The sequence below is a fragment of the Flavobacterium sp. GNP011 genome (genome assembly GCF_056428925.1).
This window is the reverse complement of record NZ_JBWJVJ010000021.1, coordinates 1-57,671: the sequence shown is the minus strand read 5'-3', so window position 1 is coordinate 57,671 and position 57,671 is coordinate 1. Positions and strand designations below refer to the sequence as shown.

54 protein-coding genes, 3 tRNA genes and 1 riboswitch (1 of these 58 running past the window's edge) are annotated in these 57,671 nt (G+C 33.7%); of the genes, 29 read left to right on the top strand and 28 right to left on the bottom strand.

Annotated elements, in window-relative coordinates; genetic code table 11:
• The 4 genes from AC061E_RS14820 to AC061E_RS14805 form a co-directional block, all read left to right on the top strand.
• Positions 1-1,346, top strand: partial view of a sensor histidine kinase gene (locus tag AC061E_RS14820; RefSeq protein ID WP_478286935.1) — the 3' portion only. The gene continues 451 nt to the left of window position 1, outside the view; only the last 1,346 of its 1,797 coding nucleotides appear in the window; the start codon falls outside the window, past its left edge; it ends in the stop codon at positions 1,344-1,346.
• Positions 1,347-1,596: 250 nt separating this feature from the next.
• The gene (locus AC061E_RS14815; RefSeq protein ID WP_478286949.1) at positions 1,597-1,758 is read left to right on the top strand and encodes a lmo0937 family membrane protein; all 162 of its coding nucleotides are present in this window, start codon (positions 1,597-1,599) and stop codon (positions 1,756-1,758) included.
• A gap of 22 nt (positions 1,759-1,780) precedes the next feature.
• Complete coding sequence (locus tag AC061E_RS14810) at positions 1,781-2,074, top strand: YtxH domain-containing protein (protein ID WP_478286934.1); 294 nt, start codon at positions 1,781-1,783, stop codon at positions 2,072-2,074.
• Between the two features lie 180 nt (positions 2,075-2,254).
• Entirely contained in the window at positions 2,255-2,587 is a 333-nt protein-coding gene (locus tag AC061E_RS14805) for a hypothetical protein (RefSeq protein WP_478286933.1), read from the top strand.
• 98 nt (positions 2,588-2,685) lie between these two features.
• On the opposite strand, the gene prfA is transcribed toward AC061E_RS14805, so the two are convergent.
• The 3 genes from prfA to AC061E_RS14790 form a co-directional block, all read right to left on the bottom strand.
• Complete coding sequence (prfA, locus tag AC061E_RS14800) at positions 2,686-3,762, bottom strand: peptide chain release factor 1 (protein WP_144892900.1); 1,077 nt, start codon at positions 3,760-3,762, stop codon at positions 2,686-2,688.
• Positions 3,763-4,305: 543 nt separating this feature from the next.
• Positions 4,306-5,148: an alpha/beta hydrolase gene (locus tag AC061E_RS14795; RefSeq protein ID WP_478286932.1), complete on the bottom strand. Its 843-nt coding sequence runs from the start codon at positions 5,146-5,148 to the stop codon at positions 4,306-4,308.
• Between the two features lie 195 nt (positions 5,149-5,343).
• The gene (locus AC061E_RS14790) at positions 5,344-5,721 is read right to left on the bottom strand and encodes a hypothetical protein (RefSeq protein ID WP_478286931.1); all 378 of its coding nucleotides are present in this window, start codon (positions 5,719-5,721) and stop codon (positions 5,344-5,346) included.
• A 363-nt stretch (positions 5,722-6,084) separates the two neighbouring features.
• Here AC061E_RS14790 and AC061E_RS14785 point away from each other — a divergent pair, with 363 nt between their 5' ends.
• The gene (locus AC061E_RS14785) at positions 6,085-6,369 is read left to right on the top strand and encodes a rhodanese-like domain-containing protein (RefSeq protein ID WP_478286930.1); all 285 of its coding nucleotides are present in this window, start codon (positions 6,085-6,087) and stop codon (positions 6,367-6,369) included.
• A gap of 116 nt (positions 6,370-6,485) precedes the next feature.
• On the opposite strand, the gene AC061E_RS14780 is transcribed toward AC061E_RS14785, so the two are convergent.
• Together AC061E_RS14780 and AC061E_RS14775 are read right to left on the bottom strand one after the other, a co-directional pair.
• A complete protein-coding gene (locus AC061E_RS14780) occupies positions 6,486-8,105 on the bottom strand; it encodes an alkene reductase (protein ID WP_478286929.1) in 1,620 nt (539 codons plus the stop codon).
• Between the two features lie 90 nt (positions 8,106-8,195).
• Positions 8,196-8,777, bottom strand: a complete 582-nt coding sequence (locus AC061E_RS14775; RefSeq protein WP_478286928.1) for a Crp/Fnr family transcriptional regulator — start codon at positions 8,775-8,777, stop codon at positions 8,196-8,198.
• 151 nt (positions 8,778-8,928) lie between these two features.
• Between AC061E_RS14775 and AC061E_RS14770 the strand changes: the two genes are divergently transcribed.
• Both AC061E_RS14770 and AC061E_RS14765 read left to right on the top strand, forming a co-directional pair.
• Positions 8,929-9,777 carry a transketolase gene (locus AC061E_RS14770; protein WP_478286927.1) on the top strand — a complete coding sequence of 283 codons (849 nt, stop codon included), beginning with the start codon at positions 8,929-8,931 and terminating at the stop codon, positions 9,775-9,777.
• Between the two features lie 61 nt (positions 9,778-9,838).
• Complete coding sequence (locus tag AC061E_RS14765; protein ID WP_478286926.1) at positions 9,839-10,792, top strand: transketolase family protein; 954 nt, start codon at positions 9,839-9,841, stop codon at positions 10,790-10,792.
• 70 nt (positions 10,793-10,862) lie between these two features.
• Here the strand turns inward: AC061E_RS14765 and bamM are convergent, their stop codons facing one another.
• The gene (gene bamM, locus AC061E_RS14760; RefSeq protein WP_478286925.1) at positions 10,863-11,855 is read right to left on the bottom strand and encodes a BamM family beta-barrel-assembly machinery protein; all 993 of its coding nucleotides are present in this window, start codon (positions 11,853-11,855) and stop codon (positions 10,863-10,865) included.
• Between the two features lie 78 nt (positions 11,856-11,933).
• On the opposite strand from bamM, the gene AC061E_RS14755 reads away from it, so the two are divergent.
• Both AC061E_RS14755 and AC061E_RS14750 read left to right on the top strand, forming a co-directional pair.
• Entirely contained in the window at positions 11,934-12,320 is a 387-nt protein-coding gene (locus tag AC061E_RS14755) for an RNA-binding S4 domain-containing protein (RefSeq protein ID WP_182650756.1), read from the top strand.
• Between the two features lie 82 nt (positions 12,321-12,402).
• Positions 12,403-12,903, top strand: a complete 501-nt coding sequence (locus AC061E_RS14750; RefSeq protein ID WP_478286924.1) for a phosphoribosyltransferase family protein — start codon at positions 12,403-12,405, stop codon at positions 12,901-12,903.
• On the opposite strand, the gene AC061E_RS14745 is transcribed toward AC061E_RS14750, so the two are convergent.
• Positions 12,895-13,413, bottom strand: a complete 519-nt coding sequence (locus AC061E_RS14745) for a shikimate kinase (protein ID WP_478286923.1) — start codon at positions 13,411-13,413, stop codon at positions 12,895-12,897. The two genes, AC061E_RS14750 and AC061E_RS14745, sit on opposite strands and share 9 nt — an antisense overlap.
• A 127-nt stretch (positions 13,414-13,540) precedes the next feature.
• Between AC061E_RS14745 and AC061E_RS14740 the strand changes: the two genes are divergently transcribed.
• The 3 genes from AC061E_RS14740 (at position 13,541) to AC061E_RS14730 (ending at position 13,850) form a co-directional block, all read left to right on the top strand.
• Positions 13,541-13,613 (top strand) — tRNA-Lys (locus tag AC061E_RS14740).
• 39 nt (positions 13,614-13,652) lie between these two features.
• Positions 13,653-13,725: transfer RNA gene (locus AC061E_RS14735), tRNA-Lys, on the top strand.
• Positions 13,726-13,767: 42 nt separating this feature from the next.
• A tRNA-Leu gene (locus AC061E_RS14730) sits at positions 13,768-13,850 on the top strand.
• 70 nt (positions 13,851-13,920) lie between these two features.
• Here AC061E_RS14730 and AC061E_RS14725 read toward each other — a convergent pair.
• Together AC061E_RS14725 and AC061E_RS14720 are read right to left on the bottom strand one after the other, a co-directional pair.
• Positions 13,921-15,645, bottom strand: a complete 1,725-nt coding sequence (locus AC061E_RS14725) for a DUF4403 family protein (RefSeq protein ID WP_478286922.1) — start codon at positions 15,643-15,645, stop codon at positions 13,921-13,923.
• A 106-nt stretch (positions 15,646-15,751) separates the two neighbouring features.
• Positions 15,752-17,041 carry a hypothetical protein gene (locus tag AC061E_RS14720; protein WP_478286921.1) on the bottom strand — a complete coding sequence of 430 codons (1,290 nt, stop codon included), beginning with the start codon at positions 17,039-17,041 and terminating at the stop codon, positions 15,752-15,754.
• Between the two features lie 221 nt (positions 17,042-17,262).
• Between AC061E_RS14720 and AC061E_RS14715 the strand changes: the two genes are divergently transcribed.
• The 4 genes from AC061E_RS14715 to AC061E_RS14700 are packed head-to-tail and all read left to right on the top strand — an operon-like array spanning position 17,263 to position 20,047.
• Positions 17,263-17,892 (top strand): response regulator transcription factor, encoded by a 630-nt coding sequence (locus AC061E_RS14715; RefSeq protein WP_478286920.1) that lies wholly within the window; start codon positions 17,263-17,265, stop codon positions 17,890-17,892.
• 5 nt (positions 17,893-17,897) lie between these two features.
• Positions 17,898-18,605 (top strand): hypothetical protein, encoded by a 708-nt coding sequence (locus AC061E_RS14710; RefSeq protein WP_478286919.1) that lies wholly within the window; start codon positions 17,898-17,900, stop codon positions 18,603-18,605.
• A gap of 3 nt (positions 18,606-18,608) precedes the next feature.
• Entirely contained in the window at positions 18,609-19,256 is a 648-nt protein-coding gene (locus AC061E_RS14705; protein ID WP_478286918.1) for a hypothetical protein, read from the top strand.
• The gene (locus AC061E_RS14700; protein WP_478286917.1) at positions 19,253-20,047 is read left to right on the top strand and encodes a sensor histidine kinase; all 795 of its coding nucleotides are present in this window, start codon (positions 19,253-19,255) and stop codon (positions 20,045-20,047) included. Before AC061E_RS14705 ends, AC061E_RS14700 begins: the two co-directional genes overlap by 4 nt.
• A gap of 304 nt (positions 20,048-20,351) precedes the next feature.
• Here the strand turns inward: AC061E_RS14700 and AC061E_RS14695 are convergent, their stop codons facing one another.
• Positions 20,352-21,122 (bottom strand): hypothetical protein, encoded by a 771-nt coding sequence (locus AC061E_RS14695; protein ID WP_478286916.1) that lies wholly within the window; start codon positions 21,120-21,122, stop codon positions 20,352-20,354.
• Entirely contained in the window at positions 21,119-21,607 is a 489-nt protein-coding gene (locus AC061E_RS14690) for a glycine-rich domain-containing protein (RefSeq protein ID WP_478286915.1), read from the bottom strand. Before AC061E_RS14690 ends, AC061E_RS14695 begins: the two co-directional genes overlap by 4 nt.
• 562 nt (positions 21,608-22,169) lie before the next feature.
• Here AC061E_RS14690 and AC061E_RS14685 point away from each other — a divergent pair.
• On the top strand, positions 22,170-22,316 hold the full coding sequence (locus AC061E_RS14685) for a hypothetical protein (protein ID WP_478286914.1): 147 nt from the start codon (positions 22,170-22,172) through the stop codon (positions 22,314-22,316).
• A gap of 608 nt (positions 22,317-22,924) precedes the next feature.
• Here the strand turns inward: AC061E_RS14685 and AC061E_RS14680 are convergent.
• The 5 genes from AC061E_RS14680 to AC061E_RS14660 form a co-directional block, all read right to left on the bottom strand.
• A complete protein-coding gene (locus AC061E_RS14680) occupies positions 22,925-23,380 on the bottom strand; it encodes a hypothetical protein (protein ID WP_478286913.1) in 456 nt (151 codons plus the stop codon).
• A 55-nt stretch (positions 23,381-23,435) separates the two neighbouring features.
• The gene (locus AC061E_RS14675; protein ID WP_478286912.1) at positions 23,436-24,005 is read right to left on the bottom strand and encodes a peptidylprolyl isomerase; all 570 of its coding nucleotides are present in this window, start codon (positions 24,003-24,005) and stop codon (positions 23,436-23,438) included.
• A gap of 137 nt (positions 24,006-24,142) precedes the next feature.
• Positions 24,143-25,258: a DUF418 domain-containing protein gene (locus tag AC061E_RS14670; RefSeq protein ID WP_478286911.1), complete on the bottom strand. Its 1,116-nt coding sequence runs from the start codon at positions 25,256-25,258 to the stop codon at positions 24,143-24,145.
• 232 nt (positions 25,259-25,490) lie between these two features.
• Complete coding sequence (locus AC061E_RS14665; protein ID WP_478286910.1) at positions 25,491-29,771, bottom strand: NACHT domain-containing protein; 4,281 nt, start codon at positions 29,769-29,771, stop codon at positions 25,491-25,493.
• 296 nt (positions 29,772-30,067) lie between these two features.
• A complete protein-coding gene (locus AC061E_RS14660; RefSeq protein WP_478286909.1) occupies positions 30,068-31,453 on the bottom strand; it encodes an RtcB family protein in 1,386 nt (461 codons plus the stop codon).
• A 101-nt stretch (positions 31,454-31,554) separates the two neighbouring features.
• Here AC061E_RS14660 and AC061E_RS14655 point away from each other — a divergent pair, with 101 nt between their 5' ends.
• From AC061E_RS14655 to AC061E_RS14635, 5 genes are all read left to right on the top strand, one after another.
• Positions 31,555-32,166 (top strand): HD domain-containing protein, encoded by a 612-nt coding sequence (locus AC061E_RS14655; RefSeq protein WP_478286908.1) that lies wholly within the window; start codon positions 31,555-31,557, stop codon positions 32,164-32,166.
• Positions 32,167-32,439: 273 nt separating this feature from the next.
• Positions 32,440-33,453, top strand: a complete 1,014-nt coding sequence (locus tag AC061E_RS14650; RefSeq protein WP_478286907.1) for a helix-turn-helix transcriptional regulator — start codon at positions 32,440-32,442, stop codon at positions 33,451-33,453.
• A gap of 193 nt (positions 33,454-33,646) precedes the next feature.
• Complete coding sequence (locus AC061E_RS14645) at positions 33,647-34,027, top strand: hypothetical protein (RefSeq protein WP_478286906.1); 381 nt, start codon at positions 33,647-33,649, stop codon at positions 34,025-34,027.
• A gap of 172 nt (positions 34,028-34,199) precedes the next feature.
• Positions 34,200-36,347 carry a TonB-dependent receptor gene (locus AC061E_RS14640; protein ID WP_478286905.1) on the top strand — a complete coding sequence of 716 codons (2,148 nt, stop codon included), beginning with the start codon at positions 34,200-34,202 and terminating at the stop codon, positions 36,345-36,347.
• Between the two features lie 100 nt (positions 36,348-36,447).
• On the top strand, positions 36,448-38,052 hold the full coding sequence (locus AC061E_RS14635; RefSeq protein ID WP_478286904.1) for a PepSY domain-containing protein: 1,605 nt from the start codon (positions 36,448-36,450) through the stop codon (positions 38,050-38,052).
• Between the two features lie 59 nt (positions 38,053-38,111).
• Here the strand turns inward: AC061E_RS14635 and AC061E_RS14630 are convergent, their stop codons facing one another.
• The 4 genes from AC061E_RS14630 to AC061E_RS14615 all read right to left on the bottom strand — a co-directional run bounded on the left by AC061E_RS14630 (position 38,112) and on the right by AC061E_RS14615 (position 40,265).
• The gene (locus AC061E_RS14630; protein ID WP_478286903.1) at positions 38,112-38,645 is read right to left on the bottom strand and encodes a GFO_1091 family lipoprotein; all 534 of its coding nucleotides are present in this window, start codon (positions 38,643-38,645) and stop codon (positions 38,112-38,114) included.
• Between the two features lies 1 nt (position 38,646).
• On the bottom strand, positions 38,647-39,165 hold the full coding sequence (locus AC061E_RS14625; protein WP_478286948.1) for a GFO_1090 family protein: 519 nt from the start codon (positions 39,163-39,165) through the stop codon (positions 38,647-38,649).
• Between the two features lie 133 nt (positions 39,166-39,298).
• Positions 39,299-39,769: a PG0215 family putative anti-sigma factor gene (locus AC061E_RS14620; RefSeq protein ID WP_478286902.1), complete on the bottom strand. Its 471-nt coding sequence runs from the start codon at positions 39,767-39,769 to the stop codon at positions 39,299-39,301.
• Positions 39,756-40,265: a GFO_1088 family ECF-type sigma factor gene (locus AC061E_RS14615; RefSeq protein ID WP_478286901.1), complete on the bottom strand. Its 510-nt coding sequence runs from the start codon at positions 40,263-40,265 to the stop codon at positions 39,756-39,758. The genes AC061E_RS14620 and AC061E_RS14615 overlap by 14 nt, the downstream gene beginning before the upstream one ends.
• A gap of 120 nt (positions 40,266-40,385) precedes the next feature.
• Between AC061E_RS14615 and AC061E_RS14610 the strand changes: the two genes are divergently transcribed.
• Both AC061E_RS14610 and AC061E_RS14605 read left to right on the top strand, forming a co-directional pair.
• Entirely contained in the window at positions 40,386-41,834 is a 1,449-nt protein-coding gene (locus tag AC061E_RS14610) for a GFO_1087 family putative carboxy terminal peptidase (RefSeq protein ID WP_478286900.1), read from the top strand.
• A gap of 183 nt (positions 41,835-42,017) precedes the next feature.
• On the top strand, positions 42,018-42,638 hold the full coding sequence (locus AC061E_RS14605) for an N-acetylmuramoyl-L-alanine amidase family protein (protein WP_478286899.1): 621 nt from the start codon (positions 42,018-42,020) through the stop codon (positions 42,636-42,638).
• A gap of 291 nt (positions 42,639-42,929) precedes the next feature.
• Here AC061E_RS14605 and AC061E_RS14600 read toward each other — a convergent pair whose 3' ends face one another.
• From AC061E_RS14600 to cobU, 6 genes are all read right to left on the bottom strand, one after another.
• On the bottom strand, positions 42,930-43,976 hold the full coding sequence (locus tag AC061E_RS14600; RefSeq protein ID WP_478286898.1) for a YncE family protein: 1,047 nt from the start codon (positions 43,974-43,976) through the stop codon (positions 42,930-42,932).
• A 4-nt stretch (positions 43,977-43,980) separates the two neighbouring features.
• The gene (locus AC061E_RS14595; RefSeq protein ID WP_478286897.1) at positions 43,981-45,834 is read right to left on the bottom strand and encodes a TonB-dependent receptor plug domain-containing protein; all 1,854 of its coding nucleotides are present in this window, start codon (positions 45,832-45,834) and stop codon (positions 43,981-43,983) included.
• A 32-nt stretch (positions 45,835-45,866) separates the two neighbouring features.
• A riboswitch (cobalamin riboswitch) is annotated at positions 45,867-46,064 on the bottom strand.
• 40 nt (positions 46,065-46,104) lie between these two features.
• Positions 46,105-46,641, bottom strand: a complete 537-nt coding sequence (gene cobC / locus AC061E_RS14590) for an alpha-ribazole phosphatase family protein (RefSeq protein WP_478286896.1) — start codon at positions 46,639-46,641, stop codon at positions 46,105-46,107.
• The gene (locus AC061E_RS14585; RefSeq protein WP_478286895.1) at positions 46,626-47,426 is read right to left on the bottom strand and encodes an adenosylcobinamide-GDP ribazoletransferase; all 801 of its coding nucleotides are present in this window, start codon (positions 47,424-47,426) and stop codon (positions 46,626-46,628) included. Before AC061E_RS14585 ends, cobC begins: the two co-directional genes overlap by 16 nt.
• A gap of 32 nt (positions 47,427-47,458) precedes the next feature.
• Positions 47,459-49,141, bottom strand: coding sequence for a nicotinate-nucleotide--dimethylbenzimidazole phosphoribosyltransferase (gene cobT / locus AC061E_RS14580; RefSeq protein ID WP_478286894.1), 1,683 nt, complete (start codon positions 49,139-49,141; stop codon positions 47,459-47,461).
• Positions 49,138-49,653 (bottom strand): bifunctional adenosylcobinamide kinase/adenosylcobinamide-phosphate guanylyltransferase, encoded by a 516-nt coding sequence (gene cobU, locus AC061E_RS14575; protein ID WP_478286893.1) that lies wholly within the window; start codon positions 49,651-49,653, stop codon positions 49,138-49,140. The genes cobT and cobU overlap by 4 nt, the downstream gene beginning before the upstream one ends.
• A 407-nt stretch (positions 49,654-50,060) precedes the next feature.
• Here cobU and AC061E_RS14570 point away from each other — a divergent pair, with 407 nt between their 5' ends.
• The 3 genes from AC061E_RS14570 (at position 50,061) to AC061E_RS14560 (ending at position 53,088) form a co-directional block, all read left to right on the top strand.
• Positions 50,061-51,203, top strand: a complete 1,143-nt coding sequence (locus tag AC061E_RS14570) for an ABC transporter substrate-binding protein (RefSeq protein ID WP_478286892.1) — start codon at positions 50,061-50,063, stop codon at positions 51,201-51,203.
• A 68-nt stretch (positions 51,204-51,271) separates the two neighbouring features.
• The gene (locus tag AC061E_RS14565) at positions 51,272-52,303 is read left to right on the top strand and encodes an iron chelate uptake ABC transporter family permease subunit (protein WP_478286891.1); all 1,032 of its coding nucleotides are present in this window, start codon (positions 51,272-51,274) and stop codon (positions 52,301-52,303) included.
• Entirely contained in the window at positions 52,303-53,088 is a 786-nt protein-coding gene (locus tag AC061E_RS14560; RefSeq protein ID WP_478286890.1) for an ABC transporter ATP-binding protein, read from the top strand. The genes AC061E_RS14565 and AC061E_RS14560 overlap by 1 nt, the downstream gene beginning before the upstream one ends.
• Before the next feature lie 260 nt (positions 53,089-53,348).
• Here the strand turns inward: AC061E_RS14560 and AC061E_RS14555 are convergent, their stop codons facing one another.
• Positions 53,349-53,807: a tRNA (cytidine(34)-2'-O)-methyltransferase gene (locus AC061E_RS14555; protein WP_478286889.1), complete on the bottom strand. Its 459-nt coding sequence runs from the start codon at positions 53,805-53,807 to the stop codon at positions 53,349-53,351.
• Between the two features lie 57 nt (positions 53,808-53,864).
• Complete coding sequence (locus AC061E_RS14550) at positions 53,865-54,437, bottom strand: pseudouridine synthase (protein WP_478286888.1); 573 nt, start codon at positions 54,435-54,437, stop codon at positions 53,865-53,867.
• Positions 54,438-54,994: 557 nt separating this feature from the next.
• Between AC061E_RS14550 and AC061E_RS14545 the strand changes: the two genes are divergently transcribed.
• Together AC061E_RS14545 and AC061E_RS14540 are read left to right on the top strand one after the other, a co-directional pair.
• A complete protein-coding gene (locus tag AC061E_RS14545; RefSeq protein WP_478286887.1) occupies positions 54,995-55,654 on the top strand; it encodes a phage tail protein in 660 nt (219 codons plus the stop codon).
• Positions 55,655-55,729: 75 nt separating this feature from the next.
• The coding region (locus AC061E_RS14540) for a hypothetical protein (RefSeq protein ID WP_478286886.1) at positions 55,730-57,671 on the top strand (1,942 nt) is incomplete at its 3' end.

Below are 57,671 nucleotides of genomic sequence, written 5' to 3'. Positions count from 1 at the left end.
AAAAAACAATGGATTCTATTCGCTCCAAAATAGAAGACATGATGATTACTGAAAAAATATTGTTAAGCAACAGACAACAAGAGTATATTTCGACCATGAATTATACCCCTTTGTTAATATATTTAACCCTTATTATAACTCTTGTGTTAATTACAATTGCTTTTTTAAAAATGAATGGGGATCTAGTTCTGTTAAAAAAAACAATCAATACATTAACGGTTGCTAATGAAGCTAGTAATTTAGCTGAAATTGTAGGTGATTTTGGTAGCTGGCAATTTAACCTTGAAACAGAAACGTTTACTTTTTCGGATAATGAATATCGTTTATTGGGCTGCGAACCTCAATCATTTACCGCGAGTGCCGAGGCCTTTTATCAATTCATTCATCCCGATGATTTACAACATGTTAAAGATAACTCAGTCAATGTTCAATCTGAAGTTAATCTACCTCCATTTACGTATAGGATTATTAGAAAAGATGGCCAAATTAGATATTTTAGAGCATTAGGTAGGGTTGTTACTGTATCATCTGGTGAACGAACACAAATAGGAACTACTAGTGATGTTACCAGTGAAGTTCAAGCCAAACAATTGATGGAGCAACGCAACAGAGATTTAGAAAGTAATAACAAAGAACTTATGGCTTTTAATTACATTGCTAGTCATGATTTACAAGAACCGTTACGAAAAATAGAAACCTTTTTATCTCGATTAGTAAGTAAAGATTATCAAAATTTATCCCTGTCAGGGCAACAATATGTAACTAGTATACAGTCGTCTGCAAAGAGAATGCGTGTTCTTATAGATGACTTATTACAGTTTTCTAGAACAAATAAGGCCGAAAAAATATTTGAAAAAACAGATTTAAACACAGTCCTTTCTCATGTTTTACAAGAGCTAGCACCAACTATAGAGGAAAAAAAAGCTAACATAACAAGTGAAGAACTACCTGTATTTGATGCTATTCCTTTTCAAATACAACAATTATTCACTAATCTCATTAGCAATTCTCTAAAATATAGTAAAGAAAATACTGCCCTTGAAATAAAAATAACCGCTACTACTTGTACTGTAGAGAATGAAGAAAATCTTCCTGATACCGTAACGGGAACAGATTGGTATTATAAAATAAAAATTCATGATAACGGAATAGGTTTTGAACAAGAATATGCCAATAAAATTTTCATACTCTTTAACAGGTTACATAATAAAAATGAATATGCTGGAACAGGCATTGGTTTAGCAATCTGTAAAAAAATTATTGAAAATCATCAGGGTTTCATTACCGCAAATGCAACTTTAAATGAAGGAGCTACCTTTACGCTCTATTTTCCTATTTTATCATAACCAAAGTCTAAAAATAATGTAAAATAAGGTCGCTTTTTAGGAAACGACCTTTTTTTATGGTGTAACATTTTTGTTATTTTTTGATTCTAAAATCAAATCCTCTTACCTTTCTTTTATATCTCATATTATATAATTATTCTATTTTTAAGTATTAGACATTAAAATTCTATAACAATTCTATAAAGTAATGTAATACCATTTGAACTAAGAGGTTGCATCTTTGCAAATATTTAGAGCCAACAAATAAGCAATTAATAAAAAAAACGATCATGAAAAGATTTTATCTATAGTTGCACTATTATTTGTGGTACTATGGACTTTAGTTTTTTTTGTATATAATATAGGCAGTATGATTCATTTTTTATTGAGTATTACTGTGATCGCAATATTATTAAAAGTTATTAAAGGATAATATAAATTAAAAAAATACCATCATGAAAAATAGTGACGTAGCATTAGGAATACTAGCTGGATTAGCTGTTGGAACCGTATTAGGTGTATTATTTGCACCTGCAAAAGGAAGCGAAACCAGAAAAAAAATAGCAGAAAAAGGAAATGATCTCAAAAATTTGATTACCGATTCTTCCAGCCAATTGGAGGAAAAATTAACACAAACCATGGAGTCCTTAAAATCCGAAACTCAAAATGTATGGGATGGATTGGTACAAAATAATAATGATGAAAAGCCCAATTTTGATCACTTAGTTGAAATAAACAGAGTCAAATAAATTTAATTTCCAGATGGAGTCACACTATTGTAAAGCAGTGTGATTCTTTTGTTTAAACTACAATGTTATATAAAAGAACTAAAACATTTATACAATAAAAAAAACATTACCTACCCTCTATAAATAATACATGATTTTACACCATGAGGTAACATAAAATTAAGATTTAACAATACCACAATGAGAAATTTTAAAAAACACTTATGCCTATTAGTTATCTTAATAATTAGTATTTCGTGTCAAACTGAAAGTGAAAAAAGAATTGAAATTGCTACTAACGATTTTATCCGTTTTATTGATTCGGTAACTAAATATAAAACGCAAGATGCTCAAAAAAACTGGAGCACTATTGAAAAAGATTTTGAACAAAAATTAAATGCATTGAATCTCAGAATCGATAGCTCCGAAGGGACAGCTGAATTTGAAAGCAAGATTGATTCGGCTTCAGAAAAATTCGAAAGATATAGGAAATCAGTTTTCAAAAATTATTCCTATCCAGAAAAACTAAATTGAGCTTTTAAATCTATACTGGTATATTCCTATTTATTCTTTCAAAAAAAAGACCTTACTTAAAATTAGTAAGGTCTTTTTTGACTTTTATAGATTTTATTTTAAAAAACCTCGCTAGCTTCTTTTAATTTCTCCATATTGTTAACTAATGCAAGTTCATCAACAATTTTTTGAATGTCACCATTCATAATATTTCCAAGATCATAAAGTGTTAATCCTACACGGTGATCTGTAACTCGCCCTTGAGCATAATTATACGTACGGATTTTAGCCGATCTATCTCCAGAACTCACCTGTGACGTACGTTTTGTTGCATCTTCGGCTTGTTTTTTAGCTAATTCTTGTTCGTATAAACGAGATCTTAGTACACCAAAAGCTTTATCTTTATTTTTGTGTTGCGATTTTTGGTCTTGACACTGAGCCACCAATCCTGTAGGGATATGCGTTAATCGCACTGCAGATTTTGTTGTATTTACAGATTGTCCACCTGGTCCTGAGGAACAAAAGAAATCAACGCGTACATCGTTCATATCAATTTGTACATCAAATTCTTCAGCCTCTGGCAATACCATTACTGTAGCAGCAGAGGTATGTACACGTCCTTGAGTTTCCGTTTGTGGAACCCTTTGCACTCGGTGAACACCAGCCTCAAATTTTAAAGTCCCGTAAACATCTTCTCCTGTAACTTCAAAAATCACCTCTTTAAAACCACCAGATGTTCCTTCATTCATATCTACTACAGAAGTACGCCATCCTTGATTTTCACAATATTTTGTGTACATCCTGAATAAATCTCCTGCAAAAATACTAGCCTCATCCCCACCGGTTCCGGCACGAATTTCAACCATAACATTCTTTGCATCTTCTGGATCTTTAGGAATCAACATGAATTTTATTTCCTCTTCAAGTAGTGGCAAACGCTCTTTAGCTTCCTCTAGTTGCATTTTGGCCATTTCGGTCATGTCTGCATCACTATTATCAGCTATAATTTCATTTGCTTCTTCTATGTTTGCCATGATAAGAACGTATTCATCTCGTTTCTCAGCAAGGGCTTTTAAACTTTTGTACTCTTGATTCAATTGCACATAACGTTTTTGATCTGATATTACATCAGGTTGAATAATCAAATCCGAAATCTCATCAAAACGTTGTTTTACTATTTGAAGTCTATCTAACATTTTATAAATCCTTTTATTGGAGTGCAAAAATACGAAAAAAGTATTCAGTTTGCAAGATGAATCACAGAGATTCAAATGGAGTAACTTAGAATAGAATTCACATAAAATTAAACTCCATTTTTCATTTCAATATTCTTAGTTTTAATGAATAAATGCAACATGTGGAAGTTGAAGTTTGATTGAATTTTTTATGTAAAGAAAAAATTCAATTTAAAATCTGCATTCCATGTATTTGAAAGTGATTCTTAAAGATATTCTTTCAGGTACTAAGTCCAAAAAATAGACTAGAAACCTCAACTAATTAGATAAAAGGCCGCCAAAATGGTACCTACCACCGAAGCCAAAGTTATTGCGCAAACCTCAAATAAGATGTCAGGAGGCAAAAATAATGTCTTGAAATAGGATTTGTAAACTACATTCCTAAACCCACTACCAAAGAAAAATTAATTGAAACATTTGGAAATGAATTTCCTCAAAAAAATTAGTTTGCAAAATGAATCACTACTATTATTAAGAGCGTTTATCAAACTATTTTGAAAAACTTTATTTTGAATTTTCATTCATAAAACCAATTATTTCATCAAATCTGGCACTCCAAGGTTTAAAAAATTGCACCACCATAGGAACGTGCTTTTTGTTCAACCGAATCGTTTGCACTTCAGGTTGAAAAGCTTTGATAGCTTTCTCAAAGCGTTGGCTTCCCTCAATAATAGAGGGATAGGTTTTTGTGCCCACATACAATAAAACTGGTGGCGTTTGAGCATTGACATAGTAAATTGGCGAAGCTGCTTTCCATTGTGCAGGATCGGCAGTCCAGGTTGCCAAATAATCGTCTTGATTGGTTGGAGGATATTTTTCGAGATAGTTTTTCATATCGAGTCCAGCCGCGTCGTTTAAAATGATTCCAGCAACACTCGTAGGTTGCACACCATATTTAGGATTCATAACCGCCAATGCCCCAAGATGCCCACCTGCTGAGTGTCCGGTTATAAAAATTTGGTTCGCATTGCCGTTATATTGACCAATATTCTTTTTAGTCCATTCAATAACAGTTGCAATTTGTTGCGCCATAACATCATAATTAACCGCAGGACTCAAGTTATAGTCTGGTATAACGGTGATAATTCCCCTTTTGGCAAAATTGCGACCTAATAAATCATAAGTTCCCTTACGCCCGCTATTCCAGTTTCCTCCATGCACAAAAATCAAAACTTTAGCGCCTGCTTTATTAACTTTTCGAGGAACAAAAATGTTTAGCTTAGGAGCACTGCTTGCATTTTCAACCGTAGTTGGTTGGTAAACAATATTAATAGTCTTTTTGGAGGCACAACTCGTTATCAGAAAAACAGATACTAAAACTGTAGGAATTTTAAATAAACGCATCATGTATTTTTTTTTACGAATATACTATTTAAAAAAATCGTATCCATTACCAAGTCTCTAAAATTAGGGCTTTAAATTCAGAATCATTTTCCCTTTCGGTAGATTAAAATCCAAAAAAAACGGTCCATATCAAAGATACGAACCGTTTTTAAGAAGCTTCTGATGAACCCAATGAGTTTCAAATTAAAAACATTTAAATTAATTGAACTGCGTTGTCACGTACTCAACTAAACTTTGATCTGTCATTTTATTCGAAGTACTTTCTGCAGCTACTACATTCTTATACTGAGGTATTTCACTCAAATAATTTATAAATTGCTCCTGAGCAGTTCCTGTTCCTGTTACGTGCAATTCATCTACGTTTTGCATGTGAGCAGTAATACTTTTAAAAAGTTTTCTCAGCTGATCTCTCTCAGCATTGTTAGCGGCATTTTCACTTGTATTGTAGCCTTGTCCGTCAACGGTTTCATGACCTAGTATTAAAAAATCTCCGGAATCTACATTTTCTCTTCCTACAATGGTAGCGTGATGGGAATCCATCCAAACTCCAAATTGCTTTTTACTGTTCTGTGACATGATTATTTATTTTAGTTATAACACCTTTTATTTCAGCTGTACTTTACTGATTATTAGCATTCTTATAAAGGTAGCCCATCTATTTTTAATAAAGTTGTATTTAACAAAGTCTTATGGTCTCTAAATAGTCTTTGAGCATTTCCTGGTTTTAAACAAGTATATTTTTGAATGCTGTAGAAAAATGCGATGAATTTGCAAAAGTTTAGTCTTATGTTATCAAAAAAATTAGCAACAGAATTAATATCTTTAGTAGTATTTAGAAATTTCAAACGCTACTTTTCTTTCTGAATAAAATGTTACCTATAAAGCTTTATTTTTATTTTTGTGCCAATAAATTTTAGATTCGAAACAAAGATAATCCCAATGGAAATAGCTCAAATTATAAAAGAAAAAAGAGGAACCTTAATTGATGTGCGCTCTTATGCAGAATTTACTGGAGGTCATGTTGCTGGATCTCTCAACATCCCGCTCCAAGAAATACCACATAGAATACAGGAAATCCAAGAACTCAAAGCACCGTTAGTACTATTTTGTGCCTCTGGAAACAGAAGTGGACAAGCACAAGTTTTCCTTACTGCACACGGAATTGAATGTTATAACGGCGGTTCTTGGCTGGATGTAAATTATTTACAAGCACAAGCTGAGTAACAACTAACAAGATCATTACTTTCAATTGAAATTATACAATACAAAAAGCCCGCTATTTGCGGGCTTTCTTGTACTATATTGAAACGTCTCAATCAAATTTTCAATAATAAAAGGACTTACTCATTCAAAGCTGGATAATCGGTATATCCTTTTACTGTATCGGTGTAAAATGTAGTTGGATCAGGTGTGTTCAAAGGCGCATCGGTTTCATAACGAGCTACCAAATCAGGATTGGCAATAAAAGGAACGCCATAAGCTACCAAATCAGCGTCACCATCTTCCAGCACTTTAATACCTGTTTCCTTATTGAAACCTTTGTTAATAATCAAAGTTCCTTTGTAAAACGGTCTGAAATGTTTGGCTACTTCAGTTACTGCAAAAGGTACTTCAGATACATCGGTAAAAGGCTCTGTTAAATGAACATACGCTAATCCGTAATCATTCAGCTTTGTGGTAATGTATTCGTAGGTAGGAATTGTTGCTTCATCAAGCATCATTCCTTGTGCATTGTGCAAGGAAGGATTCAAACGCACTCCCACTTTTGAATAGTCGATAACTTCTTTCAAAGCATCTAGAATCTCAAATAAAATTCGGGATTTGTTTTTAATAGAACCTCCATATTCATCGGTACGATGATTCGAATACCCATTAAAAAACTGTTGCAATAAATAACCGTTGGCAGCATGCAATTCAACACCATCAAATCCTGCAGCGATAGCATTTTTAGCTCCGTTTTTGAAATCTAAAACAGTTTGTTTGATGTCTTCAATTGTCATTTCTTTTGGCACTACGGTATCTTGAAAACCATCTTTTGTATATGCTTGCGCAAAAGGATTCAGAGCTGATGGTGCATGCGGCAATTCACCGTTATGTAAATCAGGATGTGATAAGCGACCCGTATGCCACAATTGTGCAAATATCGTCCCTCCTTTTTCATGTACAGCTTTTGTAACCAGCTTCCACCCTTCGGTTTGCGCTTCACTATAAATTCCTGGTACATTAATAAAACCTACTGCTTTGGTACTCACAAAAGTTCCCTCAGATACAATTAAACCTGCTGTTGCTCTTTGTGCATAATATTCTGCCGTAAGTGCTGTAGGAACGTTTCCTTCGTTATTTGAACGGCTTCGTGTCATAGGAGCCATAACCATTCGATTTTTTAAAATACTGTTTCCTAAAGTGTAGGGCTGAAATAAAATTGATTTACTCATTTGATTTTTTTTATTTAGTTTAATTTTTTGTGCACTGGCTTTCAATCCAATGCTTGTGAGTAGAGTAAAAACAGTCTGCACCGCTTCCTGATTGTTTCCGCTTATGTCAAAAGAATCGCCTGGATTAGCTTTTGATTCGCAAATATGTACAACTTTCGAAAATGGAAATAAAGCTTGTACTTTATTAGAAGAATGTCTTTCAACATCAGTGCTAAAAGCGTTTTCAAAAAAAAGGATCAACTTTCCAGTCGCTACATTTCTGATTTTATTGATACTATTACCATCAATAACCGAATCATTTGAAAGTACAATTATATCAGCCTCCCAACTAGCATTAGTGGGACAAATCATCATTTCTACATTGGCATTGGGATGCGCTGTCTGAATTTCAGAAAAAACGCTATTCAACACCTCAATATCACGATCAAACAGCAAAACAGCATTTGTTTTGGCAATTTGCTTCGCCACAAGAACACTATGTATTTCTGATACGCCTAATACTGCAACTATTTTTCTTGGTGACATTGTTTTTTATCTACGATACAAATTTACGGCAGTAAGAAAGTAACATTACTTGATGTAGAGCAAGAAATTCTATTGATGTAGATCAATTATTTATTCCTTTTTGCGCAATTGTTTTCGAATTCTACTAAGGGTTTCAGCAGTAAATCCAAGGTACGAAGCCAGCATGTGTTGGGGTACACGTTGTACAATTCCAGGATAGGCTTCTCCTAATTTAAGATACTTTTCCTCGGCAGTTGCAGTTAGTGTAGAATTGATTCTGGCTTGATTGGCAATGTAGGCGTTTTGCAACAGCAAGCGTTGGTACCGCTCAAACATGGGGATTTGATTCATCAAGGCTTCTCTGGCCTCCGTGGTTAACAACAGTAACTCTGAATCCTCAAGGGCTTCGATGGTGTAAATGGAATGACTGTTGGTGAGAAAACTAGACAAATCTGTAATCCACCAGCCTTCGATTGCAAATTGTACCGTGTGTTCGTTTCCTTTTTCATCCAAAAAATAAGAGCGAAGAATTCCTTTTTCAACAAAAGCATTATAGATACACACGTCTCCTTCCTGAAGCAAGACTTGTTTTTTGCGTAATTTTTTTGGAATAAAAAACGATTTACACAACTCCATTTCAGCGGGAGTTAGTGTTACTTTTTCTTGAAAACTCTTAAACAATTGGTCAAACATAGTGGCAAGATACTAAATACCTCAGTACTACTAAAAAAATTATGGTCAACAAAACTACGATACCATTTATAACTAATGATAAATCTAAAAATGGAACCTGATATTAATCAAAATATCTGATTATATTTGCCGAGTCTAATTTAACACACAAATGAAACCAAACACACAACAATTAAAGGATTTAACAATCCAAGTTAGAAGAGATATTCTTCGAATGGTACACGCAGTCAACTCAGGACACCCAGGTGGTTCTTTAGGTTGTGCTGAATTTCTTGTCGTATTGTATCAAAACATAATGGATCGCAAAGAAGGTTTTGAAATGGACGGAATAGGTGAAGATCTTTTCTTTCTTTCTAATGGTCATATTTCACCTGTATTGTACAGTGTATTGGCACGAAGTGGTTATTTTCCAGTTGCTGAATTAGCTACTTTCCGTTTGATCAATTCTAGATTACAAGGTCACCCAACTACACACGACCATCTTCCTGGTGTTCGTATTGCATCTGGTTCTTTAGGTCAAGGATTATCTGTTGGGATTGGTGCTGCTCAAGCTAAAAAATTGAATGGTGACAACCACATCATCTACACCCTTCACGGTGATGGTGAATTACAAGAAGGTCAAAACTGGGAAGCCATCATGTATGCATCTGCTAAAAAAGTAGATAATTTAATTGCAACGATCGATTTGAACGGAAAACAAATTGATGGAACTACTGACGAGGTTTTAGCTATGGGAAGTATCCGTGCTAAATTTGAAGCTTTTGATTGGGATGTTTTAGAAATTGAAAAAGGAAACGATATCGAAGCGATCATTGCTGGTATGAACGATGCTAAATCAAGAACCGGAAAAGGAAAACCAGTTTGCGTATTGTTACACACAGAAATGGGTAACGGTGTCGATTTTATGATGTACAGTCATGCATGGCATGGTAAAGCGCCTAATAACGATCAATTGGCTACTGCATTGAGTCAAAATCTAGAAACTTTAGGTGATTACTAGAGAGTATTCAGTTGCCAGAAATTAGTATTCAGTGAATACTGCTAAAAATCCATAATAGACAATGAAAAAATACACAAACACAGGAAGTAAAGATACGCGCTCAGGTTTTGGAGCGGGAATGACTGAACTAGGTCAAAAAAACGAAAATGTAGTGGCACTTTGTGCCGATTTAATTGGTTCTTTAAAATTTGATGATTTTAAGAAAAACCATCCAGAACGTTTTTTCCAAATTGGAATTGCAGAGGCTAACATGATCGGTATAGCAGCAGGGTTAACTATAGGAGGAAAAATTCCTTTTACTGGAACGTTTGCTAACTTTTCTACAGGAAGAGTGTACGATCAAATTCGTCAATCAGTAGCATACTCTGAGAAAAATGTAAAAATTTGTGCTTCTCACGCTGGATTAACTTTAGGAGAAGATGGTGCAACACACCAAATCCTAGAAGATATCGGATTAATGAAAATGCTTCCAGGAATGACTGTAATTAACACTTGTGATTACAACCAAACCAAAGCGGCTACTTTAGCTTTAGCAGATCATAACGGACCTGCATATTTGCGTTTTGGTCGTCCAGTTGTGCCTAACTTTATGCCAGCTGACGAACCGTTCGAAATTGGGAAAGCCATTGTTTTAACGGAGGGATCTGATGTTACAATTATAGCTACCGGACATTTAGTTTGGGAAGCTTTACAAGCTGCCGAAACCTTAGAACAACAAGGAATCTCTGCAGAAGTAATCAATATCCACACGATCAAACCATTAGATGAAGAAGCGATATTGAAATCATTGGCAAAAACCAAATGTATTGTTACCGCTGAAGAGCATAACATTTTAGGTGGTCTTGGCGAAAGCATCTCGAGAGTCTTAGCTTTAAACAGTCCTGCTCCACAAGAATTTGTTGCGGTAAATGACAGTTTTGGTGAATCAGGAACTCCTGAGCAATTAATGGAAAAATACAAACTGAACAATCAAGCTATTATCGAAGCAGTAGAAAGAGTAATGAAAAGAAAATAATCTTTTCGATTTATTCCATAAAAAAACCAGACCGCCACGGCGGTCTGGTTTTTTTTATGTCTTTTATTTTCTAGTTACATTTAACTAAATGTCTTTTTATTCTTGCTGGATTGATTGTATTACCATCACAGCTTGGTATGTCTGCAAATGGAATTAGCTTACCGTTAACTGTAATTTCAGTTCGTGTGCTTACTCCATCCCCATCGTCATCTGTGTCTTGAAAATTTGGTATGCCATCTTTATCAGTATCATCTGCATAACGAATAGCATCTGCAGGTGGTGTTGGATACGTTGTAGTATTACTATAATTAGTCATATATCTATTACCATCTAAATCCTCAAGATAATCAGCAATCCCGTCGTTATCAGAATCTATTCTATTAATTTCATACAATTTAATACTAAACACTAACGGAGCATAAGCAGGAATACTATTTTGTCCTTGTGCATAGTAACCTAAACCTGAAGGAATAAAAAGAATTCCAGCTCCAAAATCACTGTATGAAACAGTACCGTCAGGATTTGACGTATAAGTTCCAGTTTTAAACTCTGGAAACGACTGTCCCCAACCTGCAATTGTCGATGATAAGTTAAAGAAAGTTTGTGGATTATTTGATTCCTCAAAGAAAGTCGCCCCAAGTGTATTTACCTCAGCTACTTTAGTTCGAGATAAATACTCTCCTCTATAAGCAGTTAAAACACCATCAGTATTGGTAGGTGAAACCCCAGTTCCTGCTCTTAAAACAACATAATACAACTTATAAGTTACACCATTTCTAAGTACGTCTCTGCTTAGTAATTTTGGGAAAGTGGAACTGTTTAAATAAGACCAAATAGATGGCTGATTGCCTCCAGTAGGAATTTTTGAGATTTTGGTAACCACATCAGGGTTTGTATCCTCTATATAATATGTTTTTAAATACTCTTCAATATCCGCAATATCAGTAGCATACTGAACTGCATATTCTCTTGGCGGTGTAAGAGCGGCAACTTCATCTTTTGAACATGAAAATAAAGACACAGTTGTAATTAATAGAAAAAAATAATACTTAAATTTGTTCATTATTGCTAATTTTTAAGTGCGCAAGATACAATATTGATTGATTTTTGTAAACTATTTAACTCCGATTTTAGAAATTTTATGAGAATAGATAAATATTTATGGTGTGTCCGGTATTATAAAACCAGAAACATGGTTACCGAAGCCTGTAAAAAGAATCACGTAACCGTTAACGGACAAGTAGCCAAACCCTCAAAGGAAGTTTTCCCTACTGATAAAATCACCTTTAGAAAAGATCAAATCACGCAAATCATTACGGTGCTTGATGTGCCCGAAAACCGCGTAGGTGCAAAATTAGTAGATATGTACCGCAGAAACGATACTCCCGCCGAAGTGTACCAACACCTTGAACTTTTGAAATTATCAAAAGAGCATTACCGAAAAAACGGAACCGGAAGACCAACTAAAAAAGACCGCCGTGATATTGATGAATTTGGTAACGAAATTGAAACAGACGACGAAGATTAACGTAATCCTACCAAACAAAACTCAAGCATTGCGTAATCCCTAAAACAATACTTATACATTGTCAACCTTAAGATTTAAAATAATGAGCAAAAATATCATCTTGAACAATCAAGAAATTGAACATAAAATAAAACGAATTGCCTATCAAATCTACGAAACCTTTGTAGATGAACAAGAAATTGTCATTGCTGGAATTGCAAGCAACGGTTTTACTTTTGCCAAAAAAATAGCAGCAGTTTTAGAAACTATATCGCCACTAAAGGTTACGCTTTGCGAGGTACAAATTAACAAACAACATCCGCAGTCCCCTATTCATACCTCAATAACCCAAGAACAATACACCAATAAAGGTTTAGTACTTGTTGATGATGTATTAAATTCAGGCACTACTTTAATATATGCTGTGAAACACTTTATAGACGTACCACTGAAAAAATTTAAAACAGCAGTCTTGGTGGATCGAAATCACAAAAAGTACCCTGTAAAAGCCGATTTCAAAGGTATTTCACTTTCTACGTCACTTTTTGAGCATGTACAAGTTGTGCTTGACGAAAACGGCGACAATTACGCTTACTTAAGCTAACAAAGCAATAATATCAGCAACCGTTTGTTCGATAGATTTTTCATCAACCACTACTTTATATTGTGCTTGATTGTAATAAAAGCTTCTATCGAACAAGTGTTTTGCGATAAACTCTCTCATCTCCTCTTCGTTTTTACTCGCAATAAGCGGTCTTTTGCTTTTATTTTGATGCAATCTTTGAAATAAAGTCTCGATCGAAGCTTTTAAATAGATCGAAAAAACGTTTTCCCCTTTAAAAAATTCATGATTATTGGCATAACAAGGCGTTCCTCCGCCCAAACCGATGATCATTTCCTCTGTTAATTGCATCAAATCGGCAAAAACTTCGTGTTCTATTTTGCGAAAATAGATTTCCCCATGCTTTTCAAAAATAGCATTTATAGATAAATTGAGTTTTTTTTCGATCATTTCATCCAAATCTACGAAAGGGACTTGAATACTTTTGGACAATATATTTGCAATAGTGGACTTCCCGCAGCCCATATAACCTAATAATATGATTTTTTTCATCTTAATAAAACCTTACAAATTAAGGGGTTGAGTTTTTTTCTTTAAAAAAGACAAATTTATAATAAAAATGCTTGCAATTATCCGAAATTAGTTCTTATATTTGCACCCGCATTCAAGGAAAGAATATGACTCGATAGCTCAGTTGGTAGAGCACATCACTTTTAATGATGGGGTCCTGGGTTCGAGCCCCAGTCGGGTCACAATTTTAGTGATCAACACATAATTTTCTTGAAAGCATTGACTCGATAGCTCAGTTGGTAGAGCACATCACTTTTAATGATGGGGTCCTGGGTTCGAGCCCCAGTCGGGTCACAAAAGGTCGAGTAATTTATTACTTGGCCTTTTATTTTTTTAGGCCACGTGGAGAAACGGTAGACTTGCCATCTTGAGGGGGTGGTGCTCGTAAGGGCGTGTGGGTTCAAATCCCACCGTGGTCACAAATAAAACCCAACAACTTCTTGTAATAAGAGATTGTTGGGTTTTTTATTTGATAAATTTATTATCTATTCATTTTGTTTGTAAAAATATAGTAAACTTAGAATTGAATTCTGTTATTATGGCGATTTCGTCTTTGTCTAATATGATATTGTCAATTCCTAAATCAATATCCTGAATGGAGAATCCAAGATCATTATGTTGGAATGATTTGGCTTTTTCAAGTAATTTTTTCTTAATGCTGGCGATGCTATCAGTCAAATCACGAGTGGTTTGCTTTTTAATTTCATCAATTAGTAAAGGTTTAAACAAGGTTGCTATTGCGGGATAAAATTTATTATCTACTGTCATACTAAAGTCTATGTTCTGTAGTTCAAATTTCTTATTATCAGTAATAACGGGTTTGCCTAGCAGATATACCCATCCTGAAACCGGAAATAGGTTGCCTGGTAGTTTGGCTTTTATTTTTACACCTACCACCATTTCGTCTCCGTTTGGATAGCAATTCATTTCAATTAATTTAATTTTTGCTTTCTTTTTTAGAATGATATCTGGTTTTAAAACTACATCATTATCTTTTAAATATTGGTTTGCAGTATGCTCAATATCATCATATTTAATTAGTAATGGGAGAAAGGCCTTAACCTTACTTGTTGTTTCAGTCTGTTCTTCTAATATGGGGAGAGAACTTGTAGTGTTGACAATATTATCATTGAAACTAATATTCCCTTTTATTCCAACATATAAGCCTAAAGTGTCTTTATACACTTTTAGACCAGACAAAGCTGCTTTTGAAGGATTAATATTCAATTGATATTGCTTACCATTGGCTAGCTCTGGCAAACTAATCCCATAATATTTCCATCTTTCTTGGACAATGTCTCTAATCATTTCACATTTGACTTGCTTACTTATAATATTGCTTACATCTTTTTCAATTTCTTTTAAATATTTGTCTGTCAATCCAGTCAAGGAAATATTAATATTATCCATAATCTCAATCTGTGGATTTGATATCCAAGAATGTGTTACAACCAATCCAATCTTTGGACACCATTCTGGCGTGATTGAAAAGCTTGTATTTACTAGAAATTGGATTTCCCCATCAAAATTCTTTTTATTCAAGGATAAGGTCGACGCGGCGTTTCCCGTTAAACCAACAGTTCCTTTGAATGAAATAGGAACAGCTATTCTTAAAGTATTATCATCAACATAGGATAATGTGATTTTTTCTTTTTCTTTCAGCTTCAAATCAACATCATATTTATACCCTACCGCTACTGCTGGACCTTTTGTTTCTATCCACTCGTTTGGATGATATAAAGGATTATTTGTTTCTATCCATTCATTAGGATGGTACAATGGATCTTTGGTTTTAAACCATTCATTTGGGTGATAGAAAGGGCATTTAAATTTAACTCCAAATTTCTTCTGCCATTTGTGTGGGTGATATAAAGGGTCTTTCGTTTTAAACCACTCGTTTGGATGATAAAAAGGATCTTTCGTCTTTATTAACTTATTTGGATTATAGAGTGGATCTTTTGTTTTTATCCAGGATCTATATTGAAATGTGCCTTCATCAGAATTACTATATCCATTTTTTAATGCATCATTTAATTTGTTTTCTAGCGTAGATAAGTCGACTTTTAAAGCAAGTGCAATATCGCTCTCGTATGATGGAAGTTCCACATCATCGGAGAGGCGTTCTGGTTTTTTTGTTATCTCTTCATAACTCTTGCAGCTTGTAAATACAATTGCAACTATAAGTAGTGCGTAAAGTGCTACTGTTGTTTTCATAAAAAATGGATGTTAATGGATGAAAATTGCTGGTGTTGATTTTGAATACTTAAATCACAACAACCTATTTAGCTGTTTTTTATTAGCAAATGATTATTTATTGTATCTAATTCTCTTCGATTCCTTTATCCAGACTTATTTTCTTTACTTTAGATAGATTGTATGTAATTCCAAAAAAATGTCCGAATTTGAATTGACTTTGTGTAGGTATAGTTCCAGCGTCGCCTAAGTTATAAGAACTGCCTACTTGATACCCGTCAGCAATTCTATCGACTTTTCCCATAGCAAGTCCAGCTGAAAAAATGATACGTTCTTGCTTGCCTAGTATGGCTCCAAAACCTACAAGCACTTGCAATTTTTCGTTTTTAGTTAGTACTGCACCAAAATTAAGTGTTGGAACAATCCAGGAATTCATGCGAACATAGGTATTGATTGTAGAACCAAATGCTAAGTCGTAGTCTCCACTATTTTTTAGAGTTATGATTTTATTGTCAGAAATTGCAGGATCGTCTCTTTTGTCATATTCTGCGTCATAAAGCGACGTAAAGAATAGTCCAGCGCTAAGATCAATTTTTAAACCACCTGTTATCCAGATATTGTAAGGAGTTGGTGCAAAATCCAACTCTTCTTCTTTGGTTGCTTTATCAAAACGTCTTAGTTTAAATTCTACAACATCAATATTTTTGCCTTGAACATCTAACGGCGGCGTATAGACTTCCAAATTAATACTGTAGAATTTTTCAATAATGGAATCAATGCTTTTTTCGGCTTTTGCTTTTGTTTCAATTACACTATTTTTAACGGTTTTATATAACTCATTATCACTAAACTGTTCTAAATCATTTATTAATTCATAACTTTTTTTCAACTGTTCTTTTGCGTCTTCTAGGAATTCTTCTCTTGATGCATAATCAGTTTCAACTAGAATGTTTTTTTGTTTTAAAACCTTATATAAACTTTCTATTTCAATGTCTAAATTGTTGATTTTTTGGATTAATTCTACATTCTTATTTATAATGTCTTTCATTGCCTTTTTTGCTGTAGTAGTTCCAGCCTTCAATTTTTCAGCCTTCAATGCATTTGCCTGTGCATCAGTTTTTAGTTTTTCAGCCGTTTCATTTGGATCATTAAAAAAAGAAATACTTTTGGTATCAATTTTATAGTTGTACTTCAATGGATTTCCATTTACTAATTTAATAGAAACCATATCTTTAGATTTTATAGAAAGCCAATTGCTTTTGCAATTGTCATAATTTTCACATTTCAAATTTTCACAAATCTTAATACTATTTTCATGTGGTTTACTCAAATCCACCGTCACAACCTTTGTTTTCACCTGGCTATAGCCAATAAATCCAAAGAATAAAAAATAAAAAATAAATACTGTTGTTTTCATGATTTCTATGTTTTTAGTTAGATTTCAAATGTATTTATTAGACTGTATACCAAACCATTACCCTTTTGGGTGATATTTTATTTTTTGTGTTTCGTACATTTTTTTTTGTAAGTTTATTTAATAATATAATCTGTCTTTGGCGTTAATTTCTAATATCACCCAAAAGGGTAATTGCGCACAATGAGCTTATTGCACAACTTTGTAAAAGAAAATGTAACGCCATGAAAATAAGAGTTGCCATAGTAGAAGATGATAAGAACTATAGTCAGGCGTTGAAAAACATCATCGACTTTCATAACGATATGGAATGTGTAGCTCAGTTTTTTAACGGAAAAAATGCCTTACAAAAATTAGAAGCCATAGAGCCAGACGTGGTTTTGATGGATATTCAGCTACAGGATGTATCAGGAATTGATATTGTTTTTAAACTAACAGAATTAATGCCAGGCACTACTTTCGTGATGTGTACCAGTTTTGAGAATGACGAAAAAATCTTTTCGGCATTGCGCGCTGGTGCGAGTGGTTATCTGGTAAAAGGAGATCCTTTGGACAAAATCATTCAGGCGATTCAGGAAGCTTATAACGGAGGTGCGCCTATGAGTTTTGCGATTGCCAAGCGTGTTTTACAACATTTTCAAGAATCAAAAGTACAAGTGCAAACGCTATCCTTATTAACGGTAACCGAAAAAGAAGTGCTGGAATTACTGGCTCATGGACTTCTATATAAAGAAATTGCCGACAAAAAAAATGTCACTATTGACACCATTAAAAAACACATTGGCAACATTTATAGAAAATTACAGGTAAGCAACAAAATTGAAGCAATTAATAAATTTAACAACAAAAACTAGCAATTATGGAATTTGAAGAATTAGAAAAATTATTTAATTTTTTAGAGAAAATGTATTTTGAAAAACAAATATATAGAAAGGATCAGATTAAATATGATAAAGCGTTTGAAGAACTCAAGAAAAATGTTGAAATCAGAAATAAAATTATTGTAGAAACTGAGAGTTTCAAAAATGTAATATTTGAAGCTTTTAAAAATGGTGCTAAATATTTAAAAGTTCATTTAATTGAGGATGATTTAGGGGTAAATATTGGTTTATCCTTTTGCAAAGATGGAGTCCAAGAAAATGGAACGGTCGACAATGATTTAGAATTCTTTTGGACTATTAATAATAATCAATTAGTAGAAACTAAAAGAAATGCTTTTAAAGATTATAAGACTAGATTTAATACAACTACTTTATTAAATGTAAATGTACACACTAAAAAGATGAATACGGAATATGTAAAATTTGATATTGATAATGTACTTAGATATATAATAAAAAATTTATTATCCAATGTTTTTGTTATAAAAGGGATTATGTTCAATCAATTTGTTTTTAAAGATTATGATCGTATAAATCCCGAAATGAATGACCGAATAGGTATAAGTGTTCATACTCTATTAGAAGAGGTTCAGGATCCTATAGAAGAAGTTTCGAATCATATTGAAAAAAATACAGATACCAGCGATGTCAGCATTGGTTACGACTTCGGTACCGTTTATCCTTAAAGTATGGAAGGATTACTACTTTTGTACTTGAGTTGTTTGACTATAACAACAAGCAAAGCCATCGTTTTGGGTTTTAAGTATTCACTTAAAGCTCAAAACTTTTTGGTGCTTTATTTAGTTATTACACTAGGTTTGGAAATCTTCGGAATCATTAAAACGCATTTGAAGCAATTTGATTTTGCAGTATATTTCAATAGCTACGCCATATTTTGCATCCTCTTTTTTGGAATGTATTTTTCAAGAATTTATGTTGGAGTGTATCGAAGCATTGGAGTTGCGGTTTCTATCTTTTTATTACTCTATATTTTCTTGTTTGTAGATTTTAATAGTCAACAATTTTTACCTCAACTAGGAATTTTAGTTGCGTTGTTTTACATTTTCAGCGCTATCCTCTGGTTTTTGCAAAAATTAAAACTTCCTGTTCAGGGTAAAATTACAAGCGATCCTAATTTCTGGATGGCAACTGCTTTGCTTTTTTGGAGTACGTATATCATTTTTAGATTTACCCCAATGTATTTATTCGAAAAAGAAGATCAGGGTTTCTTAACCATTCTAAGATCCATAAGCTCTGTAGTAAATCTTGTGATGTACGCTTTGTTTTATTATGCTCTCGTACAATATGAAACCATTGCAAAGAAATCGAAAATATGAAAGAGCTACCACATGAAATAAAACTCACTTATACTATCGCCATCATTTTGATGTTGCTTTTGGTGTGTTTTATTATTTTGGTGGTGTTTATTTATAACAAAAAGCAATTGATTCAGCAGCAAGAAGATCAAATACGGGAAAGCGAATTTAAAAATCAATTGTTGAAGAAAGAATTGGAACGCCAAAAAGCCATTCAGTTAGAAAGAGAGCGTATTTCACAAGACATGCATGACGATTTAGGTGCGGGAATTTCGGCTATAAAACTTCAAGCTGAGTTTTTGAAATATAAAATGCCAGACGAAAGGTATACAAAAGACCTTGAAGCGATTATAACTACTTCTCAAGATATGAATCTCGCCATGAGGGAAATTTTATGGAGTTTGAATTCACAAAATGATACGATTGGTAATTTTATAGAACACACCAGTTTGAATGTGAAACGCTTTTTGGATAAAACAGCTATTACGTTGCAACTAGACGCCAATGGAATTGAGCCAGAAACCAATTTATCGGTAAAAACAAGACGTAATCTTTTTTTAGCCGTTAAAGAGGCGGTTCACAATGTCTACAAACACAGCCAGGCCAATAGCCTCCATATTCAATTTGAACAAACTGAAGCTTATTTTAAAATTACAATTACCGATGATGGCATTGGATTACCAGATTCTTTTGAAAAAGGAAATGGTATGACCAATATGTCTTTGCGAATGGAAAGTATTAACGGAATTTTCAAAATTATTCCGGTTCAAAAAGGTATTTGTTTGTTGTTTGCCTATCCATTACAGTATTAATATTCAGATTTTTCCAGTGATATTATCAAAATTAAAATAATCAAACAAGGCTAATAATCAACTTATTTACACCAAAGGATATTTTAAGGTTTCAAAAAGCGCTTTTTTATTGGTACAATGCTTCTCTAATTTCAATCAAAGTCTGAATGGCTTTTGCCTCATCTGGTTTTTCGGGCAAAGTCGATGTTTTATAATGATTTTCGATTGAAGCAATTAAATTATTCTGCCATTTCTAGTATGTCATCATATTCTTTGTTTCCCGCTTTTTATCCAGTAGTTCAGTACGGTTGAAAACTCGTATGTTTCAATCTCCTCCGCAACCTCCACAGCCAGAACAACCGCTACCACAACCTGAACCTCCACCACTACAACCATGTCCCCCACAACTACTGTCAAAACTAGTAGAATAATCATCAAAACTCCAACTACTACAACCTCCTCCAGTGTTACTGTTTTTATCTTGATTGATTAGGTTTCCAAAGTCCTTATCTATTTGACTCAACAATTCACTGTCAACGTTTGTTAATAGAAATATATTAGCTCCAATTTCTTTTATCAGCTCAACCGCTGTATGACCTTCAATAGTAGTCAAATCAGCAAGTTTATTCCCTTGATTTAAAATTTCTTCTTTAACTTCTTTTTTTAATTCCTTGCCATATTCTGTAGTACTATAATGGTAAAATATTTTTTGGAGAAAATTTTGAGAAAAGCATCTTTTCAAAGTTGGTGTTTTTGCTACATCTTCTTTATATTCCTGCACAGTTCTTGACTTTTGATACGCTATTTTTACTAAATTAGCAAACAAAATTTCAGTAGAATGATCTGTAGAAAAAGGAGACAGAAATACTCTTTCATGATTATGAGAGGTATAGGTTTCAAAGTTTTTACCAATATCAACATAGGTATAAACTCTAATTTTATCCTTAGGATGAGGTTGCCGTTCTACTTCAAAGGTTTTTAAAACTTGTTTTAATAGTAAATCAATAAAAGTAAGCTTTAATAATTCTCTATGAGTTACGCCATCCTTAGTGAGTAATAATACTTCTGCTGGAGTTAATTGAGATAGGTATTTCATGAAAAAAGTTTTTTAATTATCCAATTATGTTTCAAATTTACTCTTTGAAATTCAATTTCAGAAAATCTAACTTCACTTGATGGCCAAATATCTGTTGGAGCTACTACCTTAAATGTTTCCTGATACAATTCCTTTGTTTTTTCATACCAATCGGTAAATTTATCCTGTTCACTAGTACCACCTTTAGTAGGACCATGATGAATTTTTCTTTGAAGGATATTCTCGCAAAGATCTTCCCAGTAGGATTGCGTGTACAGCAAATGCAAATGCCATACCTGATCTACTTGGTCCGACGGCGTTAGCGGATGATTGGAAATAGTCAAAAGAAAAATAAATTTTTTATACTCTACTATCGCGCGAAGCGAATATTCTATAGTCCAACCATTTTCTCTTGCTAGTCGATCCGTAAAATTGAGTGAAACCTCAGGTTCATCTAATTCGAATCTTTTAATTGCATTCCAAAGTTCTAGTTGACGGTCTGTCATATATTCGTTTAAGCTTATATCGATTTATTATCTAAAACAACTTCGAAAAGGATGAGGTTTTGAGATTTTAGATCTTGAATGATTATCATTTTTTGGTAGCTGCTATCTTTAATTGACACAAATATAAAGTTTTTCTAGTACCAGAATGTGTCAAAAAAGTTACGATTTCGAATTTTATTTTTAGTAAATAGGCTCTAGTATTTTTTTATTTTTTTTTATTAATAAAAACAAATGAAATTGATTCCATGAGTTACGCTAAAAATATAAAAATGATGCAATAATTGAGTTGCGATAGATTTCTAGTGCAAATCCTAGGTCAAATCCGTAATACATATCGGTATTTATGTAAACAAAGTTAAAATATTACTACATGCTTATATTGTGTGCTCAATACATCTTATTAAATAAGATATTATTAATTGTTAATTTTAAGCCAAAAAATGAAAAATTATAAAATTATTATTTTAATTTTAAACAACTGAATTTAAGTTAATTAACTGAATTTAAACACTAACTTTTAAATATTATGATAAAAAAAATTTTAAACTTGGAAAATGTTCAGATGCTAACAAGAGAAGAACAAAAAAAAATTAAAGGAGGAGACGATGAGCACATCATTTGTCCTTGTCAAGACGGAACGAAAGTTATTGTTTTATCAACTATGTCTTGCGAAGAAGCGGAGCTATTGTATTGCTCTACAGATATGTAATTTAGTTAAAAAGTATTGCAGATAATTTAATATTTAATAGCGTGGATATTTTAGAATCTTGAATTGCTGAACCACTTCTTAACTATTTTAAAAGTCTCCAATTGATAAAATTGGAGACTTTTTTATAAGCTGCATCCATTTTTCACCATCTCTATTTGAAAATTGAAGTGAAATATCCTTAATTCCTTTGTCTTCCTAAAAATAATGTATCAAAATAATTCCCTAACTATCTTGATACAAAAAGTGTGTCTTTTAAAAAAAAACATTTTAGCATAATTTTTTTTAAAAGATTTAATCCAAAATCCGTATTTGAATTTGTTGTTGCAAATTGCTCAATTAAGATTTCTTCTTGTTTTTTGACGTAGATTCCTTTTTCAGCCAAAGTGCCTGTTCTCTCGCCATCTTTAAGGTAACTGGTGACTGCTTGGATATTTGCTCCATGCTTATCTTGGCTCTTTCATGAAATGATATTTTGTAGTTCATGTTGCATGAATTTTATTATGCAAATATAAAGGTTTTAATGTTATAGTTTACTTCCCGAAATGACTTCGAAAAGGATTAGGTTTTTGGATTTTAGGTTTTGGATGTTCATTTTTTTGAATTAACTATTACCAGCCTGGGCCAGATTTCTTGCCACTATATGGAATAGTCAAAATCAAGTGATTTAATAATTCTGGATTTTCTTTTTTATCAATCCGTTTTTTCATATCCATCAAAATGGTTAATAAATCTATATATTCTTCATTTTCGCTATTTTTTATTAGGATACAGTTTCGAAGTGCTATTTGTGTGGCTCTCCAAAAAAAAATCTGATTTTCAAGTGTGAATTCTCTTAAATCAAAATCAATCATAAAACTTTCACCATTTGAAGCTTTAATGTAACCTCCATGACCATTGGGCTCATCATCATTACTAGGAACCATATAACTCAAATATTCATAGAAGTCATTAGCTCCTTTGAGATGCTGTAATTCTTCAACTATACGTTTTAACATTTCAGCCATCCAACTATATCGTCTAGAAAAACCTCTTCCATCTTCTAAAATCCAAAACCCTGATGCCATGAGTAAATAATTGTGCTTAAATTTAAATTGGAATTTATTTTTTGTTAAGATAGTTTTATTCTGATAAACTTAAAATATAAAAAATAGATTTAGGTAAATCATCATAGGTTTTCAAAATTACATAATACCATTTGCTTTCAGGGATATCAACTTTAAAGAGATCGTTCCTTCTATGATTTTTAATGGCATCTTCAAATGTTTTATGCATGACTCCTTCATTAAACCATCCCAAGTCACCTTTGTTACGATTACTATCCATATTGTAACTAGTAGCTAATTCTCCAAAGGATTTACCCTTTTGGTATAACTTGATAATCTCATCCCTTTTTTTATTAATCTCTTGAATGGTTAATTTACTGCCATCTAAATAAATATAACTAACTCTCATTGAAATAATAGATTGCGTTTTTACAATTCTATCTTTATCTATCAAATCTTTCTCTAGAAATCTATTTTGATAATAATCCAGACTATCATTACTAATCTCTAAAGTTGTAATTTTAGCTTTTGGATTCAGTTTAATAAAATTCTCAGCTTCTTCAAGAGAATTAATTTCTTTAAAATTTTGAGCAGAAACTACAGTTAAATAAAAAAAGCTAAGTGCTAATAGTAAGTATTTAAACATAATGTAATGATTATTGAAGATATTGATGTAGCTAACTCAAACGATTTACTTCCCGAAATAACTTCGAAAAGGAGTAGATTTTGAGATTTGAGGTCTTGTATGGTCATTGAATAATTTAAAATTTATTTAAAAAAACATTATTTTTTTGTATCACTTAATTGTCTCCAAAGCCATTCTAAAGGTCCGTAAACATGATTTTTCAACCACCAATAGCTAAATCCGATTTGAAGTACATAAATAGCGATTGCAAACAAAAAGTAAAAATAGAAAGGCATATGATGAAACAATCCTAAACCAACTCCCTGAAATACGAAAAAAGCAATTAGATTTTGGGTTAGGTAATTCGTAAAAGTCATTCTGCCAACCCATGAAAATGCTTTAAATGTTTTTTTTAATTTTTGATTTGTATAAAGCAATATAATTAACAAACTCGTAGAAAGCATGGTTGTTAAAACAATCCAATAATGAAATGAGAAATACTTTAAATAAGGTAATTTATACATCGAAGAAAGTATATAAATTCCCCATAAAACGATAGTCATACTTACTGCTAAAAATAAGGATTTTTTTATTTGACTTTTCCTTTCAAATAAAGTTTCCATAATCTTACTCTTTTGTATCGCCAATCCCAGTATCATACACGTAAACATAATATAATGTACTGTTACAGAATAGGCCAAATTAAGAACTTCAGTATAAAAAGAATTCAAAAGATTATATTTAAAAACCTCTAGCAACTGTGTACTAAATCGTAAAGGTGCAATACTAGTCATCAACGTTGTAACATATGCCGTATCAACTGTATTTATGTATGCTGCTAGAAACGGCGCAAATAAAAACAATACACCAGCTATATACAATAATTTTTTAGCAGAGAAATAAATAAAAAACAACATCAGTAAGCCTAAAAAAGCATAATCCCGCAAAATATCACCATCATAAAACAGACTGTTTACAAAAGCGAATACAAATAAAACCAGCATGCGGCGTACCAGAAAAAAATAAGTTTGTTGCTGCTTTTTAGCATAAATGACTCCAAAACCAAAACCAAAAAGAGTAAAAAGTAAAGTCCATCCTTTAGCTGAAAAAAGTATGGATGCTACTCCATTTATTACTGTTGCTATAATTCCATCTCCATGTATTGTCCATTCTGGGCTGTAAGCATAATATAAATAATTTGAAATAACTACTATTAAAAGTGCCCAACCTCTAAGCATATCAATAATCTCGACTCTTTGTTCTTTTTGCATCATTGTTTTAAATTCTATGTAACTTTTTAATTTGTAAATTGTATTTTGTTTCACCTCTTACTACCTATAATTTTACCCGTAAAACTCAATTCGCGGCAAATAATGCTCGCCTTTTATAGTGATGTTAGAGCTTGGCGTATTTAGCCCAAAGGATTTACTACCTAAGATTAATTCGAAAAGGAGTAGGTTTTTGGTGTGTAGGCCTTAGATGGTGATTTAATAAATGTTTTAAAATTTAATATTTGTATTCAATAACTTCATTAAAAATTTGTAAATCTGAAATATCATTATCGGAATGGAATTTTTTGCGACCATCCCAATCCTTAAAGTTAACTTGCCTTTCTCCCCATATTGCCCAAACTAGTTTATAATTATTTTCGAAAAGAAATTTATCTAATAAATCTTTTCTTAAATAAACAAAATGATGGTTGTTATTGTAATCTTTATGATACCTAATGATTTGTGATGCTAAATTTTCACTTTCATCAAAAAGATTAAATGTTTGTGGTTTATCAATCAATTTTAAATAATTTGCTATTTCTCTTGCAACAATTGTTTCATGTCCAGCATCATTTAACACACTATGGTGTCCTTCCCAATTATATGACATTATTGGTAATAATACTTCGTATTCCTTTGAAGTTATTCTATCAATTTCGACAAACTTAGGAAATGAATGTTTGATTTCATTATCCTCAAAAAATACTTTATGATAATAACCTGGCTCACCTTTTTTAACTTTTACTTTTTTTCTGCTAATCTCAAATCTTAATTCGCATAAGTTTTCTACCGTTGAGTCGTCAACACTATATAATTCACCTGCAAAAGAATAATAATTAGTCCTAACTTCTGGTAAATTCATTCTCCCAAAATCTATCTTTTTAAGATGTTCTACAACTTCTTTGTAATCATCATTTTTTACCAGTAAACCTTTAATAAAATAAAAAACTTCTCTATTAATTTTTTTGTCTTCTTGAACTACAAAACCATCTAAACAAATCCAATTCCCATTGTTTTTTTTCAGATTTTCAATTTGCAAATATTCATTTACATCAGGTTTTCCCCCATCTCTATACCAGTCAATTAATAACAAGTTTCTATCTCCAAGGTAATCTTTCAGAATAAACTTTTTGCTTTTTTGCTTTATTGGAAAAGTTGGATCAATATCTGCATCAGATAGTCGAAATCTTTCCCAGTCATTATCAAGTAAGTTCTTATCACTTTGCAATCCTGCAATCTCAAAATAAGCAATCCAAGAATACTTCTTCCCATATCTTTCGATATTTGGTTGCTCACTACGTGAACTGCGGTAGTTATCTTCTCTAATTCGATTATCCACTTTATCAAATTGTTCTTTATTCCAACCAAGATTAAAAACACGCCAATAAATTTGTCTGCGTACTTTTTTCTTCTGTGGAGGATTTGAATAAGAATGACCATTTTTAACTATTCTACCAATTGTATAATTACTGAAATCCATACTGATAGGTTCGGATGAAATGCCTTCTTCTTTTGAAGAATTGAATTCTTTAGGATTACGAATTCCTCCAAATTTATAAGGTGCTTTTGTGTTTTTAATTTCCTTAAGCGATAATGTTCCTTTTTTGTGTTTAATTCCAATTTCAATACATTTTGAAGCATAATCTCTGGCTAAAATGTGAGTAGTCGAAAATGGAGCATCTTTCTTAAAAATTAAGTCATATAATTTATTTACAATTAACGGAAAAACAATCTCTTGAAAATTAGTATCATTCAAATCATTGTGCTTTGCTAACACAACACCATATAACGATGCAAGAGTTCTTTCCCACACATACGGATCATTTATAGATAATGAATATTCAACTAATTCAAGGAATTGATTTGGGCATTTTCTACCATAATAATATAGCGCTCGTGTTGATAAATCTCTTAACTCTCTATTGGTTGAAGTAAGAAACCACATAATTTTTTTAGCAGCTAAATGAACTTTGTCCGTTTTTAAATCTTTCTTACTCTCACAAGCAATCTTAAAAGCGTCTATGAAATCTTTATAACCTTTATCATAACTTCCATTATTCATTCTATTATATTCCGACCAACTTAAATCTCTATCGGAAACTTTCATATCAAAAAGCAAATCAGATAGTAAATGTATATTTAATGGATGCTGACTATCTAAATCAATATTTCCAAATAAGTTATAAATTAAATTATGTTTTTTGATGTTTTTGAAATTTTCGTAAATGATACTAATAACAAAATCTTTGTTTTTTATAATTGTACTTCTATTAACCTCAAAAACTGAATTTAAAATATATTCGTCAAGTATTTTATTTTCACCTATTTTATAGAAATCCAAGCCAAATCTTTTTATTGCTAAAACACAAAAACATCTTAAAATATCATTAAATAATGGGTGAAATGTATCTCTAAGTAAAAGTTCATTTATAAATTTTTCTGAGAGCAATAACACTTTGATATCATCAACTGTCTTTATTTCATCAATTATCGTTTTAGCTATTAAATATCCACTTAATAAATCGTATGTAAAAGTAATTACCTCAACATTGTTCCAATCTCTAAAAATTAGAAGATCTTCTTTTTCAAAAATCAACAACTGTTCTTGAGTAATGATATTATTAATCGCAAAGTCAAAATCTATTTCTCTACTACTATTATCCCATAAAAATCTAGAAATTTTTTCAAGAATATTTATTGAAAATTTCTTATTAAATTTCAACTCATAATTTAATTTTAGAATAATATTTTGATTGCATTTTATTAGATATTCATCAAAAACATCGAACAAATCTTCATTTTGAAAAGATACTGTTAGTCCTTTTTTTGTTTCGCAAAAAATTTTTAAATAAAGTGGCTCAGAAAAACTACTTAATGCTCCAGAATGATTTTCAAGTTTTATATTGTAATGCTTAAAATATTTATCAATTGCTTCGTTTACATTATAGTGACTAAATCCATGAACTTGTATTTCTTTTGAATCATAGTACTCTGAATAATTAAAATAACCTTTAGAAAATAACTCTCTTTTATAAGATGTTCTAAAAGTTGTTATTATTAGAATGTTTGGGAATTTTGTTCTTATTTCATTAATGAGTTCTTCTAAATTATCACCCCAAACGCTTTTCCAATATATTGCTTCATTTAATCCATCAATCAATAAAATTGCTTTTGTATTATTTACCCTTCCTGAAATATTTAAAACACTTAAAAAGTCACTAAAACTCCAATCTGTTGGTAAATCTAGAATATCTCTTAATTGAACTTTTAATGGCAATTCCGTTTTTAAATTTTTACCAAAAATAAATATTGCTGGTTTTTTTCGTTCTAAATGTTCTTTAACAATATTTACTGAAATATGAGTTTTACCTTTTGAAGCATTACCAGATATATGAATTTCATTATTTTTCAAAGAACGAAGTTCTTCAAAAATCGTCAAATAATAATCATAATTACGGATCGTAAAATATGGACCAAGTAGTGTTTCTCTACATTCTTTGATTTTATTTTTTGCTTCTGTGGTTATTTCTAATTCTTCACTATCCCAGTGAATAGATTTTAGTTTTTCTACATTTTTATAGTCAATATATAATTCATAAAAATCTCTAAATCTATTTTTATAATTGTCAATTTTCAAATCTAGTGCTGCCGATAATTTATGATTGTCTAATAATAAATAATCCTTGATTTCATTAATTAAATTTACGCCGTCTTGAACTATTGTATCATAATTATTTGAAAATAAAAATTCTTTTATTTCATCATAGATTTCATTAAAATCATAATTGTTTTTATTGTTTTTTATGCTTTTTATATTCGCATCATACTCTTTTAGAAAATGTTCAATACCAATATCACTCTCTTGTTTTTCAATTATAATAACTAACTCTTTTCCTCCAATATGTCTTGTAACAAAATCATCAACATCCCCCTTTGTGTGCAGGTTATCTAGATATTTTGTTTTAATAACATTTGAATTATATATCAAATCAAATTTTTCTTGAAACCAATTCTCATCTAAAATTTTATCAGTAAAAAAGAATTTATGAATACTTGGATACTTTCTTGAATAGTGTAATAAAATGCTATCCCCCCAATGATCAATTTTGATGTCTGCATCATCTGGTAATACATTATTTCCTTTATGTACTAAACTTCCAATACCATCTAACCAATTTTTTTCATCATTTGTCATAGAGTTTTTGGAACATAAAACCCATTTCTTTAATCTAGAATTGTGTCTATTATAAGCAGTTTGTAATGATTTTTTAATTTGCTCTTTTCTACCACTTTCATCAAATCTTCCAAAAAATTTACATTGCCAACCCCATATATCACCATTCGGAAACTCTAAATAATATTCTACACCATCACCACCGCCACTATCATCAATCCGGACGAAAGTTCCCATTGATTGATACTCTTCAATACATATTTGAAAGCATAATTCCTCAAAACTTTTATTTTGTGTAGAATTATACGGTCTTAAATTTTCCCAATTAATCAAATCAATCATATAACATAATAAAGTTAATTTTATCTAAAATATTCATAAATAAACCCTATCAACCTAATCCGTCCTCTTCATTCCACTCCCCACAACCACTCACAATCTCACGATCAATTAGGAACAATTCTCTCGTATTTTATTTTCCATAAGGTATTTCTCAAAAATAATAAAAACAAACTACAAAAACAGGGTATAACTACCTGTTTTTGTAATTAAAATAACCCAAACTGTTTTCTCAATTTAAACTACTAAGTCTTACGGGTTGCTTAGGGAGGTTTTGAACCTCCATCGTTTTGGGTTTGCTATTTTCTTCTTCTTTTTTTCCATGGGGCGTTGACTTCCCAATTTCCTGCCATGATGCAACCATAAGGAAGCACTTCATCTATCACGGTTCCAAGGCCAAACTCCTCCATTTGATTCCTGACTGATGCTGCATTTTTATAGGCCGATGGCAGCTCGGTAATGTCAATTTCGTTCGAAAAAAATCGAATATCCAAGCCTTGGGTTTCTTCTTCAAAAACTTCTTGGATTGTTTTTTCTCCCTTGCTTTTTCGGTGTTGGGTTCTACTTATGTTTCTTCCTGCTCCGTGTGGAGCAAATCCTAAATTGGTTTCGGTTGTGGCTCCCTCCACAATTAAAACGGATTCAGCCATATTCAACGGAATCAAACGCGGTCCTGTGCTATCAGGCATGAATTTCGGGTCTAATGGTGTGGCACCTTTGGCATGATAAAAAAGGTCTCCCTCTTTGAAAACAAAATTATGCTCGTTCCAGTACCTATTTTCTTTTTCGATTCCCAATTTCTCTAAAGTAGCATCGTGCAGGCATTCGTGGTTTAATTTTGTCCAAGAACGTATGATTTGCAACGCTTCCCAGTACACCTGTCCTTCCTTTGTATCAAACGGAATCCACGCATTTTGTGGCAAGGTTTCTGGCGATAGTGTTTTTCTAAACTTTTCGGCAAGATGCATTCCTTTTCTATACAAATTAGCACCCACGCCTCTACTCCCGTGATGCGTCACCATCATGGTATTTCCTGTATTTTTTGAAATCCCCACAAACAAGAAATGGTTTCCATCGCCTTGCGTTCCTAAATGTGAACGTGCAGCGCTAATCATTTTTTCATCGTTCAAAAAATAATTGCTTTGAAATGCTTCTAACATTTCAGCAGGAAAACGGAATTGCGTTTCGCGACTTCTTCCGCCTCCACCAAAATGGGTAATGGCATGCGCGGCATCTAAAACTTCTTTTGGATCTGTTTTTCCAAAATCAGTCAGCATCACAGAGCAACAGATATCAGCACTATGCATTCCCGGATGAATTGCATTTTTAGCCACCGCAACTCCACCCACCGGAATGGTTCCGTCAGGACCTGTAGGGCAAGCATCCGGCATGATGACACCATTGACTAAAGTTGGGGTTCGCATCAAGGTTTTCATGGTTTGCACCACATCGGTGACATTTTTTTCTTCTAGTTCGTTTTCTGCCTTTATATTTTGGTGAAAAGTGATCGCTTGAGCGTGTAAAGCAATAGGATCTGGCAATTTGAATTGTGCCAAATAGGTTTCTATTTCCTCGGTTTCTAATTGATTGTCATTGATATATGCAAGTGCTTCTTTGAACCAAGCTCCTTGCCTGAATCCTAGTTGAATAATATCAGCTCCTGTAAATTGTAATTTTTGTTCCATTTTATTCTGTTTTTATTTCTTAAACAAATATTCAAAACCTACTACGCAGTTATTTTGCGTAGTGCAAAAAAATTTGTATGTTTGGTGTAAACTCCGCGCAAATGCTTCAAAATAAATATACTGCTTTACTGCTCCAGATTGGTTTTAATGAAAATGCAATCCTTATAAATTGGCTTGATTTAGTAAAAGCCTATACTGCTAAAGGGAGACATTATCATAATTTAAATCATCTGGAAGAAATGATTGTTTTATTTGACCGCGATAAAGAGGCCCTGCAATTTCCTAATGAAGTTTTGTACGCTATTTTTTACCACGATATTATTTATAAAGTGACCAGGAAAGACAACGAGTTAAAAAGTGCTGAACTTGCTTTGTCTATTTTGCCGGAGAATGCCACACTAGATAAACAATTGGTTTTTGAAATGATTTGCGCTACTCAATTGCATCAACAAAACGACATAGAAGACATCAACTGGTTGATTGATTTTGATTTGAAAATACTGGCTAAAGACTGGAACGAGTACACCATTTATTGTGATCAAATTAGGAAAGAGTATAAAATTTATCCCAATCTTTTATACCAACCTGGTAGAAAGAAAGCATTGGGGCATTTTCTTGAAAACAAATTTATTTTTCAAACCGTAGAATTTAGAACTACGTACGAAACGCAAGCGAGAGAAAATATACAACGCGAAATAGAATTATTAAGCTGAAATTGAAAACAGTATTGCTTTGCGTGAGGGCAATTTCATTAAGCTAATGGGAAAAAGAAAAAATAGCACGCAGATTCAGCAGATTTTCACTTATTTTTCTGCATAAATATGCGTGAAAACAAAAAGAGTAATTCCTTAACTTAATGATATTATGCGTGAGGGGTAGTAGCGAAAATCCTTTTAGGGCTGTAGCGCTAGCGGAAGTTCTAAAAGATTGCAGCGCATGACCCGACCCGCAGTTTTTACGGAGGGGCACGCCCAAAAAAATAAAATATGTCACAAAATAAAAATGCACTTATTAGGTATAAAACGATTGATAATTGTTTGCAAAATAAATACCGTACTTGGACGCTAGAGGACTTGATTGCGGCTTGCTCTGAGGCTTTGTTTGAGTACGAAGGAAGAGAAAATGCGGTAAGCAAAAGAACGGTTCAAATGGATATTCAGTTGATGCGTAGCGAAAAACTGGGCTACAATGCGCCCATTGTGGTGTATGACAAAAAGTATTATACGTACGAAGACGAGGAATTTACGATTACGAATATTCCGCTGACGGAAACGGATATTAATGTACTCACAGAAACGGTTTCAATGCTCAAACAATTTAAAGACTTTTCTTTGTTTAATGATGTGTCTGATATTTTGCAACGTTTAGAGGATAAAATTTATGCCGAAAAGTCTCAAACACAACCGGTGATTTACTTAGATAAAAACGAAAAACTGAAAGGGTTACCATTTTTAGAGGAAATTTACCAAGCCATTATTAAAAAAACAGTTTTGGTAATTACCTACAAGTCATTCAAATCGCAGGAGGAAACGGTATTTAATTTTCATGGATTTATATTGAAAGAGTTCAATAATAGATGGTTCTTGATAGGAAGAAGAAAGAAAAACCAGCCCATAACTAATTTGGCACTGGATAGAATTATTGCTATTGATTATGATTTTAATATGCCTCATTTAGAGGAGAATTTTAATGCAGACCTGTATTACAAAAATGTGGTGGGAGTAACTGTAAATACGGGTTTACGTCCCCATAGATTTGAACTCTGGATTGATGCCATTAATGCTCCTTATGTGCTTACTAAACCCTTGCATAATTCACAACGGTTGATCAAACAAAATGAAGATGGAAGCATTATTATTCACATATTTGTGATTCCAAATTATGAATTAGCACGTATTTTTTTAGGTTTTGGCGATGGTCTTGAAGTGATACGACCCGATTATTTCCGGAATCAAATGAAAAGTGTTATCCAAAAGTCTCTGGCGCGTTATGCCGAATAATTGATTGGTTTGAATGGATAATGAACCCTAAACAAAAAATCCTATTTTTTGCAGCATGGTTTTAGCGATTTAGCTTAAAAAAAAACTCATTAAACTTTAGAAACGATGACTTGTAGCACCAAGAAAATATTAACGTTTGTGATTTCGTTAATTTGTCTTGATGCGTTACTTTTGCAGCGTCAAAACAACCACTTTGAAAAAATTCAGTATCTACATACTTTCTTTTATTTTACTCCTGCCCACTTTTGGCAGCTCATTTACGTATTTGAACTTTAAACTTCAGCAAGAAGAAATTGCCAAAACCATTTGTGTGCAACGCAAAATGGTTTTTAATAGTTGTAACGGACGTTGCGAACTGCAAAAAAGTTTAAAACGCTACACCGACAACGAAAAAAGCATGCAAAACACACTCAAAGAAAAAGTTGATGTGGTGTATGTGCAAGAACTGCTTACTACTTCATACGAGTTGGTACAACCCATCGTTATTACAACAAAAACAGAAGCTGTTGTAAACCGTAAACCGATTTCATTTTCGACTTACACCTTCCGCCCTCCCGCTTATTTCATTTCATAAGGACAGCTTTAATTTAGCACTTGCTTTGAATAACTCTGAATTGTTGATTCTGGGTTGTTTGCAATTGTACTTTTAACGTCCTACATTTTTGCAACCTATTTACTAAGCTTTAGCTAAGCCTTCAGGTTTGCATTTCACTGAAATAAGATCCTTTTTTACCATTCAAAAAAAAATGAAAAACATACTTTTTGTAATGCTTTTGGCATTACAAGTTGCAGTTGCGCAACAAAAAATCCAGAAAGATACTACTACGGTCGAAAATCTCAACGAAGTAGTGGTTACCGCTAATCGTGGCAATGCCAAACGCAACCAAGTACCGGTAGCCATAACTAAATTATCTACACGACTGATCACTGAAACCAAAGCGACCTCAGTCTTTGAAATTGTGAACAAAACACCGGGGGTACTGATGATGAATTTGGGGAACGAGCAACACGGGATGTTCATAAGACAACCCATGGGAACAAGTCCTTATTATTTGTACCTTGAGGACGGATTGCCTATTCGGCCGCTGGGAGTTTTCAACCACAATGCCTTACTCGAAATCAATCAATTCAATTTACAAAACATAGAAGTTATCAAAGGCCCTGTTTCCTCCCTTTACGGCCCCGAAGCGGTGGGCGGAACTGTAAATTTTATATCTGTAAAACCCAGTTTGAATCCAGAATTTAAAGTAGGAATCCAAGCAGATCAGTTCGGTTATCGTAACCTGCAAGCTTTTGGTAGTGCTACTTTGGGTAAATTTTCGTTTGCCATTGCGGGTATTACCAGCGAACAAACCAACAGCTGGTTGACGTTTTCTGACTATAACAAGAACAACTTGAACGCCAAATTACAATATGATTTCAGTAAAAACCTTCGTTTAACAAGTACTACTTTTTATGGAAAATATTATTCTGACATGACAGGCAGCGTGAACGAACAGGATTTTAACAACCGAACGTACAAAAGCACTACTGATTTTACCTACCGAAAATCTAATGCATTGCGCACCCGCTTAACGCTCGAAAACGACTGGAATACCCACAGCCACTCTTTTATCACACTGTATCATCGAGACAATAAATTAGGCCAAAACCCAAGTTATGGCATCCGCTGGAACCCTACTCCATCGGCCACCAACGACCCTACAAAAGCAACTGGAGAAATTAATTCGAACGATTTTAAAAGTTACGGAATCGTAGCACAACACACTCAAGAATTTGACTTTCTACAGTCTAAAATTGTTGCTGGCGCTACCTATGATCGTTCACCTACCGAATATTTTTCGCATCAAATTCTGCTGCAAGCCAACCGAAATCCTGATGGAAAGACGGTTAACAACTACCAAATCCTGGAAGTGAGACCTGATATAAAAATATCAAACTACAACGCCAACATTTACAACAACTCTGGCTATATACAGTATAGTTTTCAGCCTGTTCCCAAAGTAATTGTAACAGGTGGCGCTCGCTATGACTATATTAAAATCGATTATATCAACAACATCAACGCTACATCAGGAGCCAAAACTTACGATCAATTTACCTTTAAAGCGGGTATCAACTACAATCCGATTACCAATATGGGCTTTTATGCCAATTACTCTCAAGGATTTTCACCACCATCAGTAACCACTTTATTTAGACCCAGACCTGGCATTATACCTGTGCAATTTTACACCGATTTAGAACCTGCTCATTTTGCTAATTACGAAATAGGTGGTTTTGCAACACTTGTAAAAAACAAATTAGCACTGGATTTTGCGGTTTATTTCCTTGATGGTCGCAACGAATTATTGAGTATTCGTCAACCAGATAGTTCAACCGATACCCAATCTGCTGGTAAAACGAGCCACAAAGGAATTGAATTAGGCTTGCAATTCAAACCCTCGTCAACAGTTGCTTTTCGCCTTGGTGGAACCTTTTCAAAGCACGAATTTATTGATTTTACAATATCGAAACGAGCCACAGATCCTGTTCAAAAATTAGATGGTTTCGAGATGCCCGCAGCCCCGCGATGGATTGCTAATGCTGAAATTAATTATTACCCAAAATGGCTTCCTAATTTCCGTTCAGCCCTTGAATGCCAGTACGTATCAAGCTGGTTTCAAAACCAAATCAACACTGTTTCCTACGCTGGTTACACTCTTTTAAACGCTCGATTAGGCTACCGCTACAAGCAAGTTGAAATTTTTACTAATATCATGAACTTGACCGATAAATTGTATGCTACCAATGTTTCTCGGGGCAATACAGCAATTGATCAGGCTACGTATACCGCCGCCGCACCTCGCATTTTCATGATGGGATTGCAGTACAATTTATCATTAAAAAAATAATTATCAGGAGCTTATCCGGCTATCCGCTTTATCTTTTTTGAGGCCAAAAAAAGGCCTCAAAAAAGGATATCGCTCCTATCCGGGCTAAAAAACACACAAAATGAAAAAAGAAAATCAAAAGGCATCTACACGAAAAAAAAATTCCAAATGGATCAAAAAAATCAAGCAACACATGTACAAGTGGCATCGAAGCTTGGGCATTATTACCCTTATACCAGTACTATTCTGGACACTTTCAGGATTGATGCATCCGTTTATGGCGCATTTCTTTAAACCAGAAATCGCCAATCAAGAACTTCCACAAACCGCCATCAAGCCGGGTCAATTGCCAATGACGTTGAAAGAGGTCTTACAAAAAAACCAGCTCAAAACGTTCAAAAACTTTCGCCTTGTAAGCTTGAACGATAAATGCTATTATCAAGTAAAAACCGAATCAGGAGCCCTACTCTATTTTGACGCAGCCACTGCTCAAAAACTTGAAAATGGAGATCAAAAATACGCCGAAGTTCTAGCACGTTACTTTTTACAAGACAGCACTAGCAGCATTTCAAACAGCAAAGTCCTCACTGAATTCACCAGTCAATACAAATACGTAAACCGCTACTTGCCCGTATACCAGCTGAGTTTTGATCGTGACGATGAAATGCAAGTTTATGTAGAAACCGCCTCAAGCAAACTAGCGACTTTCAACCCAAGATCCCGACAAATATTCATTTGGTTCTTCGATACCTTTCACAATTGGTCGTTTATTGATGCGATTTCTAATAACAGTTTGCGCATCATAATAATGATTTTACTTTTATCTGTCATCTCTTTTTCAGCAATAAGTGGACTCTTGATTTATGGTCTTTTCTGGAAACAATTCAAAAAAAGTGATGCGCTTGCCCCCAAAAAAGGCATCCGCCGATACCACCGACAAATTGGGATTTGGATTTCATTATTTACCTTAACCTTTGCTTTTAGCGGTGCGTACCACGCCACTACCAAATGGGATCCTTACACGCTATCGCAAATGGTTTACAAACCTAGCTTTAAAACCGAAGCACTTAATACTTCACTTACTGATTTAAAACTAGATTGGACTCGATTTGAAAATGCCAGTATAGTTGCTTTTCAAGACAGTATGTACTACCGTTGTCAACTACTTCCTAAGCAAGCAGCAAAGACCGATACAGCCATAAGCGCACCCGAATCAAAATGGGCGAAGAAAGACAAACAACCACTAGAAATAGTTTACATCAACGCACAAACCAATCGCATCACGCCTAATCTGGATGTTAAATATGCTGAATTTTTAGCGCATTATTTTACAGATGGTGCGCCAAAAGCCGCTTGTTGCGAAATGATCCGTGAAACTGATGAACCCGAAACTTCTTTACAAAACGCTAAATTGGTTGAAACTAAAACCATTTACGAATTTGAAAGTCGCGAGTATGGCTTTGTGAACAAGCGACTTCCCGTTGTAAAACTTGCTTATGACACCCCTGAAAAAACTACTTATTTTATAGAAACAGCCACCTCAAGATTAGCCGCAAAAGTAGAAAACACAGACAAAAGAGAAGGTTATTCTTTTGCTATTCTACACAAATTTTTGTTTTTAGATTGGGCAGGTAAAAATGTGCGTGATGCTGCAATGGTTTTGGCCGCACTTGCAATTTTAATAGTGAGTGTTTTAGGATTGATTTTGTTTCTTAAGAAAAAGTAAAAGCAAAAAAAAGCGTCATCAACAAGAGTTCATGACGCTTTACTTTTTTGCAGCAATAATTATTTCATCAATTGTTGTAAAGGTTTTAATTGAGCCACATCAATATTTGATTGTTGTAACACACTCATCATGGTCATAACTGCCGTAGGATTCATGTCGTCACCGGTCACACGTACAACGGCAAAACCATTTTCATTTTTATTGGCAAAAAAAATAAATTCTTCAATATGCTCATCAGTACCCACAAAACTTACGGAAGCTCCTTCTTTTCCGGAGCCAAATTTCATCAATTGCTGGTACTTTTTGTCCTTTAAAATTAGATTTACTTTTGCGCGTTCCGCTTCAAATTCGGCTTTATTAGTCGCATTAGCATTAAAAGCTAAGATGTTCATTTTATCAAAAGATTGTAAGGCCTCGGTTTGCGCTATAGATAACTTAGCCTTGTCTACATTCAATATTTCAGGAGAAACATCTAAAGCTATAAAGTTTTTATCTTCTGAATGTTCTACAAAATATTTTTGCAATGACGGCTCGTTGTTGCAACTTACCAAAAATAACACCAGTAGTGCGGGAATTCCGAATCGTAGTTTCATATTACTTTTTACCTTTACTTGCTTTTTTCAAATCATCGCCGCCTGGGATACGCATTTTGTCTGTCAAAACTGAAATTTCATTTAAATCAAAGTTCCCTGTCAATGACATTAAAACAGTATCTTCATTTTTTGCTCCTTCAATAAACATCAACAACTCGCGTATTTGTGTATCGCCAGCTCCTGATTTTACAAGGATTTTCACATTTCTACCATTATCGTTTACCCGCATTAACTCTTCTAAACCTCCTGTTTTAATGTATTTATCAGCAGCAAGTTTCATTTCGACTTCTACGCGAGTACTTTTGGTTGTAAAGACCTTCAAGTTGTCTAACTTTTTAATTAAAGTCAAATATTGCTGCATTTCTTTATCGGACGCATCCATTTTAACTTTGCTCATTAAGTCAAACATTTTTTTATTGACAATAAATGACTTTACATCATCTTGACCATCAAATTTGTCAAATGCTGTTTGTGCAAAAAGTGAACTTGTAGCCAAAAAAAGCGCCAATGTTACCACAATTTTTGTAAAAGACTTAGAAATAATTGTTGAAGTTCTCGTGTTCGTTGTGCTCAACAGCACCTTTTGATTGATTGATTTCATGATATAAATGGTAATTAGTGATTAAATATGAACTGAAAAAGGCTAGCGTTTTTTAACTGCCCTGTTTTCTTACTGTTTTTTTAAATACTTTATTTTTTGCAATTTGATACTCCTCTATATACAGTACACTTTCTATGCCAACATTAATATTATTCGATAATAAAGACAAGGCTTTTTGTGTGGCTTCAAACGCAACTTTGGGATCCTCATAGGTTCCTAAATCTGACTGCGGTGGCGCAGTATCAGTATTTAAAAAAACATAGCTTCCTACTCCTAAAGCCACAACTGCAGAAGCTGCAATGGAAAGCCATAATACAGGCCTTTTTTGTTCATAAAAAGGGACAATACGGGTAAACTGCTCTTTTTTTGACTGATCAAGACCTTTAAAAAAATGTTGGTATTGTATTAAATGTTGTGCAACATCGCCTGAAGAAAAATAAGTACGCAATGCATTCTCTTCGGTAATACTTGTTACTCCTTCAAAGTATTTCTCTAAAAGTGTCTCAATTTTATTGATTTCCATGGGTATGAGTTTTAATAATGTATTCCTTAATTATTTTTCGCGCTCTAGAAAGTGACACTCTAACTGCGCTTTCTTTCATTTGTAACAATGCTGCAATTTCTTCAAAATCGTATTGCTCTACATCGCGTAATTGAACAATCATGCGTTGCTGTTCTGGCAATTGAGCTAAACAAGTATCAACCCATTTGAGACTATCTTGATCTTCTAATTTTTTTTCAAGACTTGGTGCTCCATCTATATAATTAGAATGAACTAATGATTCATTATTAGCACGTTTTGATTTAAGCTGATCCAAACAAAAATTTTTAGTCATAGTCATTGCAAATGCCTCGACGCTGCCATACTTATTTAAAGAATCATTTTTTGACCACAACTTAGTCAAAACCTCTTGCGTTGCATCCTCTGCCTCCTCTGTACTAATTAATAAGCGCTTGGCTAGCCTAAAGACTTTATCCTTAAATGGAGAGATCAAGACCACAAATTCGCTTTGGTTCATAACTAGATTTAGATGAGTGCTTATAAATACAAGACGATTGAAAAGTAATTTTGTAACATAAATTATTAAATTAAAACTAAAGTTCGTATTTTTACGTTTATATGTGTATAAAACTAATTTATGAGAACCTACTTTAAACTACCCCTATTACTACTGCTCTCCCTTTTTGTTTTCCAAGGGTGTCAAGATAATGATGATGTAGCTCCACCAGCTAGCCTTGAAATTCAAGATTTTGTATGGAAAGGCATGAATCAATACTACCTATGGACAGATGAAGTTGCTAATCTTGATGAGAAAAGATTTGTCGATCAGGCCAATTTAAATAATTTTTTACAAGCTTTTAATACTCCAGAAAGTTTATTTGAAGCGCTTCGGGTAGACGCAAACAAAGACAAATTCAGTTGGATTGTTGATGATTATTTGGAACTAGAAGGACAATTTCAAGGAACCACTAATAATAATGGTGTTGAGTTTGGTTTAAGCAGAAAATCAACTGGCTCATCAGAAATTTTCGGATTTGTACGCTATATTATTCCAGGTTCTAACGCATCTACTAAAGATATTAAGAGAGGGGATGTTTTTACAGCAGTGAATGGAACTCCACTTACGATAAGTAATTATCAGTCTTTACTTTTTGGATCTAATAATGATTATACCCTTAACATGGCTGATATATCGGGTGGCGCATTTGTAACCAATGGCAAAAACATAGCCCTTACAAAAACAGTCTTAACAGAAAATCCTATTTTGGTAAACAAAGTAATTACTTCAGGTACTCACAAAATAGGGTATTTAATGTACAACGCTTTTACAGCAAATTTTGACACCAAATTAAACGAAGCTTTTGCTTTATTAAAGTCACAAGGAGTTACTGCTTTGGTCCTTGATTTGCGTTACAATGGCGGAGGTTCTGTGCAAACAGCAACACGTTTAGCTAGTATGATTACAGGACAGTTTACGGGTAAGGTTTTTGCAAAACAACAATGGAATAAGGAAATCAATGATTATTTTGAATCAGAGAATCCTGATGCTTTATATAATTATTTTACTGATAAAATAGATAATGCAGCTATCAATAGTTTAAACTTAACCAAAGTTTATATTCTTACAAGTTCTAGTTCAGCATCTGCAAGTGAACTAGTAATTAACGGTTTAGAACCACACATCAACGTGATTCAAATAGGTGATGTTACGGTGGGTAAAAATGTAGGTTCTGTAACATTATATGACTCTCCTGGTTTTGGGCCCGACAATAGAAATCCTAAACACAGATATGCCATGCAACCTATTGTATTAAAAATTGTTAATTCGGTTGGTTTTGGTGATTATCAAAATGGTTTACAACCTGATTTTTTACAAAAAGAAACTATAAGTACCATGGGCGTTTTAGGAGATGTTAATGAGCCCTTATTGAAAACTGCTATTGCAAAAATTACGGGAACAGGTCGTTTCATATCTCAAAAACAAATTGCCGATTTTGAGACATTTAGCAGTTCACAAGCTATCAATGGCTTGAACCAAATGTATATTGAAAAAGCTCCTGAAGGATTGTTAAAAGCATTAGAATAAAAAATTTAGAACCTAATTTTTGCCGCAAATTAAGAGGATAAAACCTTTGAATTTGCGGCATTTTTTTTGCATCTACTTTACAGATGATTGCTAAAAATTCTTTTATGTAAAATAATTTAAAAGCAGGCAATAATTAGTGGTTTTTGTAAGTTTATATAGATTAACTTTTAAAACAGAAAACCAATGAAAAAAGCTATTCCTTTCTTTTTAGCCTGCGCTACTTTAGTATCGCTAGCATTTGTAAAACCAAGTGTAGACAACAATAAGCAAATTCACGTAGTTATTGATGCTGGTCATGGCGGCTCTGATTTTGGTGCCAGATCAATTACTAGTTCTGAAAAGCAAATTGTAGAAAAAATAACCCAGAAAATTAAGTTCTTAAATAAAAATGAAAATGTAATTATTCATTTTACTCGAAATGATGATCAATTTGTATCCCTCTCCGACCGTGCAGATTTCATCAATAAAATTAAACCAAACTTAGTTATATCCTTACACGTAAACCAAAGTCGAAATGAATCAAAGTCAGGAATGGAGTTTTATGTGGCTAATGAGTCATTAGTTAACGATCAATCAATTGAAATCGCAAATGAATTGCGCACTAAATTTTTAAAAAGTAATGCAGTAGCTCCATCTGAAATTAAAAAAGCTCCTTTTTTAATTTTAAAAAAATCAGTGGCACCAGCAGTACTAATTGAACTAGGCTACCTTTCAAATTCATTTGACAGAGCCTACCTTACTGATGATAAGCAACAAGATCAAATTGCCACTACAATTATCTCATTTGTTTCTGATTTAAAATAAAACAAATAGTCACAAAAAAGCGAGACGTTCATTGCTGAGTCTCGCTTTTTTATCCAATGTAACAACCAAACTTGCCTTTTAAAATAAGAAATTCAATCCTATTTTAAATTTTACTCCTTGATTATCATAACATTACCTTTTTTTTGAGGAAGCAAATTGAATTCTATTTAATTTTGAAACAACTTAACTTACATGTAAAATACTGGCCGAAGAGATGCTATACCTTATAGCATATTTACAAATGAGTTGCATTCGATTTTAATAAAAACCTTTGCACTTAATAAATATATATTATTTGTTAAAGTAAAAGCCATTTGGCCCTACTCCTACTGTTAATTCCTTTTGTAAATTGCCCGTTAATGAATACACATACGCTTTACTGTTTGATGCGAAATCTCCTCCATCAGCAATGAAAATTTTATCATTCTCTACTGCAAAACCATACATTACCCCATATTGAGAAGTTGAAGTATAGGTAAACAACGCCGTTTCACTTGCCTGATTTGCTGCTATATCCATTGCAAAAACACTACTCCCTTTAGTAAAGAAAACCTTAGAGCCATAAATATCTAAATTTTTAGCTCCTTTTAAAGTCGCTGGTAAGACTACTTCTGATACTGATTTATCAGAAAGTTTAACTTTTACAATTTTACTTGATCCTGAAAAAGGAGAAGCCAAAACATATAATATTCCGTTAGTAATCTCCATACTGTTAGCACTAGCTCCTACTGTAACTGAAGATTCTAATGCCTTAGTACTTGTATTCACCACTAACACTTTGTCATTATTATAAGGCTCAATGATGTATAATTTATCACCATCAAGTACTATGCGATCAGCTGTAGCGTTCAAATTAATTTTTGACTCCACTTTATTGGTGGCTAAATCAATTATAGCAACATAATCATCTATATTACCTTGTGCTCCTCCATAATTATTGGCGTTTGTAACATAAGCTTTGCCATTTTTCACAACACCATACCTTGGACTAGCTAAGCCAGAATCTATTTTTGCAAGTAACTTAAATGAATATCGATTTACTACATTTATCACATTAGATCCACCAGCAATAATATATGCTTTGTCTCCATCAAAGAAAATATTTTGTACATATTTACCAATAAAATCACCAGCATTTTCAGCACCATAAACATCTTGTTTAAAAATAGTCATGTCATCACCCAAAAATGATACCGAACCACCAGAGGAATTACCTTCGTTCAAAATAAAAACACCATCATCATAACTACCTTTTGAAACGTTTTCATTTTCATCAGTACTACATGATGTTAAAAATGCAAAAGAAAAAACCACTACTAAAATTCTAGTTACCTTCATTATATTAAAATTTAAAAATTATGTACATATTAAAATTACGCCCTGGCATTATTCTTTGTTCCAAACTCACATATTTATGACCCCAAATATTAAGAACTTGAACCCCAATTTTAATATTGTTTAAAATTGGTAAATCATAATCAACGCTAGTATTGCTCACAGTATAAGCTGGAATCACAGCAGCAGGATTATTATCTGCTTGCGTATACACAAAACCATTATAAAGTACTTGGTAATTGACATTCCATTTTTTATAGAAATATTTTAATGCGGCAGTAGCTTTATGGAAAGGCACAAAAAAAAGTTGCTTTTGTGTTTCCTCGTTTTGTGAGATGGTGTAGGCGTAAGTACTATTCAATTGCAAATGGCTTTGTCCAATTTTTTTATTCCAATTTAGCAAAACCTCAACACCATAAGCTTTTACTCGATCTGTATTTTGGGGTGCCCATACTCCGTTATTTCCAGGGACCCATCGCAATAAATCTTTTATCTTATTGAAGTAAACCGTTTGTGTAAGCGATACATTATGATATTTAAAAATATTTGCGAGTTCGCCTTGATACGCACTTTCTGGTTTTAAATTAGGATTACCGCCGCTTTCCCAGTACAAATCATTATAGGTTGGAATTCTAAAATTATGAGAAACATTTGCTTTGAGTTGATACCAAGAAATACCGTGCCAACTACTCCCCAGAGAAAACAATACTGGTGATTGGTAATTGTTTGTAACTTCTTTACGAATGCCAAACTCATTTAGCCAATTTTTAGTTGCTTCGTATTTTGCCAAAACCGCAAAACTGCTGATTTCACGATCATGATTACCAAATCCTGATCCTTCACCCTTCGTTAAATTATATTCTAACAGCGCATTTATTAAAAGTTTGCTATTAAATTGGTGGTTGACATCGGCTTTAACAATCCATGTATTTGTATTACCAAAACTATAATCTGGCTTTGTATTATCTTCAAAATATTGATAACCTTCTGTTACATATGCCGTTCTCAAATAGGTTGTCCATTTATCAAAACTAGCTTGGTACTCTAATAAATTTCTACTAAAATCATTTTTGTATTTTGTACGTGACTCAGATGATGATAACAAGGATATATTTCTATCTGTATTTGAGGATTGACTATACAGTTTTAAATAGTGTTTTTCATTAATTTTATAACCAACTGTAGCATTTAGTGTATTTACTTCATAATCTCCATTTTCATTAAATCTTTGGTTTCCCCTCCAATCATAACTATCCTGAAACTTATAATTATTAGCCGAACTATTTCTAGAAAAACCAAACTGTGTTGACCATTTCTCATTTGAAAAAATGCCTTTATACAATAGGTTTTGAGTGTTAAAGCTACCGTAGTCGTATCTAATTTCGTTTGAAATTACATCTGCAAAACTTAAATTAGTTCCTAAATGTAACGTTCCACCAATAGCACCACTGCCATAAATTACACTTCCGCCACCTCCTTTTACTTGTACAGAATTATAATCATTACTCGTTAAAGTATTAAAATCAGTACTGCCGTTCATTTGAGAATTAATATTTATCCCATTCCAAATCACTGCAGTTTGAGAGGCAGTTGTACCCCTAAAAGCAACTGTAGACAACATCCCACGACCATATTCTTTAAAATACAAAACAGTATTGTAGTTGAGTGAATTTGTGAGTAGTCCAGTGTTTTTTGACAAAATAGAGTCATTCAAACTAATTATAGTTTGGGTGCTGGAGAATTTGCGCAGTTTAACATCAGAAACAATGACCTCACGTAAACGCGTGATGGAATCGTTTTGAGCCAAAATAACCTGACTTGCAAAAAAGCAAAAAAAGAAGAATACTTTAAAATGTGTCATAATTTCCTGAACCTTTATTCCCGAAAGTTCGCTATTGATTATGAAATAAGGCAGGTCTCCTGGCTTGCGTCTTGTTGTTGACCTTCCCACTCGCCAAGGCGAGCAGTGGTTTTGTAGATAACAACAAGCTTTATAGCTTACAGTTGCGGGTACAGCTTAGGTTTTGAACCTAATTCCCTTTTAATGCGTTCTTGAATGTACTGAACGCAACCAAATTTCAATTGCAAAGATAAAATTATAATGAGAAAACCACTAAAAAAAATGATAATTTTATAAAGTAAGGTGTACAACAGCGCCAAAATCTACTTTATTCTGAAAAGCATCTTGTAAGGGTAAGTCAGAAACTGCACACAAAAAGCTCCTAATAATCCCTCCATGGGCAACAATAATAATGGGCTTTGTAGCATGAGAATCCAGTGCATTTTCCATGAAATCCAATACTCTGTTGTGGAGGTTTAAAAACGACTCGCCGTTTGGTACAGGGACATTGACAAAATCAGTCATCCATGGGGTGAAAACTTCGGGTGGAATGATGTCCCAATTTTTTAACTCCCAATCGCCAAAATTCATTTCCATCAAGCGTTCATCCAGCGTCACATTTGCAATAGCGAAATTATTTTGAATGTGCGTAGCCAGAATGGTACAACGCTGTAAAGGACTTGAAAAAAGTAGAGCATCCTGTGGCAATTGTTTTAAAATAGCATCAAAAACAGCTTCATAAGGCGTTGCAATTTCAACATCAGCTTGGCCGTAGCAAATTCCTTTTTCGCAAACGGTCTCGGTATGTCTAACTAAATAAATTTCCATAATGCACTAATTGAAAGATAAAAAATAACTTCACAAACTTGTTGTGTGGCTCCTAGACAATCTCCTGTGTAGCCATCAATCCATTTCTGAAAATAACGGGCTAGAAAAAACCGAGTAAGAAATATTGGTATTAGAACCAAAAGAAATGCTATTTGATAAAAAGACATCACAACCAGTGGAAACAATCCAAAAAATGCTGCTCCTACAACCTCTTTTCTTGAAAAACTTTGAGCAATAGGCTTGCTTTTACTAGAAGCATCCTCACGGGAATACTCATGCGTAAAAACAATTGATATAGCAGCAAGTCTACTAAGAGCATGTCCTGTTATAAAAACTAATAAAAAAGTGAAAAATGCATGGTAGTTTGTAAATAGCGATTCACTTTTGACTAAAGTTACTAGGCTCATAAACTTTAGCAAAAAAAGCAACACCAAACCAATAGCGCCATAAGCACCAATAGCACTATCTTTCATAATGGTCAAAATCTTAGTTTTGGTCCAACCACCGCCAAATCCGTCACACACATCTGCAAAACCATCTTCATGAAAAGCACCTGTAATCAATATACTTGCAATCATCGAAATGAGAATACCAATCTCAGCATTCCATAACCAAGAGGCTGCAGCATAGACTCCAAAAGCCACAGCACCCACAATCCAACCAATTAAAGGAAAATATCGGGATGCTTTGTTTAAATAATCAGGGTTATGATCGATATTTTTAGGACACGGAATACGGGTATAAAACATCAATGCTGTAAAAAATATATGAACTTCTTTTTTCATTTTTATGCTTTGGCTAAGCCAAACTTATAATGTTAATTAATGTTTTTGGAGTTTACTTGAGCCGATTCAAAACTGGCCATGTCATTTAAAAAAGCAATTGCCGATTCCAAAATGGGAAAAGCCAGAGCACAACCCGTACCCTCTCCCAAACGTAAATCAAGTTGCAAGACTGAACGAACATTTAAAAAATCAAGAATTTTTTGGTGTGCTTGCTCTGCTGAGGAGTGGCAAAAAATAGCATTTTCTAAAACCAATTTGTTTTTAGTGTAAGCCACTAAAAAAGCTACTGAACTTATGAATCCATCTACAAGAATGAGTATGTTTTCTATTTTTGCTTGTAACATTCCGCCTGCCATTTGCATGATTTCGAACCCTCCAAAATAAGCAAGTAAACTATCTACATCTTGTAGCCCATTATAATTTTCTCTACATTTTTCTAGAATTGAAATTTTATGTTGCAGTTGGGTATCATTTATCCCTGTGCCTTTACCCACACATTCTGAAACCGGCAGATTCATCAAAACACTCATTAAAAGAGAAGCAGTAGCGGTGTTCCCAATTCCCATTTCGCCAAAACCAATGCAATTAGACCCATTTTTAGCAATCGCAGCCACAACATCACTCCCTTTTTCAAAACACAACGCTAATTCCGAAGCACTCATTGCAGGTCCTTGTAAAAAAGAATGAGTCCCCATTGCTATTTTGTTTGAAATCAGTTTTGTGTTAGTAGGAAAATCATAATTTACACCAGCATCTACAATAGACAGTTCAATGTTGTGCTGCTTGCAAAACACATTAATTGCTGCTCCACCCGATAAAAAATTAGTCACCATTTGTCTAGTAACATCTTGAGGATACGCGCTAACTCCATGATTTGCAATGCCATGATCAGCAGCAAAAACTACTATATTGGGGTTTAGTATCTGGGGTTCAAGAGATTGAAAAACAATCCCTATTTGCAAAGCCAGTTTTTCTAAGATACCTAATGAACCCGTAGGCTTAGTTTTAGTATCTATTTTTTCTTGAAGTTGTTTTGCTAGTATTTCATTTTCAAAATTTGTGGATTGCCATGAATATGTTTCTGATTTAAAATGATGTAAAACTGAAATTTCTTCAACCAAAGGAGTTTTTGACTTTTGTTTCCAATTGAGTAGTTGCAGCATGGGCTGGTTTTCATAATTTGTAGCTGGTTTTCCAATACAAAAATATCCCAAAGGCTCCATGTGTTCTGGTAATCCTAGAATGGTTTTGAATTGGTGGTAGTTTAATATCGACACCCATCCCATGGAAAATCCTTGTTCTGTTAGCGAAAGCCAAATGTTTTGAGCCGCACAAACCGCACTAAACTTTATAGATTCATTACTTCCTACTGTACCTATTGTAAAATTATTGAGTACAGATCTGTCATAAGCTATTACTAATCCCACGGGAGCCTCCTCAATGGCTTCTAGTTTTAAGGCTTTGTATGTTTCTTTTTGGGATTCATCATCGGTTAGGTTTATTGCTTTTTTATCGTATTCTAAAAACAATTCTTTAATTGCATGCTTGATTTGGGGAGACTTAATCAAGAAATATTTTGTGGCATCAGTGAGCCCTACAGATGGTGCGTAATGCCCCGCCTGCAAGGCTTTTACAAGAACTTCGTCTGGAACTTCATCGTTGGTAAAATGACGTGTATCTCTGCGAGATTGTATAATTTCGTCTAAATGAGTCATTGTGCTTTTTTAATTTCTACAGGTATTCCGGACACCATCAATACTACGGTATCAGCAGTTTTAGCAATATATTGGTTCATCCATCCTTGTAACTCCGTGAATTTTCTACCTACAGCAGTATCTGCATGCAGTCCCATTCCTATTTCATTTGTAACTATAATAATGGTAGTATTATGTTGTTTTGCAAGAGCATCAATTTCAGCTTTTGCTTGTTCCAGACACTGAGAAACATCATTTTTAGTATCCACAAAAAAATTAGTTAACCAGAGCGTGACACAGTCAATTACGGCTACTTTACCTGTAAAATCAATTTCACTTAAGAACTTTTCTTTTTCAATATTGATCCAGCGTTCGTCTCTATCTTTTTGATGCCTATCAATTCGTTCTTGAAAATTAGCATCCCATTTTCTAGCAGTTGCTACATATATAGGATTGCTGGAAAGTTCTTTGGCTAAACTTTCTGCATAACTGCTCTTTCCTGAACGTTCACCACCAGTTATTAAATATATCATTCTTTGTTTCTTTCTTTATAAAATTCTTTTTTCTACTTTTTAATGGAAAATCAGTACTGTATCCCAGACCATTTTTACTTCAATCTAACTTTTTGTTTGTCACTATTTTTTTTGATGCTTTTTCAGTACTAATATCTTTTTGAAATTGTAAAACACTTACTAGGCAAGAAGGACTCATACAATCTTTTTTAACATCTGATACCTATACCACAGGAAAATCATAACATCAGCAGGTGACACAATTGTTTTGCAACTGACATAAAAAAGGCACTCCACAATTTGAACAACTTTTATTTGTTGGCTTATTCATGATGTAAATATAGTATTTGTTCAATTTTTTACTGCTAAAAATAAACAAGAAATTTTATAATTTTAATTTACCTTTGCGACAATCGAAAAATTAAGCCATGAGAATTTCCATACAGCGCACCCTTTTTATTGTGATGATTTCAATTTTTATTGGATGTAATAAAAAAGAAACTACCACTGCAATTGATTCCACCACTGCTGCAAACAGCATTGAATACGCCTCAGGACTGTCAATACATAAATACAAAGGATTCTCTATAGTTACGGTGTCAAATCCTTGGCCCGAAGCAAAAAAAAAATTCACCTACATCTTACAAGAAAAAAATAGCATTGTACCCGATAGTTTAAAAAAACATCCCGTTATACAAGTACCCTTACAATCTATTGTTGTGACCTCAACAACAATAATTCCGTTCTTAGAAATGCTCAAAGTAGAACAAAAACTCACTGGTTTTCCTCATACCAATTATATCTCATCTGTTAAAACTAGAAAACGTATTGATGCTGGATTAGTTAAAAACTTAGGTCAAAACGAAAAATTAAACGTAGAACAACTCATTGAGCTAGAACCAAACTTAATTGTAAGCTTTGGCATAGACAACAATAATCCTACTCTTGATAATTTACAAAAAAGCGGCCTTAAAGTATTTATTCAAGCCGACTGGATGGAGCAAACACCACTAGGGAAAGCAGAATGGTTGAAATTATACGGCGCCTTATTTGGAAAAGAAAAAGAAGCCAAAATCATCTTTGATACCATAGTAAAAAACTACAAAGAAGCACAACAATTGGTAGCTCAAAAAAAATCAACATCAACAGTATTGTATGGTTCTATGTACCAAGAACAATGGTATATAGCAAGAGGAAACAGCTGGGTAGCGCAGTTTATGATGGATGCAAAAGCAAATTATTTATGGGCCGACATTAAAGGTACAGGAAGTTTAAGTCTACCATTTGAAAAAATTTTAGAAAAAGCAAGAACTGCTAAATACTGGATTGCTACAGGCTCTTTTAACACCAACAAAGAGTTTGAAAACAGCAACCCGCATTACATACAATTTGATGCCTTAAAGGCAAAAAATGTATATACTTTTGAGAGTAAAGTGGGACCAACAGGAGGAACTGTTTATTATGAGTTAGCAACAAGCCGTCCTGATTTAGTTTTAAAAGATTATATTAAAATATTTCATCCTGAATTATTACCTAATTATACTTTTACTTTTGCCGAAAAATTAAAGTAATTAAGAATTATATCGATACTTGAGATTTTACATTATGAACTAAGGGTTTTTACTCTAAAAAATAAGCATTGGATACACACAAACGAAATACCATTTTATTCTTTCTTTTTACTATTGTACTCGTGCTACTGTTTTTTATGAACATTAGTTTTGGATCCATTTCCATTCCGTTTAAAGAGGTGGCAACGAGTCTAACGGGAGGTCAAGCTAGCAAAACAACATGGGAATATATCATCATGAATTACCGCTTGCCAAAGGCAATAACTGCTATTCTTGCAGGTATGGGCTTGTCTATAAGTGGCTTATTAATGCAAACCTTGTTTAGAAATCCTCTAGCAGGACCTTATGTATTGGGTTTAAGCTCAGGTGCCAGTTTGGGGGTAGCGTTTATAATTCTTGGCACAGGAATACTTCCAGCTTTCTTAACTCCTTTTTTACTTTCGGCGTACGGCGTAGTTATTGCTTCTACAATAGGAAGTTCATTAGTCTTACTTGCCGTTTTATTTGTTTCACAAAAACTAAGAGATACCATGGCCATACTCATTGTAGGGCTTATGTTTGGGAGTTTTACCAGTGCCATTGTTGGAGTATTATCTTATATGAGTACCGCGGAGCAATTACAAAAATTCACGTTTTGGTCTATGGGCAGTTTGGGTAATTTATCATGGACATCCGTATTTGTGCTGGCTGTTTGTGTAGTTATAGGACTTTTTTTAAGTGTGGTAAGCATAAAACCATTGAATGCTTTATTACTTGGCGAAAATTATGCCCGCAGTTTAGGTTTAAATTATCAAAAATCAAGATTGATCATCATAGTTGCCACTAGCGTTTTGGCTGGTAGTATTACCGCATTTGCTGGACCAATAGCGTTTGTAGGACTTGCTGTGCCACATTTAGCCAAGTTGATTTTTCAAACTAGCAATCATACCATACTTTTTTGGAGCACTTTAATTTTTGGAGGTAGCATCATGCTTATCTGTGATTTACTTTCAGAAATCCCAAGCTTGAATCTTAGCTTACCCATAAATGCCATTACGTCAATTATAGGTGCGCCCATGGTGATTTGGCTCTTGGTTCGAAAACAAAAAATGATAGGCTAATGGAACACGCAATACTACTTGAAGCATCAAAAATTAGCATTGGTTATTCCCATAAAAAAGAGTCGGTTGTTGTTGCCGCTGATGTTTCAATTGCATTAAAAACAGGCAAGCTCATTGCACTTATTGGTTCAAATGGGATTGGAAAATCAACCTTATTAAAAACCATTACAGGCATACAAAAACCGCTATCTGGAGAAGTTTTATTGCTTCATAAAAATGTTTCTTCCTACAATTCTTTGGCTTTGGCCAAAAATTTAAGCATTGTACTAACAGAAAAACTTCCGCCAAGCAATTTAACTGTCTATGAGCTAATTGCCTTAGGACGTCAACCTTACACCAACTGGATAGGTAAATTATCTGCAGAGGATAGTGACAAAATCAATCAAGCCATGCAATTAACGCAAATTTCTCATTTGGCTGATAAAAAGCATTATGAAATAAGTGACGGACAATTGCAAAAAGTATTAATTGCAAGAGCATTAGCACAAGATACCCCACTAATCATTCTGGATGAACCCACCACTCACTTGGATTTACTGCATAAAGTAGCACTATTAAAATTGCTAAAAAAACTAACGCATGAAACCGGTAAATGCATCTTGTTCTCTACTCATGACATTGATATGGCCATACAAATGAGCGACGAAATGATTATTATGACTCCTGGAAATGTAGTACAAGATGAACCCTGTAACTTGATCAAAAAAGGAAGTTTCAATACCCTTTTTAAAGACGAACATATTGTTTTTGATCCTGAAAAAGGGAAGTTTGTGATTACAGGTTAAACGTATAACTTGAAATAAAAAATAAATTTCAATGTAGTTTTAGGTGTATTAGAATGTTTATTTTGAACCATATAAGTCATTTAAGTTTTTTTTAAGTGCGTGTAAAAGTTCACACTAATGAGATAAAATCAACTTAAAAAATTCGTTGCTTCTTCGTGCTAATTAGTGATTTTTTTGAAACATATAAGTTTTGTTTTAATATGTTACAGAAAAAATTAAATCACAAAGATTCTCAAAGAAAACACTAAGCATGCAAACAATTAACCCACCGCAATCTGCCTTTTAGCCTCTCCTACTACAAAAGCAACAGAATTAGCAATATTAAAACTACGTATTAAGGGGGACATCGGAATTTTAAGTTGATTTTCTTTGGCAAATAAATTCAATACTTCTTGGCTCAAGCCAACGCTTTCTTTGCCAAAAACCAACCAATCACCATCTTGAAATTCAATATTCAAATAAGAATGAGCTGCATGTGAACTCATTAGAAATACTCTTGAAGTATCTGGAATTACTTTCATCCACTCTCCTACATTTTCATATTCCGTTACATCAAGATGCACCCAATAATCCAATCCAGAACGTTTGAGGTTTTTATCATTGATAACAAACCCAAAAGGATGAACGAGGTGTAAACGACTTTCTGTACCCACACACAATCGGCCAATATTTCCAGTATTATTTGGAATTTCAGGTTCTACTAAAACGATGTTTAACATTTTATACTTTATTAAAAGATTTAAAAATTAAAAGATTAAAAAAACTAGTACTACCTTTTAAGTTTCTATTTGAAAATTTTCTACTTCTATAACTCCTCCAGCTTGTAAATCGTTGAGATGTACATTGCCAACTCGAACACGAACCAAGCGTAAGGTGGGGAATCCAACGGCTGCAGTCATTTTTCGCACTTGACGAAATTTACCCTCATTTACAATAATTGAAGCCCATGTTGTAGGTCCGTGTCTTTCATCCCTAATTTTTTTTCCGCGTGGGCCAAAATTAGGAATTTCATTCAAAATAAAAGCTTGACAAGGCTTGGTTTTATATTTAGTTCCATTGAAACCAATTTCAACTCCCTCTTTTATTTCATCAATAGCTAGCTGCGTAATAACACCATCTACTTGTACATAGTATTCTTTATCGACTTTCTTACTTCTAATTGCTTCACTTTCTTTACCGTCGGTTGTCAATAGCAATAACCCTTCTGAATCTTCATCTAATCGACCAATAGCCATAGTGCCATCTGGAAAATTGTAGAGTTCACCCAACAAGCGTTTTTTTCGTTTGAGTTCATAGATAAACTGACTTAAATAACCATAAGGCTTGTGAATGATGAAATGGCGGTGCATGAATTAAAATCTTTTTTGGCAAATATAGTGGGTTATTCCATTTTTATGAAAGAGATTTCTTTTTTTAAAACTACCTAATCCAAATTTTATATTATTCTCATTAACACAAAAAAATAAAAAAATTTACTCCCTAATCAATAAACAATTAATCTACTAATATTAATACTATCAAAATTTATAATGGTAACTAAAAAAAAACTATTCACAACTAAACGGAAAAACTATAGAAGTTGTTTTAATAAAAACTGTAGGGTTATAGTTAAAAAAAATAAGATAAATAATATATTTTACTTGTTTTTTATAAAAAACAAGTAAAAAAAAAACAAAGTATCACATTATACCCAATCACTAAAAAATTTAAGCTTAGTAATTAATTAAGAATAATAGTGCTTCCAAAAATTATTTTCATCCTATTTCAAAACACGTAAATATACGTGGTTTTGCACCATATATTTCAATTAGTTTTGCTACAAAAAAATACATTTTAAATATATTTATTAAAAATAAAATTACAAAAACACTCAAACAACTAATCTTAACATTTAAATCTTAAAATCATGGAAGACGAATTAATGGGAACAATCAAACTTTTTGCGGGTAATTTTGCTCCTAGGGGCTATTTTACTTGTGAAGGACAACTATTATCAATCGCAAATTATAATGCATTGTATTCGCTATTGGGAACAACTTATGGTGGAGATGGTGTTTCTAATTTTAAATTACCTGACTTACGTGGTGCTTTTCCAACACAATGTACAAACATCGCAGGAGGCACACCCCCTGGAGGTACTTATATACGTGGACAAAAAGGTGGTACTCAAGCTGCGGCAATTACAGCTGCAAATATGCCACCTCACACACACACGATAGTTAAAGGAGCAGGATCCAATATAACTGGAAATATAGCTGTAACGACAACATTACAAGCTAATACTAGTGCTGGAAAAGATTCGACTCCCTCTGCAACTAATAATGTTTTAGGAAAAACAGTAGATGCTAATGGCAATTTAGACCCAAAATTGTATACTAATGCCACACCAAATCAAAATTTAGCAGGAATTAGTTCAACAGTAAACAATACTTTAAACTTTGACCCTGCAGGTTTACAACTGACACCGTGGGGATCTTCTGTTCCAATTCCCTTGCCAACTTTACCGCCATTTGTTGCTATGCAATATATAATATGTTATCAGGGTATTTTCCCTTCTAGACCATAATAAACTAAAAGATGGACTGTTATGCAACAGTCTGTTTTTTTTTATATATTTGACAATAAAAACATTAAACTAATTATGATAAAAAAACTACTTCTACTTGGGTGTTTTCTAAGTTTGTTTACATCCTTAAACGCTCAAACCACTTTATCAGCAGGAGATATTGCTATTATAGGTACTAATTACGATGTTATCCCTTATGAAATGACTATCGTAAATCTTGTTCCTATTTCAGCAGGTACTGTTATTAGAATAACAGATTATGGATATGATGAAGCTACTGGTACTTTCGGAACCACTTCTGTAACGAATACAGCAGAAGGCTCCATTGCTTGGACGTTAACTTCGGCTATGCCAGCTGGAACCGTTACTAAATTTTCAATTACAGGAGGAGCAACTCCTAGTGTGTCTGGCCTACCAGGCGTTGTTAGTGTTACAGGCTGGACATTTACAACTCCAGCAGCCTGTCCTGTTCCTGCTGGAGGAGATAACTGGTTTATTTTTCAGGGAAGTACCCCTACATCTGTAGATCAGTTTGTATTTGGCTTTGTAAATACATTTGGCGTCACTTTCAATGGTGTAAATCAACCTGCAGGGCAATTTCTTGTACCTGGAACCGGACTACAGCCAAACAATGGCAATTCGTATTTACCTCCATCTCTTATTCTTGGATCAAGTGCTATTGCTCTTAATAGAGATCCTGCTAGCGGAGGATATCATGGCGATAATAATGTTTATACCGGTACAAGATCGGGTTCAAAAGCAGCTATTCTTGCTGCAATTTGCTTATATACCAGTAATATTAATACTGATAATTGGCTTTCTGATGAATTGACATCAAATGACATCAATCCAGGAGGAACAAACTTCCCTGGTACTAATCCAATTTTTACTGTTACAGCACCTTGTGCTTTGAGTCTTACTGCTGCATCGCAAACCAATGTTTCTTGCTTTGGAGGGACTACTGGAGCAGCTACAGTAAATGCTGCTACAGGCGGAAGCGGAGATTATTCATACAACTGGACCCCAGGAACCCCTACAGGTGACGGAACTGCTTCAGTAACTGGATTAAGTGCAGGACCTTGGACTTGTACTGTGACAGATAATATTAGCGGATGTTCAACCTTTACAGATTTTACAATTACTCAACCGACGGCACTTTCGCTTACTCCAGCATCTCAAACCAATGTTGCTTGCAACGGCGGTTCTAACGGAGCTGCAACAGTAAATGTTGCTACCGGAGGAACAGGATCATATACCTACAACTGGACACCAGGAAACCCAACAGGTGATGGAACAACTTCAGTAACCGGATTATCACCCGGAACTTGGACGTGTACCGTAACTGATGCAAACAGTTGTACTACTGCTGTTAACTTTATAATTACACAACCAACTGCTCTTGTAGCGACTGCTGCTGCACAAACAAATGTGTCTTGTTTCGGCGGTTCTAACGGAGCGGCTTCAATTAATACCCCTACTGGTGGAGCTGGTGGTTATACCTACAACTGGACGCCAGGCAACCCAACAGGTGATGGAACAAGATCAGTAACAGGATTATCATCCGGAACTTGGACTTGTACCATTACCGACGCTAACTCATGCATCGCTACGCAAAGTTTTACGATTACGCAACCAACCTCAATTGCCGTTACACCTGCATCACAAACTAATGTTTCTTGTTTTGGAGGCTCAAATGGTGCAGCTGCTATCAACACTCCTACTGGAGGAGCAGGCGGATACACATACAACTGGACGCCAGGAAATCCAACGGGTGACGGAACTACTTCTGTTACTGGCTTGACAGCAGGAATCTGGACATGTACTGTTACCGATGCTAACGGTTGTACCAGAGCGCAAAACTTTACGGTAACACAACCAACTGCTATTGCAGCAACTGCAGCTTCTCAAACGAATATCGCTTGTAATGGAGGTTCAACTGGTGCAGCTGCTATTAATACTCCAACAGGTGGAGCGGGTGGATATACCTACAACTGGACTCCAGGCACCCCAACAGGTG

What these genes read in the sequence shown, in the direction of transcription:
- AC061E_RS14810 (WP_478286934.1), top strand. Translation starts at nt 1,781, where the DNA reads ATGAAAAATAGTGACGTAGCATTAGGAATACTAGCTGGATTAGCTGTT.
- AC061E_RS14805 (WP_478286933.1), top strand. Translation starts at nt 2,255, where the DNA reads ATGAGAAATTTTAAAAAACACTTATGCCTATTAGTTATCTTAATAATT.
- prfA (WP_144892900.1), bottom strand. Translation starts at nt 3,762, where the DNA reads ATGTTAGATAGACTTCAAATAGTAAAACAACGTTTTGATGAGATTTCG.
- AC061E_RS14795 (WP_478286932.1), bottom strand. Translation starts at nt 5,148, where the DNA reads ATGATGCGTTTATTTAAAATTCCTACAGTTTTAGTATCTGTTTTTCTG.
- AC061E_RS14790 (WP_478286931.1), bottom strand. Translation starts at nt 5,721, where the DNA reads ATGTCACAGAACAGTAAAAAGCAATTTGGAGTTTGGATGGATTCCCAT.
- AC061E_RS14785 (WP_478286930.1), top strand. Translation starts at nt 6,085, where the DNA reads ATGGAAATAGCTCAAATTATAAAAGAAAAAAGAGGAACCTTAATTGAT.
- AC061E_RS14780 (WP_478286929.1), bottom strand. Translation starts at nt 8,105, where the DNA reads ATGTCACCAAGAAAAATAGTTGCAGTATTAGGCGTATCAGAAATACAT.
- AC061E_RS14775 (WP_478286928.1), bottom strand. Translation starts at nt 8,777, where the DNA reads ATGTTTGACCAATTGTTTAAGAGTTTTCAAGAAAAAGTAACACTAACT.
- AC061E_RS14770 (WP_478286927.1), top strand. Translation starts at nt 8,929, where the DNA reads ATGAAACCAAACACACAACAATTAAAGGATTTAACAATCCAAGTTAGA.
- AC061E_RS14765 (WP_478286926.1), top strand. Translation starts at nt 9,839, where the DNA reads ATGAAAAAATACACAAACACAGGAAGTAAAGATACGCGCTCAGGTTTT.
- bamM (WP_478286925.1), bottom strand. Translation starts at nt 11,855, where the DNA reads ATGAACAAATTTAAGTATTATTTTTTTCTATTAATTACAACTGTGTCT.
- AC061E_RS14755 (WP_182650756.1), top strand. Translation starts at nt 11,934, where the DNA reads ATGAGAATAGATAAATATTTATGGTGTGTCCGGTATTATAAAACCAGA.
- AC061E_RS14750 (WP_478286924.1), top strand. Translation starts at nt 12,403, where the DNA reads ATGAGCAAAAATATCATCTTGAACAATCAAGAAATTGAACATAAAATA.
- AC061E_RS14745 (WP_478286923.1), bottom strand. Translation starts at nt 13,413, where the DNA reads ATGAAAAAAATCATATTATTAGGTTATATGGGCTGCGGGAAGTCCACT.
- AC061E_RS14725 (WP_478286922.1), bottom strand. Translation starts at nt 15,645, where the DNA reads ATGAAAACAACAGTAGCACTTTACGCACTACTTATAGTTGCAATTGTA.
- AC061E_RS14720 (WP_478286921.1), bottom strand. Translation starts at nt 17,041, where the DNA reads ATGAAAACAACAGTATTTATTTTTTATTTTTTATTCTTTGGATTTATT.
- AC061E_RS14715 (WP_478286920.1), top strand. Translation starts at nt 17,263, where the DNA reads ATGAAAATAAGAGTTGCCATAGTAGAAGATGATAAGAACTATAGTCAG.
- AC061E_RS14710 (WP_478286919.1), top strand. Translation starts at nt 17,898, where the DNA reads ATGGAATTTGAAGAATTAGAAAAATTATTTAATTTTTTAGAGAAAATG.
- AC061E_RS14705 (WP_478286918.1), top strand. Translation starts at nt 18,609, where the DNA reads ATGGAAGGATTACTACTTTTGTACTTGAGTTGTTTGACTATAACAACA.
- AC061E_RS14700 (WP_478286917.1), top strand. Translation starts at nt 19,253, where the DNA reads ATGAAAGAGCTACCACATGAAATAAAACTCACTTATACTATCGCCATC.
- AC061E_RS14695 (WP_478286916.1), bottom strand. Translation starts at nt 21,122, where the DNA reads ATGAAATACCTATCTCAATTAACTCCAGCAGAAGTATTATTACTCACT.
- AC061E_RS14690 (WP_478286915.1), bottom strand. Translation starts at nt 21,607, where the DNA reads ATGACAGACCGTCAACTAGAACTTTGGAATGCAATTAAAAGATTCGAA.
- AC061E_RS14685 (WP_478286914.1), top strand. Translation starts at nt 22,170, where the DNA reads ATGCTAACAAGAGAAGAACAAAAAAAAATTAAAGGAGGAGACGATGAG.
- AC061E_RS14680 (WP_478286913.1), bottom strand. Translation starts at nt 23,380, where the DNA reads ATGGCATCAGGGTTTTGGATTTTAGAAGATGGAAGAGGTTTTTCTAGA.
- AC061E_RS14675 (WP_478286912.1), bottom strand. Translation starts at nt 24,005, where the DNA reads ATGTTTAAATACTTACTATTAGCACTTAGCTTTTTTTATTTAACTGTA.
- AC061E_RS14670 (WP_478286911.1), bottom strand. Translation starts at nt 25,258, where the DNA reads ATGATGCAAAAAGAACAAAGAGTCGAGATTATTGATATGCTTAGAGGT.
- AC061E_RS14665 (WP_478286910.1), bottom strand. Translation starts at nt 29,771, where the DNA reads ATGATTGATTTGATTAATTGGGAAAATTTAAGACCGTATAATTCTACA.
- AC061E_RS14660 (WP_478286909.1), bottom strand. Translation starts at nt 31,453, where the DNA reads ATGGAACAAAAATTACAATTTACAGGAGCTGATATTATTCAACTAGGA.
- AC061E_RS14655 (WP_478286908.1), top strand. Translation starts at nt 31,555, where the DNA reads ATGCTTCAAAATAAATATACTGCTTTACTGCTCCAGATTGGTTTTAAT.
- AC061E_RS14650 (WP_478286907.1), top strand. Translation starts at nt 32,440, where the DNA reads ATGTCACAAAATAAAAATGCACTTATTAGGTATAAAACGATTGATAAT.
- AC061E_RS14640 (WP_478286905.1), top strand. Translation starts at nt 34,200, where the DNA reads ATGAAAAACATACTTTTTGTAATGCTTTTGGCATTACAAGTTGCAGTT.
- AC061E_RS14635 (WP_478286904.1), top strand. Translation starts at nt 36,448, where the DNA reads ATGAAAAAAGAAAATCAAAAGGCATCTACACGAAAAAAAAATTCCAAA.
- AC061E_RS14630 (WP_478286903.1), bottom strand. Translation starts at nt 38,645, where the DNA reads ATGAAACTACGATTCGGAATTCCCGCACTACTGGTGTTATTTTTGGTA.
- AC061E_RS14620 (WP_478286902.1), bottom strand. Translation starts at nt 39,769, where the DNA reads ATGGAAATCAATAAAATTGAGACACTTTTAGAGAAATACTTTGAAGGA.
- AC061E_RS14615 (WP_478286901.1), bottom strand. Translation starts at nt 40,265, where the DNA reads ATGAACCAAAGCGAATTTGTGGTCTTGATCTCTCCATTTAAGGATAAA.
- AC061E_RS14610 (WP_478286900.1), top strand. Translation starts at nt 40,386, where the DNA reads ATGAGAACCTACTTTAAACTACCCCTATTACTACTGCTCTCCCTTTTT.
- AC061E_RS14605 (WP_478286899.1), top strand. Translation starts at nt 42,018, where the DNA reads ATGAAAAAAGCTATTCCTTTCTTTTTAGCCTGCGCTACTTTAGTATCG.
- AC061E_RS14600 (WP_478286898.1), bottom strand. Translation starts at nt 43,976, where the DNA reads ATGAAGGTAACTAGAATTTTAGTAGTGGTTTTTTCTTTTGCATTTTTA.
- AC061E_RS14595 (WP_478286897.1), bottom strand. Translation starts at nt 45,834, where the DNA reads ATGACACATTTTAAAGTATTCTTCTTTTTTTGCTTTTTTGCAAGTCAG.
- cobC (WP_478286896.1), bottom strand. Translation starts at nt 46,641, where the DNA reads ATGGAAATTTATTTAGTTAGACATACCGAGACCGTTTGCGAAAAAGGA.
- AC061E_RS14585 (WP_478286895.1), bottom strand. Translation starts at nt 47,426, where the DNA reads ATGAAAAAAGAAGTTCATATATTTTTTACAGCATTGATGTTTTATACC.
- cobT (WP_478286894.1), bottom strand. Translation starts at nt 49,141, where the DNA reads ATGACTCATTTAGACGAAATTATACAATCTCGCAGAGATACACGTCAT.
- cobU (WP_478286893.1), bottom strand. Translation starts at nt 49,653, where the DNA reads ATGATATATTTAATAACTGGTGGTGAACGTTCAGGAAAGAGCAGTTAT.
- AC061E_RS14570 (WP_478286892.1), top strand. Translation starts at nt 50,061, where the DNA reads ATGAGAATTTCCATACAGCGCACCCTTTTTATTGTGATGATTTCAATT.
- AC061E_RS14560 (WP_478286890.1), top strand. Translation starts at nt 52,303, where the DNA reads ATGGAACACGCAATACTACTTGAAGCATCAAAAATTAGCATTGGTTAT.
- AC061E_RS14555 (WP_478286889.1), bottom strand. Translation starts at nt 53,807, where the DNA reads ATGTTAAACATCGTTTTAGTAGAACCTGAAATTCCAAATAATACTGGA.
- AC061E_RS14550 (WP_478286888.1), bottom strand. Translation starts at nt 54,437, where the DNA reads ATGCACCGCCATTTCATCATTCACAAGCCTTATGGTTATTTAAGTCAG.
- AC061E_RS14545 (WP_478286887.1), top strand. Translation starts at nt 54,995, where the DNA reads ATGGAAGACGAATTAATGGGAACAATCAAACTTTTTGCGGGTAATTTT.